Raw genomic sequence first — 49,399 nt, forward strand, 5'->3', positions numbered from 1 at the left:
CGCCCAACTTATGTGCAGACGAAGGCCGATGACAAGAGAGCGCCGGGTCTCCCCCGCACCGGCCCGGCCGGCGGTCACGGTACGGGAGCGCCCGCCCCGGTGACAGCTCGGCGTCGGGCCGCCGCTTCCACGAGAGCGGTCATGACCCGGATGTCCTCACCCGTTTCGGGGTGCCACTGGACCCCCAGCACCAGGCTCTCGTGGCCGGTGAGCTCGATGGCCTCCACGGTGCCGTCTGAGGCGTGCGCGCTTGCCGTGAGGCCGGATCCCAGGCGGTCCACGGCCTGGTGGTGGTAGGTGGGCACCACGGCCGGCTCCCCGACGGCCGCCGCGTACACCGTGCCGGGAACGGGAGTGACGGTGTGTTCGCCGAAGACTCCGGTGCCTCCGGTATGACCGTCCAGGTGCTGGTGCAGGGTGCCGCCGAGAGCGACATTGAGCAGTTGCATGCCCCGGCAGATGCCCAGCAGCGGGACCTGTCGGTCGATCGCCGCCCCGATCAGGGCGAGTTCCCAGGCGTCGCGTGCGCGGGCGGGCGGGCCGGTGCGGGGATCGGGCGTCTCGCCGTAGCGTGCCGGTTCGACGTCGGCGCCACCGGCGATCACCACACCGTCCAGTGCCGCCACGGCCTCCCGGGCCGCGTCGGCGCTGTCGTCGGGGGGCAGCATCACCGCGAGGCCGCCGGACGCCCGCACCAGGCGTGGGTAGGAGGCAGGCAGCAGAACGGCCGGCATTTCCCACACGCCCCACCGGGCCGGTTCCTGATAGGTGCTGATGCCGATGACGGGCCGGGTCATGGAGACCCTCCTCTGGTTCGTTCGCTGCTCGGTCGTGGGTGCGGCCCCTGCCGCGTACGGATGTGGCAGGACGGATACGGAGACAAATCCGCTGCTCCGCAGGCATGTTCAGTCCCGTGACAGCTCGGCCTCGGCCGCCGCGAGGGCGGCGAACTCCTCCTCCGGGGCGCTCGCGACGAGGCGGTGGCGGCTGTAGAACGCGAAGTAGGCCAGCGCCACCACGTACACGCCGAGAGCGATGAACGCCGCGTCGCGGTCCACCAGGAAGGTCGCCACCAGCGCCGAGCATGCCAGTACGAACGCCACGGACGAGGTCAGCGCGCCGCCGGGTGTGCGGTAGGGCCGTTCGAGGTGCGGTTCGCGTCGGCGCAGCACGATGTGCGAGAGCGCCATGAGCGCGTAGCTGATGGTGGCGCCGAAGACGGCGACGTTCAGCATCCGGCCGCCGTTGCCGATCCAGGCGGCGAGCGTGAAACCGATCGCGCCGGGAATCAGCAGACCGAGGTAAGGAGACTTGCGACGGTTGGTCAGCGAGAGGAAGCGCGGCAGGTAGCCGGCCCGGGAGAGCGCGAAGAGCTGCCGGGACCCGGCGAAGATCAGCGAGAAGAACGAGGCCACCAGGCCCGCCAGGCCCGCGTAGTTGACGAAGCGGCTCAGGGCGGTGGGACCGCCCTCGCCCTCCAGCGCGACCACGAGGGGGTTGCCCGCTTCCTGGATGGCCTTCGCGCCGTGGGCCCCGGTGGCGGAGAGGAAGGTGAGCACCGCGAGCCCCACCAGCACGGTCAGCGAGATGGCGAGCGCCTTCGGCATCGACCTGACCGGGTCCTTGGCCTCCTCGGCGGCGAGCGGCACGCCTTCGACGCCCAGGAAGAACCACATGCCGAAGGGGAAGGCGGCCCAGATGCCGAGCAGCCCGAAGGGCAGCCAGGACGAGGAGCCGAACGCGCCGGTGTCCACCGGGATGTCGTCGAGACGCGCCGCGTCGAAATCGGTGAACGCGCCGATGGCGAAGACCAGCAGAGCGGCCACGGCGACGGCGGTCACGATCAGGCTGAACCGCAGCGCCTCACCGACGCCCCAGAGGTGGATGCCGATGAAGACGGCGAAGCAGGCGAGGTGGACGGGCCACCCGGAGGTGAGCCCGAACAGGCCGAGGGATTCGACGTAGTCACCGATGAACAGCGAGATGGCCGCGGGGGCGAGGATGTACTCGATGAGGATGGCCGTACCGGTCAGGAAGCCGCCCCAGGTGCCCAGGGCGCGGCGCGCGAAGCCGTAGCCGCCGCCGGCGGTGGGCAGGATGGCGGAGAGTTCCGCCAGCGCGAAGACCAGGCACGCGTACATCAGCCCCATCAGCACGGTGGCCGCGGCGAGTCCTCCGAAACCTCCCTTGGACAGGCCGATGTTCCAGCCGGAGTAGTCGCCGGAGACGACATAGGCGACACCGAGTCCGGTCAGCAGGAGCCAGCCGGCGCTGCCCCGGCGCAGGGTGCGACGGTGCAGGTACTCGTCCGTGCCGGTCGCCGTGCCGCCGGGCGGGCTGGTGGGGGCATCGGTTCCCTGGGCCATGGGGCACTCCAGTCGTGGGTCGACGGCGCTGCGTCGAGGCGTGGGAGGCGAAGAGGGCTTGCATCAAAGGCTCATCGACTCAAAGGTTCATCGCCACACCTTTGTGGAATGCCAGGGGAAACACAAGAGGCGCGCGTCAAACAGTGGTTACGGATGTACGCCGTGCGTGTGACAACCACACGGGGCGCTCCGCAGGGGCCGATTCGCCGCCACCGGGCGACCCTCTTCCCAAGCAATGGTTCTCTGTCATACCTTATGGACCTCGGTGCACCCAAGGAGGAATCCCGTGGCAGACCGCACACCCCCGCTCGCCGTCGAGGAGCTGCGCTCACTCGTCGCGAGCGGCTCCATCGACACCGTCGTCCTGGCCTTTCCCGATATGCAGGGCCGGCTCCAGGGCAAGCGGTTCGCCGCCGGATTCTTCCTCGACGAGGTTCTGCGGCACGGTACCGAGGGCTGCAACTATCTGCTGGCCGTGGACACCGAGATGAACACCGTCGACGGCTACGCGATGTCCTCCTGGGAGCGCGGCTACGGCGACTTCGCGATGCTCCCGGACCTCTCCACCCTGCGTCTGCTGCCCTGGCACGAGGGCAGCGCGCTGCTCGTCGCGGATCTCGCCTGGAACGACGGCAGTCCGGTCGTCGCCGCACCGCGCCAGGTCCTGCGCCGGCAGCTGGACCGGCTGGCCGGCCTCGGCTACCGGGCACAGGTGGGCACGGAGCTGGAGTTCATCGTCTTCAAGGACAGCTACGAACAGGCCTGGGACCGCGGCTACCGGGGACTGACCCCGGCCAATCAGTACAACATCGACTACTCCATCCTCGGCACCGGCCGCGTCGAACCGCTGCTGCGCCGCATCCGCAACGAGATGCAGGCGGCGGGGCTGACCGTCGAGTCCGCCAAGGGCGAGTGCAATCTCGGCCAGCACGAGATCGCCTTCCGCTACGACGAGGCGCTGATCACCTGCGACCAGCACGCGATCTACAAGACGGGCGCCAAGGAGATCGCCGCACAGGAGGGCGTCTCGCTCACCTTCATGGCCAAGTACGACGAACGCGAGGGCAACTCCTGTCACATCCACCTCTCGCTCACCGACGGCGACGGTGACAACGCGATGGCGGGTGACGGCCCGGACGGCATGTCGGACCTGATGCGGCACTTCCTCGCCGGACAGCTCGCCGCCCTGCGCGACTTCTCGCTGCTGTACGCACCGAACATCAACTCCTACAAGCGGTTCCAGCCCGGTTCCTTCGCACCGACCGCCGTCGCCTGGGGGCACGACAACCGCACCTGCTCGCTGCGTGTGGTCGGTCACAGCCGCTCCCGCCGCTTCGAGAACCGGCTGCCCGGTGGCGACGTCAACCCGTACCTCGCCACCGCCGGACTGGTCGCCGCCGGGCTGTACGGCGTGGAGCACGAACTGGCGCTGCCGGAGGTCTGCACGGGCAACGCCTACACCTCCGAGTACGAACAGGTTCCGACCACCCTGCGCGAGGCCGCCGATCTGTGGGAGGCCAGCCCCATCGCCAAGGAGGCGTTCGGCGAGGAGGTCGTCGCGCACTATCTGAACATGGCGCGTGTCGAACTCGCCGCCTACGACGCCGCCGTGACCGACTGGGAGCTGCGCCGCTCCTTCGAGCGCCTGTGACCTCCGCCCCGTCCCTCACCCCCGATCGAGGCCCGTACGTGTCCCCACAGTCCGCACCGCACAGCCTGGACATCCTGAACCCGGCCACCGCCGAGGTCATCGCCACCGTCCCGGCCGCCACCGCCGCCGACGTCGACGCGGCCGTCGCCCGCGCCGCCACCGCCCAGCGTGTCTGGGCCTCGGCGGCACCCGCCGACCGTGCCCGGCTGCTGCGCCGGTTCGCCGCCGTCGTCGACGAACACATCGAGGAGCTCGCCCTCTGCGAGGTCCGCGAGGCCGGTCACACCATCGGCAACGCCCGCTGGGAGGCGGGCAATGTGCGCGACCTCCTCGACTACTGCGCGGGCGGTGTCGAACGCCTGCTGGGCCGTCAGATCCCGGTCGCCGGCGGCATCGACTTCACCGTCCTGGAGCCGCTCGGCGTCATCGGTGTCATCGCCCCCTGGAACTTCCCGATGCCGATCGCCGCCTGGGGTACGGCCCCGGCACTCGCCGCCGGCAACGCCGTCCTGCTCAAGCCCGCCGAGACCACACCGCTGACCGCGCTGCGCCTGGCGGAGCTGGCCCTGGAGGCCGGGCTGCCCGCCGGGCTGTTCCAGGTGCTGCCGGGCGAGGGTCCGGTGGCCGGCGCCGCCCTGGTGGACCACCCCGGTGTCGCCAAGATCGTCTTCACCGGATCCACCCGGACCGGCAAGCACATCATGACCCGCTGCGCCGATCGCGTGAAGCGCCTCACCCTGGAACTCGGCGGCAAGAGCCCGAACGTGGTCTTCGCCGACGCCGACCTGGAGGCCGCGGCAGCCGCCGCCCCGATGTCCTTCCTGGACAACGCCGGCCAGGACTGCTGCGCCCGGACCCGCATCCTGGTCGAACGCACGGTCCACGACCGCTTCCTCGACCTGCTGGCACCGGCGGTCGCCGCCGTGGTGGTCGGTGACCCGTCGGACGAGAAGACCCGGATGGGGCCGCTGATCTCGGCCGTGCAGAAGGAGCGCGTGAGCGGGTTCGTGGACACGCTGCCCGACGGCGTACGGACGATCCTCGGCTCGGCGCCCGACGGCCCGGGGTTCTGGTACCCGCCGACCGTCCTCGCCGGGGTGTCGCCGGACGCCCCGGTCGCCGTCGACGAGGTCTTCGGACCGGTCGCGGTGGTGCTGCCCTTCGACGACGAGGCGGACGCCGTACGGCTGGCCAACGCGACGGAGTACGGCCTGGCCGGGTCGATCTGGACCCGGGACGTGGCCCGTGCCCTGCGGGTCGGCCAGGGTCTGCGGGCCGGAAACCTCTCGGTCAACTCGCATTCCAGCGTCCGCTACGCCACCCCTTTCGGCGGCTACAAACAGTCCGGACTGGGCCGCGAACTCGGCCCCGACGCACTCGCCGCCTTCACCGAAACCAAGAACGTCTTCATCAGCACGGAGGCCTGAGCACCATGACCGACACCACCGCAGTCTGCCGCCGCCTGGTCGGCCGCACAGCCGTAGTCACCGGAGCCGGCAGCGGCATCGGGCTGGCCACCGTCCGGCGCCTGGCCGCCGAGGGCGCGCACGTCGTCTGCGCCGATGTCGACGAGGCGAGCGGAAAGGCCGCCGCCCAGGAGGTCGACGGACTCTTCGTACGTACCGACGTCACGGACGCCGAGCAGGTGGAGGCCCTGTTCAAGGCCGCGTTCGACACGTACGGCTCGGTCGACATCGCCTTCAACAACGCGGGGATCTCGCCGCCGGAGGACGACTCCATCCTGGAGACCGGCCTCGACGCCTGGCGCCGGGTGCAGGAGGTCAACCTCACCTCCGTCTATCTGTGCTGCAAGGCAGCCATCCCCTACATGCGCCGTCAGGGCAGGGGCTCCATCATCAACACGGCCTCGTTCGTGGCCCGGATGGGCGCCGCCACCTCGCAGATCTCCTACACCGCATCCAAGGGCGGCGTGCTGGCCATGTCGCGCGAACTGGGTGTGCAGTTCGCGCGGGAAGGCATCCGGGTCAACGCGCTCTGCCCCGGCCCGGTCAACACCCCGCTGCTCCAGGAGCTGTTCGCCAAGGACCCGGAGCGGGCCGCGCGCAGGCTGGTGCACATCCCGGCGGGCCGGTTCGCCGAGCCCACCGAGATGGCCGCCGCCGTGGCCTTCCTGGCCAGCGACGACTCCTCCTTCGTCAACGCCACCGACTTCCTGGTCGACGGCGGGCTCACCGGCGCCTACGTCACACCGCTCTAGACCGTGTGCGGACGCGGGACGGGACCGCAGTGCGTCCCGTCCCGCGTCCGCGGCGACCGCCCACACCACAGGAGTGTCCTCGCGTGCCCGTACTCCGTCCCGCACTCCGGTCCGCCGCCCGGCCGGCCGTCATCGCACTCGCGCTCGCGGCGGCACTGGCCGGCACCGTCACCGCACCCGCCCGGGCCCACGACCGCGCCGCTCCCGGCCGCTCCTGTCCGCGGCTGACCGTGTCCGCCGGCTGGTACGGGGCCAACCGGTCCCGTGTCCAGGGGCTCATCGACCGGTACGGAAGCTGCGCACCGCACCACCGCGACGGCCGTGCCGCGCCGGTGGCGGTCTTCGACTGGGACAACACCGTCATCAAGAACGACATCGGTGACGCCACGATGTTCTGGCTGCTGCGCAAGTCCCGGATCCGTGGGCCCGAGCACGGGGACTGGCACACCACCAGCCGCTATCTCACCGACGCGGCGGCCAGGTCGCTGCGCGCCGCCTGCCCGGACGGCACCGGCCGCGACCGCACCCTGCCGACCGCGACCGACACGGCCTGCGCCGACGAGATCCTCTCGGTCTACAGCGAGGCCACCACCACCTCGGGGCAGGACGCCTTCGCCGGCCACGACCGGCGCACGCTGGAGCCGTCGTACGCCTGGCTGGCGCAGCTGACCCACGGTTGGACGCCGGTACAGGTGCGTTCCTTCGCCGCCGCGGCCCGCGCCGAGAACCTGGCCGCCCCCGTGGGCGCCACCCAGAAGGTCGGCAGCACCCAGGACGCCACCGGCTACGTCCGCTACTACGACCAGCAGCGCGACCTGATCCGCACGCTGCGCCGCGCCGGGTTCGACGTGTGGATCGTCTCCGCCTCGCCGCAGCCCGTGGTCGACGTCTGGGCCAGGGGTGTGGACGTCCCGCCCGGGAACGTGATCGGGATCCGGTCCACCACCGAGCGGGGCCGCTACACCTCGCACCTGAGCTCCTGCGGTACCGGACGTCCCGGCGACGACTCGCAGATCACCTACATCGACGGCAAGCGCTGCTGGATCAACAAGGAGATCTTCGGCGTGCGCGGCGCCGCCGCCTCCCGGGTGCAGGCCCCGGCGAAGCGGCCGGTGTTCGCCGCCGGGGACTCCGACACGGATGTGTCGATGCTCCGTGACGCGACCGGGCTGCGGCTGGCCCTGAACCGCAACAAGCCCGAGCTGATGTGCCGTTCCTACGACGACGCGGACGGCAAGTGGCTGGTCAACCCCATGTTCATCGGGCCGAAGGGCCGGATGGACGGTGTGTATCCGTGCGCCAGTACCGGATACACCGCCTCGGACGGGACCTCGCGGCCGGTACGCCGCGGCGACGGCAGTGTGATCCCCGATCAGAAAGACACCGCGTTCGCGGGCTGACGTGAGGACAGCCATGGGCCGTCCTGCGGGGCTCAGCCCAGCGGTCCCCGGAGCGTCCGGTCGAGCAGGACCGCCCGCAGCCGCTCGGCGAACGCGTCGGGGTCCTCGGTGCAACCGGTGTGGCCACCGGGGAACTCCACGAGTCCGGCGCCCACTTCGTTCGCCAGCCGGGCCCCCGGAAGCGCCGTGAGCAGGGTTCGCGAGTCCTGCCCGACGCCGATGACCAGCCGCCCCGCGCCACGACGCAGTGCCGCCGGGTCCGGCGCGTAACCGCTGAACGAGCACAGCACATGCTCCAGGAACACCGGAAGGTTGTCCCGCATCCGCCGGAACGCCTCGGCCTCCCGCGCGGACGGTTCGGGCGCGGCCCTTCGCTCTCCCCCGGCCGGCGGCTCCGCCTCCGGATCCGTCAGGCCCTCGGCCATGGTGGTCATCGCCGCGCCCACCCCGCCCTCGCGGAAGGATTCGCGTACCGCGGCGAAGAGCTTGCGTCCCCGTTCCGGATCGGGCATCAGCTCCACCAACGGCGGTTCATGCGCGACGACTCGATGCAGCCGCTCCGGGTGGCGGGCGAGCAGGTCCAGGGCGACGATCGCGCTCGAACTGGAGCCGAAGACGCACACCGGCCCGCCGTCCGGCGCCAGCAGTTCGATCAGCCGGTGGGCGTCCTCGCCGTGCACCGCCACCCGCTGGTCGCCCGGCGCACCGTCGAGAACGCTGCGCGAGTAGCCGCGCGGGTCGAAGGCCGCGACCCGCCAGCTGTCGGCCAGCCGCTCCGCCATCCGGTCGTAGAGCCCCGCGTCGGCGCTCCCGCCGGGCATCATCAGCAGCAGCGGGCCCTCGCCGCGCACTTCGTAGTACAGCGTCGCACCGGGCACCTTCAGTTGTCCGGTGCGCTCCGGCACCGCACGGTCAGCCATGCTCCGTCTCCCTCTCGTCCGTCGCGGACGGCCAGTGCTCCAGCAGGAAGTGCAAAGCCTCGACGGACCGCTCCCAGGACCTCTGCACATCGCGCGGCGCGCCGAAGCCGCCGCTCGCCTCCAGGGCGCAGTAGCCGTGGAAGGTGCTGCGCAACAGCCGTACCGCGTCCGTGAGATCGGGTTCGGACAGGCCATAGGCCCGCAGCATCGCGCCCGTGGTCTCGATGGTGCGGTGGTACGCGGACGACTCGGCGACGACTTCGGGCTCGACCCGCATCTGCGTCGCCTCGTACCGTCCGGGCCTCTCCAGGGCGAAGGCCCGGTAGGCGTCGGCGAACGCAACCAGGGCGTCCTTCCCCGCCCGGCCGGCCACGGCGGCGGCGATCCGGTCGATGAACTCACCGGCGGCCAGCAGCGCGACCCGGGTCCGCAGATCGTGCAGATTCCTGACGTGCGAATACAGGCTGGCGTCCTTGACTCCGAAGCCGCGGGCCAGTGCGGAGATCGTGACCTTGTCGAAGCCGATGGAGTCGGCGAGATCGGCCGCCGCCTCCACCACGCGTTCGGTCGTGAGACCCGCGCGAACCATCCGCCACCTCCGTCGAAGCGCCTAGGCTCCCTAGGCAGTTGCCTAATATACACAGGAAACCCGTACGGACGATGCAGAGCGGGCCGTTCCGGCGCCTCGTATCCATACTGAAGATCCCGGCATTGCCGAAGATCCCGGCGTCCCCGGACCCGCCGGGCATCCCCGAGACAGATTGCAGAGCACACACATGAGCGGCACCGCGCAGATCGGCGTCACAGGGCTCGCGGTCATGGGCCGCAACCTCGCCCGCAACTTCGCCCGCAACGGATTCACGGTCGCGGTGCACAACCGGACGACCGCCAGAACCGACGCCCTGGTGAAGGAGTTCGGCGACGAGGGCTCCTTCGTCGCCGCGCGCACGCCGCAGGAGTTCGTCGCGGCGCTGGAGCGCCCGCGCAGGCTCGTCATCATGGTGAAGGCGGGCGATCCCACCGATGCCGTGATCCAGGAGTTCGCCCCTCTCCTGGAAGAGGGCGATGTCGTCATCGACGGTGGCAACGCGCACTTCGAGGACACCCGCCGGCGGGAGAAGGACCTGCGCGAGCGCGGGATCCACTTCGTCGGCGTCGGCATCTCGGGCGGCGAGGAGGGCGCGCTGAACGGGCCCAGCATCATGCCGGGCGGTTCGGTCGAGTCGTACGAGTCGCTGGGGCCGCTGCTGGAGAAGATCGCCGCCAAGGCCAAGGACGGCACCCCGTGCACCACCCACATCGGTCCCGACGGGGCCGGGCACTTCGTGAAGATGGTCCACAACGGCATCGAGTACGCGGACATGCAGCTGATCGCGGAGGCGTACGACCTGCTGCGCGCCGTGGCCGGCTACTCCCCCGCGAAGATCGCCGAGACCTTCCGCGGCTGGAACACCGGCCGCCTCGACTCGTATCTGATCGAGATCACGGCCGAGGTCCTCGCCCACACCGACGCGGCCACCGGAAAGCCCTTCGTGGACATCGTGCAGGACCGGGCCGAGCAGAAGGGCACGGGCCGGTGGACGGTGCAGATCGCCCTGGACCTGGGGGTGCCCGTCTCGGGGATCGCGGAGGCCGTCTTCGCCCGTTCGCTGTCCGGGCACGCGGATCTGCGCGAGGCCGCACGGGAGCTGCCGGGGCCGTCGGCCTCCCCGCTCGGGGAGGAGGCGGCCGCGGCCTTCGCCGACCGGGTGGAGCAGGCCCTGTACGCCTCCAAGATCGTCTCGTACACGCAGGGCTTCCATCAGATCCGGGCCGGCAGCGAGGTGTACGGCTGGGACATCGACCTCGGCGCGGTGGCGGCGATCTGGCGGGCCGGGTGCATCATCCGGGCCGCGTTCCTGGACCGGATCCGGGCCGCCTACGACACCCGCCCCGACCTGCTGAGCCTGCTGTCGGACCAGAAGTTCGCCGAGGAGATCGGCGCGGCCCAGGACGACTGGCGCGCGGTGGTCGCCGAGGCGGTGCGGCAGGGTGTGCCGACGCCGGGATTCGCCGCCGCACTCGCGTACTACGACGGCCTGCGCGCCGACCGGCTGCCCGCGGCACTCACCCAGGGCCAGCGCGACTTCTTCGGCGCGCACACCTACCGCCGCACCGACCGCGAGGGCTCCTTCCACACCCTCTGGGGCGGCGACCGGTCGGAAGTCACCGCGGGCTGACACGGGGCGGTACGGACCGGGGGCCGTCGTCGGGCTCGCCCGGCCGGGTGCCCCGGGGTGCGGGGGCGCCCCGGCTGTGCGTAAGTAGCAGCGAGCCCCCTTTCCGCCCACCGCACGAGCCCGTTGCCGTTCCCCTCCGTCCGCCCCAGGGAGCCCCCGTATGCCCGACACCGCCCCGGAGTCTGTCGCGGTCCAGCCGGTCGTCGCACCACTCACCGGCGCCGCACTGATCCTGGTCGCCACGATCGAGCCCGGTGGCGAGCCCGCCGTGCGCGAGGTGCTGCCGGACCTCGCGGCCTTCGCCCGCTCCATCGACTTCCGGTACCCCGGGGCCGGGCTGGCCTGTGTGACCGGTTTCGGGTCCGGGGCCTGGGACCGGCTGTTCGCCGGACCGCGCCCGGCACAATTGCATCCGTTCCAGGAACTGCACGGCGCCCGGCACCATGCGCCCGCCACCCCGGGGGATCTGCTGTTCCACATCCGGGCCGAGCGGATGGACGTGTGCTTCGCCTGGGCGACCCGGCTGCTCGACCGGCTCGGCGGTGCGGTGACGGTCGTCGACGAGACGCAGGGGTTCCGCTACTTCGACCACCGGGATCTGCTCGGCTTCGTCGACGGCACGGAGAACCCGGTGGGGGCGGACGCGCGCGCGGCGGCCCTGGTCGGCGCCGAGGATCCGCCGTTCGCGGGCGGCAGTTACGTCGTCGTGCAGAAGTACCTCCACGACCTCGCGTCCTGGACCGCGCTGAGCACCGAGGAGCAGGAGCGGGTCATCGGCCGTACGAAGCTGGACGACATCGAATTCGCCGACGACGTCAAACCCGCCGACTCGCACATCGCACTCAACACGATCACCGACCCGGACGGCACGGAGCGCGACATCCTGCGCGCCAACATGCCGTTCGGCAGCTTCGGGGAGGGCGAGTTCGGCACGTACTTCATCGGATACGCCGCCGATCCGGGGGTGACCGAACAGATGCTCCGCAACATGTTCCTCGGCAGTGCGCCCGCCACGCACGACCGCATCCTCGACTTCTCGACCGCGGTCACCGGCACCCTCTTCTACGCCCCCAGCGCCGACTTCCTCGACGCCCCGCCGCCCTCGCCCTCGTCGGCCGGGACCGACGCCCTGCCGGAGCCCGCGTCCGCGCCGGCACCGGCGGCGGCCCCGGCCCCGGCCGGTCCGGCCGACGGTTCGCTGCACATCGGCAGCCTGCAAGAAAGCGCCCAGTGATGAACAATCTCCACCGCGAACTCGCCCCTGTCACGGAAGCCGCCTGGGACCAGATCGAAGAAGAGGCCCGGCGCACCTTCAGCCGCCATGTGGCGGGCCGCCGTGTCGTCGATGTCACCGGCCCGGACGGTCCCGGGCTGGCGTCCATCGGCGACGGCCATCTGCGCGACATCGACCCGCCCGCGCCGGACGTCATCGCCAGGGCCCGCACATCGGTGCCGGTCATCGAGTGGCGGGTGCCGTTCACGGTGACCCGGTCGGCCGTGGACGACGTCGAGCGCGGCTCGGACGACAGCGACTGGCAGCCCGTCAAGGACGCCGCCCGCACCTGTGCGTTCGCGGAGGACATGGCGATCATCGACGGGTACGCCTCGGCCGGGATCTCCGGGCTCCGGGACGGTTCCTCGCACTCGCCACTGACCCTGCCCGCGGACGCCCGCGACTACCCGGCCACCGTCAGCCAGGCGCTGACCCGGCTGCGGCTGGCCGGGGTCGACGGCCCGTACCGGCTGCTGCTCGGTGCCGATGCCTTCACCGAGGCCACCGAGACCTCGGACCACGGGTACCCGGTGGCCACCCATCTGGCCCGGCTGCTCGACGACCAGATCCTGTGGGCGCCCGCCGTCAGGGGCGGTGTGCTGATGTCCACCCGTGGCGGCGACTTCGAACTGCGCCTCGGCCAGGACCTCTCCATCGGCTATCAGGACCACGACGCGACCAGCATCCGGCTCTACTTCCATCAGGCGTTCACGTTCCGGATGCTGACGCCCGAGGCCGTGGTCCCGATCATCGCCTGAGGTGTGGCCCCCGGTGCCCGGTCGCCCTGACGCTCCAGCTCAGGGTGTCGGTGGCCAGGGCGCGGACGGCGGGGTCGCGGATGGCGCCCGTGCGGTCGACGGCCTCGGCGGTCACCTTGTGGCCGCGACCGTCCGCGCGGACGCCGAGCGACGCGGGGGTGACCGAGGTACGTCCCCGGGCGGAGACCTTCTCGACACCGTCCACGTACCAGCGCAGATCGATCCGGGCGAGTCCGGTGGCGGCGCCCGGCCGGTGGGCCATGGCCCCGGCGGTCCGGAGGTCCGCCAGGTCCACGGTGATGCGCCGGCCCGGTCCGACGGCGGTGCCGGTGTCGACGGTGCTGCTCAGCGCGTTGCCCGCACGGTAGAACCCGGCGATCATCGCCTCGCGCCCCGGCAGGTTGAACTCGGTGTTGCTCAGCTCCCGCATGATCGATGACGCGGTGGGTCGGTAGAGCCCGAGCGGGTAGTAGGCACTGCCCTCGTAGGTGCCGACCGTGCCGCCCGCCGGGTCGGTCAGGCCCAGCCAGCGGTACCACTTGGCCCGCTTCTCGGTGAGCTGGGCGGGTGTGTAGGTGGTGGAGTTGATCCCGCCCGGCTCGCCACCGGTCCAGGTCCCGTACTCGGCGTAGGTGTACTCGTCGTCCAGCAGACCCACCGAGTGCCCTATCTCGTGGGCGGCGATCAGGCTGGACGAGGGGTGGTCGGAGGAGAGGGTGGAGACCCCGTTGAAGGGGTACCCCTCGGCCTGGAGTCCGGAGTAGCCGGCGCCGCCGTACTTGGTGGAGTTGGCGACGACGACCACCAGGTCGGCCGCCGGGGCCTTGGCGGCGTACGCGGCCACCTTGTCGATGTCCGCGCAGATCAGCCGCTCGATGTCGGAGCACCAGAAGTAGCTGCCGAGCGCGGTGTCCCTGACGGTGCCCGCACCGGGGTCGCCGCTGATGCCGGACTCGTTGGAGACCGCGTCGACGGTCCACACATTGAACAGGCCCTGGTAGCTCTTGTAGGGCTCCAGAGCGGTGATGTCGGCCCACTTGGCGGTGGCGTCCGCGTGGAAGTCGTCCTGCTGGTCCGCCGTGTAGCCGTCGCCGATGATCACCACGTCCAGGCGGTCGTCGGAGGGACCGGTCACCGCCTGCTCGCCCACCGTGCCGTCGACGGCGGCCTCGGCCGCGCTCAGCCTGGCGGCGGCGCCGCCCTTGCGCGCCGGGGTCTCGGCCGGGACCTCGGCGGTCCTCCCCGGGCCGCCGGGGTCGGGGAAGTACTCGACCGCGATGTTGCGGCCGCCGCCGGAACCGGTGGGGGCGGCCGAGGCCGGTGCGGTGGCGGCGGTCGCCGCCAGGAGACCGGCGAGGACGAGCCCCGCCGCGGCTCCTGCCGTGCGGCGCGCGCGCGAGCGTATGCGCATGGACGAACTCCTTCAGTTCCGGGGGACTTCTGCGGGAATCCCTGGGCACGACCCTTGCGTAACCCGTGGGTTAAGCCGACTTAATGCGATGCTTAACCTAGGGGTGTCCGCACCCCTGAACAAGGCCCGGACGCCGGGTGGCCGAGGTTCGTATCCGGGCATTTACGATGCATGGACCGCATTTCGAAGCGGGGCGAGGCAGAAGGGGCGGCGCGATGAACGCGAAGCACACAGCGGGGCGGACCACGGGCCCGGACGAGGATCCCGGCGCCATCGGCCGCCGCGTACAACGCCTGCGCACCGAACGCAATCTGACACAACGCCAGTTGGCGGAGCCCGCTTACACCCCTGCCTACGTCTCCACGCTGGAGGCGGGCCGGGTACGCCCGTCGGAGGCGGCTCTGCGCCATCTCGCGGAGCGGCTCGGCGTCACGTACGAGGAACTGGCGACGGGGCGCCCCGCCCATCTCGCGACCGCGCTGCGGCTGGAACTCGTCGAGGCCCAGCGGACCTTGGCCACGGGTGCCGCCGAGGACGCGGCCGCCTCCTACGCGCGGCTGCTCGCCGAGGCCGGCCGGCACGGGCTCGACGAGGAACGCGCCACGGCCCTGCTCGGGCTCGGGCACTGCGCCCTGGAGACGGGTGATCTGCCCACGGCCCGCGAGCACTTCGAGGCCGCGGAGCGGCTGCTCGCCGACGCCCCGCTCCCCCGGCGCGCCCCGGCCGTCCGGGGCAGAGCCGTCGCCCACCTCCTGGCCGGCGAACTCCGGTACGCCTGCTACCTGCTGGAGAGCGCCATCGACGAACTCAACACCTCCGGCCTCCAGGACCCCGGCGCGCTCCTGCTGCTGTACACGGCCGCGATCGCCCCCTACATGGACATGGGTGCCCACGCCCGCGCCGCCCAGGCCGGTGAGCTGGCGCTGGCCCTCGCCCCCCGGGTGTCCGATCCGGAACTGGTCGCCGGTCTCCACCGCAGCGTCGCCCGTACCCTCATAGCGGCGGGCCGCACCTCGGAGGCGGACGCCTCACTCGCCAAGGCCGCGGAGATCTACCAACAGCTCCAGATCCGCACGGAGCTCGCGCACTGCCACTGGATGCGCGGCTACGTACACGCCCAGGACGGCGACCTGGCCGGCGCCGAGACCGAACTGCGCGCCGCCCGCGACATGCTGGCCTCGAAGCGGGCCGCCCTGTACACGGCCCAGGTCGAGGTGGAGCTGGCGGATGTCCTGCGCCGCCGGGGCAAGGACGCCCAGGCCCAGGAGCTGTTGCACAGACTCCTCGGCGAACTGCACCCGGACCGCGGCTCGGTCCACGCGGGCGGCGCGCACCGGCTGCTCGGTCTGATCCACGAGGACCGGGGCGATCCGGAATCCGCCGAGGAGCACTACGTCACCGCACTGTCGCTGCTGGAGCGCGCCGGCGCCGCCGGAGACCTCGCGGACATCTGCCGGCTGCTGGGCGACCTGCTGCGCCGTGTGGGCCGTACCGAGGCCGCGATGGACGCCTACCGGACCGGCCTCGGCCACCGGGCCTCCCCCGGCACCACCACACTGGGCCCGTCACCGGTCCGGCCACCCACCGCCTGATCCCGGTCCGGCGGGATCGGCTCGGCTTCCCGCCCGTCCCCGCACAAGGGCGCGCGCACGGGCTCAGGGTGCGGACGCGGTCCGGATGCAGCGCCGCGTACAGGGTGGCGAGGACGCCCGCCCGACGAGTGCGCGAGCACATCTATGTGTTCGAGGCCGAGATGATCACGGAGCGCCTCGATGTCGGCGGCCTGTCGACCGCAGCGGTACGTGGCCGGGTCGGCCGGGACCTCGGAGTCACCGGTGCCCCGCAGGCCGAGCATGATCAGCCGGCGATGCGCCGACAGCCCGTCGAGATCGCCGAGGCAGCCGGAGGCCCGCATGGGGTCGCCGGGCAGGCGGAGGAGTGGTTCGCTGTCGCCCACCGCCCGACAGGCGAGTCGAGTGCCGCCGTGGCGGTGAGCAGGGTCATGGCGCGATCCCCGTCGCCGGTCGGCCAGGGCAGCGAGCCGCCTGTTCCGGCCTGCCTCGGTTCAGCGGCCGCGCACTCCGTCCGGCGAGCGCGACGCGTCCCGGGAGCGGTCGGGGATCCGCTCCCCGGAGCGGGGTACGGCCCGCCTACGCGACGGCTGAGGTTCCGGGTCGGGGCGCGGTGGCGGCGGCTGTGGGATCGGATCCGGCGAGGGGCCCGGCGGGACGGGGCCGGGTGGCGGTGGCGGTGGTGGTTCCGGCAGCGGGGAGGGTGGGCCGGGCATCGGTCCCGGGGTGGGGGCCGGCGGGACCGGGTCGGGGTACGGATTCGTCATCGGGGGCCTCCGAACGGTTCGGGTGGATCTGCTTCCACCGTCCCCCGGAGCGACCGCCCGCGCCTGGTGAGTCCGTGCGTCCCGGTTCCGGATGACCTGCCGGGACCGGCGAGCCGTGCCGGGGTCGGCGTGCGGCGGCGGCCGCGGCCGCGAGACCCGGCCGGGGGCTGGAGAGCACCGGGATGCGGGTGACCGTACGGGTGACCGCGTCGGCCATGGACGCCTGTGCCAGCACGATCACATCGCTGTCCGTCACCGCATCGGCCGCGGCGGCGACGAGGTCCAGGTAGCCGTCCCGGTCACCGCCTTCGAAACACGCCCAGGCTCCGTCCACCACGACGGTCCGTACGTCGACGGGCCGGTCCCCCGCCTCTTCGGCGAGCAGGGCGAGGGTCGGCGCCAGGGTGCCGGTGAACGTCGCGAGCACGACCACCCGGCCCCGTGCCGCGGCAAGGGCCGCCATCGGGCGGTCGACGCGCAGCACAGGAACACCGAGCCGCGCCGACTCCGACTCGGCGACGGCGCCGATCGTCGAACAGGTGCAGAGCACGGCACGGGCACCGTCCGCGACGGCGCCCGCGAGCAGGTCCCGGACCTCGCCCGACACCGCTTCGGGGCCCGCTTCCCCGGCCCTGGTGAGCAGGTCCTCGCGCACGAGATGGCGCAGGGCGAGTCCGGGATGGTGCGCGTCCCGGAGTGCGTCGAAAACGGGTACGTGGGCCGGGGAGGTGTGCAGCAGGGCGAGGGTCACCGGCCAAACGGTACAGTCCCCGGCCGACCCGGGTCCGTACGGCTCGGGATGCCTCCTGAGCTGTGCCTTCGCCCGTTTCACCGGCTCGGCCGGGACCTCGGGGGCCCGGTCGGGATGGCGCTCCGCCCGCTTCGCGGCGTACGGGCGGAGCGGGACGACGGGGCCTCGCGCCCCGCCACGGCGAGTGCTCCCTCGGTGGCCGGACCGGCTCAGCGCGCCGCGGGCACGGCGTGCGGGCTCCGCTCGGTGGCGGTGCCGGGTACGGGCGCGGCGGCGTCGGCACCGAGCGCGACGATACGGTTGCCGGCGTCGACGTGCACGATGCGCGGGGTCAGGTCGCGCGCCCCGGCGTCGTCGACCTGGGCGTAACTGATCAGGATGACCAGATCACCGGGGTGGACGAGGTGGGCGGCGGCGCCGTTGATTCCGATGACACCGGAGCCGCGCTCCCCCTCGATGACATACGTCTCCAGACGGGCGCCGTTGTCGATGTCGACGATGTGCACCAGCTCGCCGGGGAGCAGATCCGCTGCTTCCATCAACTCCGCGTCGACGGTGACGGAACCGACGTAGTGCAGATCTGCCTGGGTCACAGTGGCCCGGTGAATCTTGGATTTGAGCATGGTACGCAGCATCGAGGTACTCCCACAAGTAGGCTCCCTGCCTGCGTTTTTGCAGGTCAAGGGCTGTTCTGGCACTCTACAACGAGTCGCATGTCCGGACAGCGTTCCCCAGGCATTTCAGGACCCACGCCGATCGTTCGCCAACTTGACTGACGCATCGTCATGCGGCGCCCCGGTAGCCCTGTCGGCGAAGCAGGCCGGGCCGGCCTCGGCCTGCGTGTCGAGGGTGCCGTGTCCGCGTGCCGCCGTGGCCGATCGGCCCGAGGGCATGGCCGGTCGGCCGACGCGGTGCCTTGGCCGGTCCTCCTAGTGTCGAACCCGATCGCACACCGGAGCCGAAGAGGGGACATTCGATGGATCGGCGAGCCACGACGGATCAGCGAGGTACGACCGCGGTGCACGGGGACGTGGCAGCAGCGGTCGGTACGAGTGTGGAGTTCGAGACCGACGTCATGGCACTGCTCGTCGCGGCACTGCGCGGCGCGGTCAAGCTCGGGGCGACGGCGGTGGGGAGCGAGAACCTGTTGGCCGCGCTCGTGATGGGGGACAGCGACGCGGGTGCGGCGATCGCGCCGGGGATGCGGAAGGCCGGTGGGCTCGGCGGCCTGGTCTCGGGGCGCGGCGGGCGCGGCTGGGCGAGTACGGACGACACGGCCGGTCCCGTACCCGACGTGGCCGCGGCCGTACCCGATGAGGACGCGGCCGACGCCTATGAGCTCACCGCCGCCTGGCGCGAGGCACATTGGCGGTTCGGGCTCGCATCGCGCCGGCCGGCCGCCGGGAGCGACCGGCCGCTGCCCGGCATGACGGGAGCACTGCGCGCGTGCCTGCTGTCCGCGCTGAAGGCGGCTCGGGCCGAAGGGGCCGTCTCCGTACGCTGCCGGCACGTGGCGCGCGCCCTGTTGGAACTACCGGACAGCCGCGCCCGCGAGGCACTGGTGGTGGAGAGGCTGGACCTGGCCGCGGCGGCAACCGCGCTCGACGCCCTGGACGCGAGCGCCCCGGCCGGGTCGGAGCGGCCGGAGTCGCACGGCGTCGTGCTCCTTCGCCGGGCCGGCACGCTGGGCCGGAGCGGCAACCGCCTGACGCGCGCGCTGACGTCGTGGCTTTCCGGGTCGGGGCAGTACGGCTCCCCGGTGCTGTTCGCGGTGTTCGTCGAAGCGACCCGGCAGGCGGTGCGGTGCGGGCGCTCCGAGGCGCGCCCCGTCGACCTCCTGCTGGGCATCCTCGCCCTGGACCGCGCCCTGGCCGTCGCCGGGGAAGCCCTGCCCGAGGACCTGGCTGCCGCCAACTCCGCCGCCGCGCTGCTGAACCGGCACGGCGCACGGCTGAACCCACTGAACCGGGCGGCGAACACCACCACGGAGGATGACGCCGCGGGGAAGGTGCTGTTCTCCGACACCGCCGAGCGGGCCAAGGCCGTCGCCCAGCTCACGGCCGTCGAGCACGGGTCGGCCACCGTCGGAACGGTCCATCTGCTGGCCGCCCTCCTCGACGATTCCGCAGCGGATGTCCAGTCCCGGGACACCACGGCCCAAGGCATCCCGGCCCCGGACACCACGGCCCAAGTCGCCACGGTCGTGGAGTTGTTGACCGCCCGGCACGTGGACATCGCCGCGCTGCGGGCCGACCTGCCGCTCGGGCCGGGCGCGTGACGACGGGGGCCGCCGGGACCCGGCAGCCCCGCCCGGCGCTACCGTCCATCCCGGCGAGTCCACTGTGTCGGAGGCGGAGACGACCATGAGTGAGGTACCCGAAGGCACCGGCCGGGCCCGTGTGTCCGCCTGGCGGGAGCCGGGTGACGTGGTCCGGTGGGCGCGTGCGGAGATGGTCGCGAGCCGGGCGGCCGTACGGGACGCCGCGCGCGCAGCCGTCGCCGTCGATGTCGTGCTGGGCGTCCTCGTGCTGGCCTTCGGGCTGGTCCCCCTGCTGGTGGTGCATCCGGCCCGGCCCGTCCTGGCGGTGCTGGAGGCGTTGTGGACGGCGCTGCTCGTGGTGGGGCGGCGCGGTCGGCCCGTGGCGGCGGTGGTGTGCACTGCTCCGCTGCTGGTGGGTGCCAATGTGTGGACGCTGGCGGCGATCCCGCTGATCGTGCTGTCCGCCACCCGCCGGATCGCGCCGCCACGACGTGCGTGGCGGGTGGTGGGGGTGGCCTGCGCGGTCGCCGGGGTGCTGACCGTCGCGCGCGGCTTCTTCCATTGGGAGTCCCTGCCGACGGACCTGGCCGGCAACGCGGTCTCCGCGGTACTGCTTCTCCTCCTCCCGGCCCTGTCGGGGACGCTGCTCGGCAGGCGGCGGCCCCTGGTCGGCCTGTTGCGGGAACGCAATGCCTATCTGGAACAGACCCGTGCGCTGACCGCCGCGGCGGCCCGGATGGAGGAGCGGACCCGGATAGCCGGCGAGATGCACGACCTCCTCGGCCACCGGCTGAGCCTGATCTCCGTACACGCCGGGGCGCTGGAACTGGCCGCCGGACGGCAGGCCCCCGCCCTCGCTGGACAGGCGGAACTGCTGCGCACGACGGCCGGGACGGCGATGGAGGAGTTGCGCGAGATCCTCGGTGTGCTCCGGCACACGGACCTCACGGACGAGGGCGAGGACGCCGCTGCGGGCACGGGTGCGCGGGGGACGCACGAGGACATCTCCGCGCTGGTCACGCAGTCCCGACAGACGGGCGGCGGGCCGGTGGAGCTGGAGTGGTCGCTCCCGGCGACGGCCGAGGTCGACGCCCGTACCCGGCAGGCGGTCCACCGGGTGGTCCGCGAGGGACTGACGAACGTGCTGAAACACGCCTCCGGCGCGCCCGCACGGGTGGAGGTCCGGGCCGAGGGCGCGGAGCTCGTGGTCGGCGTGGTGAACGGGACTCCGCGCGAGGGCGGTCACTCACGGGGAGGCACGCACAGCGGTCTGGCCGGTCTCCACGAGCGGGTCTCCATGCTGGGCGGCACCTTCGCGGCGGGGCCACTTCCGGGCGGGGGTTTCGCCGTGACGGCCCGTCTTCCCTCCCACGACGTCGACGGCGGTCCCCTGCCCACACGTGCTCGCCCCTCCGCCGATGCCCCCGCGTACGGACCGCAGACGTCCGGGACTCCGGCGTACGGACCACCGGCGTCCGGGACTCCGATGTACGGACCGTCGCCGTTCGGGGCACCGGCCATCGGCCAGGGCAGGAGGGGAGCGCACGCCCCGGTACGGGCCGAGGTACTGACCTGGCCGCGGATCCTGGGAGCCGGCTGCGCCGCGGTGGCCGTGGTCCTGCCCACGGTGGGCTTCCTGGTCGTACTGCTGGTGACGGCGGCCCTAAGATGAACGGGTGATCCGAGTTCTGGTCGCCGACGACGAGGCGCTGATGCGTACGGGCATCCGGCTGATCCTGGAGAACGCCGAGGACATCGAGGTCGTGGCCGAAGCCGCCGACGGCGGGGAGGCGGCAGCGGCCTGCCGGTCCCAGGAGGTCGACGTCGCGCTCCTCGACCTCCAGATGCCGGGCCGGGACGGAATCGCGGCCGCGCAGGACATCACCCGTCTCTCGCCCCGCACGCATGTGGTGATGCTGACGGCCTTCGGCGAGGAGGCGAGCGTCACGCGCGCTCTGCGGGCCGGTGCGGCCGGCTACATCCTCAAGGACACCGGACCCAACGACCTGATCCACGCCGTCCGCCTGGCCGCGAAGGGCGAACCGGTCCTGGCCCCCCGCGTCACCCGCCAACTCCTCGAACGCCACGTCCAGTACGGCCGTGACACCGAGAACGCGCTGCGCAGGATCGAGGAACTCACCCCGGCCGAACGCGACGTGCTGCGCCTGCTCGGCCGGGGCCTGTCCAACCCCGAGATCGCCGACGAGCTGTACATCAGCACCGGCACGGTCAAGGCGCACATCAGCCGCATCCTGACGCGCACGGGCAGCGCCAACCGCGTACAGGCGGCCGTGCTGGCGCATGACGCCGGGCTGCTGCGGGACCGCTGAGCGGTTCACCGGCCGGGGCGCGTCCGCCGGTCGACTGGCTCCCCCGGGTGCCCGTGTGGTCGTCCGATTTCCCGGACCACATCGACCCACTCGTCACCTGAAGGACTCGACAACGAGCGGGCCACGGCCACGACTCCCTCCTACGAGCCGTTCGTTTCCGGTCGGTCCCGGCGCATGTCCTGGACGATCCGGTTGATGACGGCTGTGGCCCGCTCAGGGTGTTCCTCCGGCCACCTGCCGAGGTGGTTCCGGACGGTCCCGTCCGACACACTCGCGCGTTTCGGAGCTGCCCAGCACGCTGCGCGTGGAGCCCTGGAACTCCGGGTGGTCCGGCCGCGACCTCGGCGCGAGCCTGCGCGGACCGGGTGCCGGCCACCGCACCGAGGGCGGGATCGAGCCGCCCGGTACGGGCGATCGCCTCCGCGGTGACCGTGCGGGCGTCGTCTCGCCGCTTCTGACGGCCGCGGCGACGGCGTCGAGACCCCTCATCCCACGTATCCGGCGGGTGTGCCCCACGTCGCGTGGCGGGTGGTGGTGCGGTCGACCAGCACGCAGCGGGTGCCGGTGAAGTTGGTCGGCATGCACTTGTTGCAGTGGATACACAGGGACGGAGTGGTTTCGTCGTCGCGCAGGCGGTTGATCAGGTCCGGCTCGCGCAGCAGGGCCCGGGCCATGGCCACGTACTCGAAGCCCTCACGCATCGCGAGGTCCATGGCGGATCTGCCGGTGATGCCGCCGAGCAGGATCATCGGGAGCTTCACGGCGGCGCGGATCTGCCGGGCGTCCTCGAGGAGGTAGGCGTCCCGGTAGGGGTAGCTGTGCAGGAACCGCTTGCCGACCATCTTCACGCCGAGCTTGATCGGCTGCGGCATGACGTCGGCGAACTCCTTGAGCGGGGCGTCGCCCTTGAAGAGGTACATCGGGTTGAGCAGGGAACTGCCCGCGGTCATCTCCAGGGCGTCGACAGTGCCGTCCTGTTCAAGCCACTGCACCACCGGGATGGCCTCATCGAGCCAGAACCCGCCGGGCACTCCGTCGTCCATGTTCATCTTGGCGAGGACGGCGATCCGGCCGCCGACCGCGTCATGGACGGCCCGCATGATGTTGCGGGCGAACCTGGCCCGGTTCTCCAGGCTGCCGCCGTACTCGTCGGTGCGGTGGTTGATGCGGGGGCTGAGGAAGGAACTGGCCAGGTAGTTGTGGCCCAGGTGGACCTCCACGGCGTCGAAGCCTGCGGATACGGCGCGGCGGGCGGCCTCGGCGTGGGCCTCGGTGATGCGCCCGATGTCGGCGACGGACGTCTCCTGGGCCCAGCTCATCGCGGTGGCGTGGAAGTGCTTGGACGGGGCGAGGGCCGGGGCTCCGTTCGCCTTGGGGCTGGCGACGGGGCCGCCGTGGCCTATCTGCGCGGCGATCGCGGCGCCCTCGGCGTGCACGGCTTCGGTGAGGGTCCGCAGCCCTGGCATCGCCTCGTCGGTCCAGTAGATCTGGTGCCGGTCGGTCCGCCCCTCCTTGGCGACGGCGCAGTAGGCGACGGTCGTCATGCCCACGCCGCCCCGGGCATAGGCGACGTGGAAGTCGACGAGGTCCTTGGTCACCAGGGACCTGTGGCTGAGCCCCTCGTAGGTCGCGGCCTTGATGACGCGGTTGCGGAGCTTGACCGGGCCCAGTTGGGCGGGGGCGAATACGTCCGGGGTCTCGGTGGCGGTCACGGGTGGTTCCTCCTCGGTTCGACGTGGTGACAGGCGACCAGGTGTCCCGGCCGGATGTCTCTGAGCGGGGGCTCCTCGTCGGAGCACTGTGCGGTGGCCAGCGGGCAGCGGGTACGGAAGCGGCAGCCCGACGGCGGGTTCAGCGGGGACGGGAGATCGGCGGCCGGACCCGCGGGCGCGAGGGGCTGCCCGCCGCCGGATAGACCGGTGCCGGGGCTGCGCCGGGGCTCGGGAAGCGAAGCGAGCAGCAGCCGTGTGTAGGGGTGGACGGCCTCGTGGTGCATCCCGTCGGAGGGCAGGACCTCGCAGACCTTGCCGAGGTACATCACCATGACGCGGTCGCTGATGTTCTTCACCACGGAGACGTCGTGGGCGATGAAGACCATGCTGAGTCCGCGCCGACGCTTCGTCGCCTCCAGGAGGTTGAGGATCTGCGCCTGCACGGACACGTCGAGGCTGGAGACGGGCTCGTCGCAGATCAGCACCGCCGGGTCGAGGAGCAGGGCGCGGGCAATGCAGACCCGCTGGCACTGGCCGCCGGAGAGTTCGTGCGGTCTGCGGTCCCGTACGGTCGCCGGGTCGAGGCCGGTGTCGCGCAGCGCCTCGTCGATCCGGGCGTCCTTGCCGTGGGTGTCGTCGCCGCTCCCCCAGATCGACGGCCCCTCCCACAGCAGGTCCTTGACCCTGCGGCGGGGATTCAGGGCGGCGATCGGGTCCTGCATGATGATCTGCATCCTCGCGCGGGCGCGGCGCAGTTCCTCCGGGGCGAGGCCGGTGAGGGTCACACCGGCGAGGCGTACGGTTCCCGAGTCCGGGGGCGGCAGCTGGATCAAGGAGCGGCCGACGGTGGACTTGCCGCAGCCGGACTCGCCGAGAATGCCCAGCGTCTCGCCCTCCGCGACGTCCAGTGAGACTCCGGAGACGGCGTGCACCTTCCGGCCGTGGCCGGCCGGGAACTCCACGACGAGGTTCCGCGCGCTCAGCGCGGGCGGACGCGCGTCCCGGTCGGTGGTGCGGGTCGTCGTCATACGGCGGTCTCCTCGGCTGCGCCCAGAGGGTGGTGACAGGCGACGAGGCCGCCGCCGGAGTCGCGCTCACCGGCGTATCCGGCGAGTTGGGGCGATTCGGTGGTACAGCGGTCGGTCGCCGTGCCGCAGCGGGGAGAGAACCGGCAACCGGGGGGCGGGTTCAGCAGGTTGGGCGGCCGGCCCTCGATCGTCGGGAGCAGCGTGTGCGGCGGCAGGTCGAGCCGGGGGACGGAGGCGATCAGGGCGCTGCTGTACGGGTGTCGGGGGCGGTCGAAGACGGAGGCGGACGGAGCGTACTCGACGAGGCTGCCGGAGTACATGACCGCGACCCGGTCCGTACGGCCGGCGACGGTGGCGAGATCGTGGCTGATCAGGACGGTGGCCATGCGCAGGTCCCGCGCCAGCGACTGGAGCAGGTCGAGGATCTGCTTCTGTACGGTGACGTCGAGCGCGGTGGTGGGTTCGTCGGCGATGAGCAGCCGTGGCTCGCAGGCGAGGGCCATGGCGATGACGACGCGCTGCCGCATTCCGCCGGAGAGTTCGTGCGGGTATTGGCGTGCGCGCCGGGACGGTTCGGGGATGCCGACCTGCCGGAGCAGGTCGACGGTCCGTTCCCGGGCCTCGGCACGGTTCAGGCCCTGGTGCAGGCGCACGCTCTCGGCCAGATGCGCGCCGACCTTCTTGACCGGGTTCAAGGAGGTCATCGGGTCCTGGAAGACCATGGCGACCTCGGTGCCCCACAGGGAGCGCCGCGACGCGGGGCTCAGGGCGTGGACGTCCCGGCCGCCGAGCAGGACGGTTCCGGAGACGGTGGTGCCCGGCCCGTCGGTGATCAGGCCCATGAGCGTGCGGCCCAGCACGGACTTGCCCGATCCGGACTCGCCGACGATGCCGAGGGTCTCGCCCTCGGACAGCGACAGGCTGACGCCGTCGACCGCCCGCACCGGGCCACGGGGGGTGTGGAAGACGGTGCGTATGTCGGTGGCGGTCAGCAGCGCGGGCGCGCCCGTGGTGGGTTCGATTGCCTGGGGAAGTGGTCCGGTGGTCACAGTTTCACGCTCCGGGAGTCCCATCGCCCGCGAGCCTTCTCGCCGACGATGCTGAAGGCGAAGACGGTGAGGAAGAGGAATGCGCCGGGCACGAGCACGATGTGCGGGTGCTCCTCGAAGACCCGGCCCTCGCCCTCGGCGATCATGTTTCCCCAGGTGGGTGCGGGTGGCTGGATACCGAGTCCGAGGAAGCTGAGAGATGCCTCGGCGACGATGAGGACCGAGATCATCACGACGGCCAGGGACAGCAGGGGCAGCAGCACGTTGGGCAGCAGTTCGCGCAGCAGGATCCGGGAGCGGGTAGCACCCATGGCTCGGGCCGCGACGACGAACTCCCGGTTGGCACAGGCCATGGTCGTGGCGCGGGCGAGGCGCACCATGCCGGGGATGGTGAGCAGGGCCAGTGAGAGGGCGACGTTGCGCAGACTTGGTTCGAGCACGGTGGCGAGTGCGATGAGCAGGATCAGCGGGGGCACGGCGAGCAGAGAGTTGGTGGCGAGGCCCACCGCGCGGTCGACGCTCTTGCGGAAGTAGCCGGCCACCATGCCGATCGCGCCGCCGACGACGGTGCCGACGCCGACCGCGGACAGCGAGATGATCAGCGAGGACCGGGCACCGTACAGGGACCGGGCGAGCAGGTCGAGGCCGAAGGCGTTGGTGCCGAGCGGGTTGTCCCCGGTGAAGGTCGGGGTGGCGAAGACCGGTTCGAGGACGGTGCTCGCCACGTCGCGGTCCTCGCCGACCGGCAGCCACGGGGCGAGCAGGATCGCGAGGCCGAGCAGGATGAGCCAGCCCGCGCCGAACCAGAACACCAGGTCGAAGCGGGGGCCGGCCCAGCGCTTGCCGAGCCTGGAGGCTCCGGCGAACGTCATGCCGAGGCCGAGGAGGACGAGGGCCGCCTTGGCGGGCGTCACGAGTTGGGGTGTCGTCGCGCCGAACCCCAGCAGGACGAGGCCGACGACGGTGAGGGTCAGGGCGGTGAGCAGGGGCGGCGGGGAGGCGGCCCGCGTGCGCGGGGCGATGTCAGACATGGACACGTCGCGTCCTCGGGTCGAGGTAGCCGTAGGAGAGGTCGATGGCGGCGTTGATCACCACGTAGATCAGGGCAATGGTGAGTACGGCGCCCTGAACCATCGGGTAGTCGCCCTGGCCGGCGGCGTTGACGACGACGGTTCCCATGCCGGGCAGCGAGAAGAGGTACTCGACGACGACGGTGCTGCCGATGAGCCGCCCGAGGCTGAGGCCGAGCAGGGTGACCAGGGAGAAGGAGGAGGGGCGCAGGGCGTCGGTGAACAGGATGCGCAACGGGTTCATGCCCTTGGCGCGGGCGGCGAGGATGTAGTCCTCCCGCAGGGTCACGATCAGGTCGCCGCGCAGTACCCGGGTGAACATGGCGAGTTCGGCAAGGGCCACGGTCAGCGCCGGCAGGAAGGCGTGGTGCAGATTGCCCAGCAGGTCACCGTCGCCGAGCCGGATCCACTCGGAACGCGGGAACCAGCCCGTCGAGTCGACCAGGAGAAGGATCAGCAGCAGCCCTGCCAGGAAGCCGGGCACGGACAGCACCCCGAAGGTGCCGGCGCCGATGATCCGGTCCGCGGCCGAATTCTCGCGGTACGCCGACCACATGGCCAGCGGCACAGCGATCAGCAGGGCGAGGAGCAGTCCGAGGGCGGCGATCTCGAAGCTGACGGGCAGCGCGGACAGCACCCGGTCGGTGACATCGCTCTGCGGCGGTACGACGGACTGGCCGAGGTCCCCGGTGAGGACACCGCCCAGCCAGTGGAGGTAGCGGGTGACCAGCGGCTGATCGAGGCCGAGTTCCGTGCGGAGCTCGGCGTATTCGGCGGGCGACCGGCCGGCGCCCAGGATGTCGACGGCGGGGTCACCGGGCAGCAGGACCACCAGGGAGAAGACTCCCGTGCTCGCGATGAGGAGCACGCCCACCAGTTCCAGGACCTTGACGGCCGGCCGGCGCAGCGCAGCGGGACTCATGAGTTCCTCCAGGTCTGCCCGGTGGCGGCACACGGGGCTACGGGATGCGCGTCGCGGTGCGGTGAAGCTACGGGTGGGCGGGCGGGCGGGCCCAGGGCGGTGTCCCGGTGAGCGGGAACGCCCCGGCCGGCGGATGCGCTCCGGTCGGCGGCGATGTCCCCGGGTCCGTCCGGGCCTTTGGGGATCACTTGCTGATCCACGCCTCACCGAAGAGGGTCATGTACTCGTCGGTGGGCACGACACCGTGGACGTTCTTGCCCCAGGCGGTGAACCCGGCGCCGGCACCGAGGTTGACCAGGGGGACGTCCTCGTTGAACAGGGCCTGGATCCGGTCGAGGGTCTTCTGGGTGTCGGCGTCGCTGTCCGCGGCTTGGAGCCGGACGAGCAGGGCGTCCATCCTCGGATTGGCGTAGCCGCCGGGGTTGCCGTAGCTCGTCGAGTTCAGGATGCTCTGCAGCCGGTGGTAGGGGTCGCTCTCGGAGATGCTGGCGGCACCACGGCTGATGTCGAAGTCGTGCTCCACATACGTCTTGGCCACCCGGTCGGCGATGGAGGAGACCATGTCGAGCTTCACGGTGAATCCGACACGTTCCAGCATGGCCTTGGTGACGACGCTCTTGGCCCTGGAGACGGGGTCGGTGCCGTCCATGTAGGTGATGGTGCCGTTGTAGCCGTCCTTCTTGGCCTCGGCGAGCAGCTTCTTCGCCCGGTCGAGGTCGACGCCGAGGGGCTTCACCTCGGAGTGCAGGCGCGATTCCGGCGGGAAGATCTCCTTGCCGGGCAGGCCCTTGCCCTCGTAGGCGCGCTCGGTTTCGAGCTCGGGGTCCAGCGCAAGGGCCAATGCCTTGCGGACGCGCAGGTCGGCGCCCGGCCGGCCCTGGCGGGTGTTGATGGTGACCATGGTGCCGAGACCGGTGAGGGTCAGTTCCCCGGGGTGGCCCGCCTTGACGGCGTCGTCGACGACGTCGGGGCTGCGCATGTAGGTGACATCGGCGGTGCCGTCGTCGAGCGCCTCCAGTTTGGCGCGGTCGGACTGCGGCCAGGTGAAGCGGAGGGCGTCGAGGTGCGGCTTGCCCTTGAAGTAGTTCTTGTTGGCCTTGAGGATCATCTCCTCCTGTGGGGCGTACTCGGCCAGGACGAAGGGACCGGCCCCGATGGGCTTGAACGTCTTCTCCGCGTACGCGGCGGGAGCCACGATCATGCCGGGTGCCTGGGCGAGCATCGCGGGGAATGTCGCCCAGGGGTTGCGGAGGGTGAAGACGACCGTGGTGTCGTCGGTGGCCTCGGCCTTCGCCAGGTTCGGGGCGAGCAGCGCGGTGTCGGCGCCCTTGTTCTTCCGGTACCAGGCGATGGAGGCGGTCACGGCGTCGGCGTCGAGGGGGGTGCCGTCGGAGAACTTCACTCCGTCACGGAGCTGCAGCGTCCAGGTCTTCAGGTCGTCGCTGCTGTGCAGCGACTTGGCCAGCTGGGGTTCGTACTTCTTCGCGGCGGTGTCGTACCGCATCAGTACGTCGTACACGGCGGCGAGCGCGGATCCGCCGGAGGCTCCGGTGGCGTAGGTGACGGCGGGGCTGAGGCTGCGGGCCTCGCCGTAGTCGGCGATGTGCAGCGTGCCGCCTTCGACGGGCGATCCGCCGTCGGGCTGTGCGCCGACGAGGCCGAAGGTGTAGCGGCCTCGTTCGGCCTTCTGCGTCTTGCCGCTGCCGGCTTCCCCGGCGTCGGACGATACGCACGCGGAGGTGAGCGTCACCGCGACGGCCAGGGTGGCGGCAAAGCGGGCTCTGTGCCGTGGTGCTCGCGTCATTTCGTCCTCCATGAGCCCGAGGCCGGTCGGACCGGCGCCGGAAGGTGGGAAAAACGGGTGCCGGAAGGCAAGTGGCACCGGGGCAGAGGGCCCGGGGCCGGAGCAGGTGGAGGGACGCTATGGCCGTCGAAATCCGGCCGACGTGACGTATCCCACTCACCGGGAGCCCGCTGACGTCCCGTCCCCACGGTCGCCGCCGCGGTGTTCCCTCTTCCTGTCGCCTGTGCCACGGTGTCCCAGTGACCGGAAACATCCGGTGGGTGAGGGGCCCGGACTGCCGACACTTGCGTCGACCGCCATCCCAGTGGAGTTCACGACGCCCAGGAGTCCCCGATGCCCAACGAAACGGATCACCGCGCAGCAGCCCTCGTCCAGGCAGCCGCGCTCACCGGCCCGGGCGGCCGGTTCGAGCTTGCCGACGACGACGTGCTGGGCACCCCGCTGCCGGTTTTCACCCACCGGCAGCGGGCCCTGCACGAGGTGCTGCACGCGTCCGTCGCCCACGCCGACCGCGACTTCGTGGTCACGGCGGACCGCCGGATCACCTTCGCCGAGCACGCGGCGCAGGTCGCGTCACTGGCCCAGGTGCTGCGTGAGCAGTACGGCGTCGCCAAGGGTGACCGAGTGGCCATCGCCGCCGCGAACTGCCCCGAGTGGATCACGACGTTCTGGGCCACGGTGTCGATCGGCGCGGTGGCGGTCGGATTCAACGCCTGGTGGTCGCCGCGCGAGATGGCACACGGCCTCGACAACGCCGAACCCGCGCTGGTGGTGGCCGATGCCAGGCAGTCGGCGAAACTGGCCGGCTGTCCGGTTCCGGTGCTGTCCGTGGAGGACGACATCAGCCGCTTCGTCACGGCCCACCCCGGTGCGCCGCTGCCGTCCGCGGACGTCGCCGAGGACGACCCGGCCGTCATCCTCTACACCTCCGGCACCTCGGGCCGTCCCAAGGGGGCCGTACACACGCACCGCAATCTGCTCGCCGTCGTCGAGTACCACCGTCTGAACGACGCGCTGCTCCAGATTTTCGGCGACCCGCTGCGCCCGCAGGACCGCGTCTATCTGCTGACGCTGCCGCTGTTCCACATCGCCAGCCTGCACAACCTGGCCGTGCCGCGGCTCGCCACCGGCAGCCGGATCGCGCTGCACCAGGGCGCGTTCGACGTGGACGCCGTGCTCGGCATGGTCGAGCGGGAGCAGGTCACCAACTGGGGCGCGGTGCCGACCATGGCCCACCGGATGCTCGAACACGGCGGGGCCCACCGGTACGACACGTCCTCGCTGACGTCCTTCGCCCTGGCCTCCGCACCGTCGTCGACCGCCTTCAAGGAACGGCTGCGCGAAGGCCTGCCGTTCGCGAAGAACTCGCTGGTGGACAGCTACGGGCTGACCGAGACGTGTACGGCTGTCGCGGCCGCGAACCCGCAGGACCTGGCGGAAGCTCCCGGCACTCTCGGCCGGCCCGTCACCGGCGTGCGCCTGGAGATTCGCGACCCCGCCGGCGAGGTGCTCGGCGAGGGTGAGGAGGGCGAGGTCTGGGTCCGCAGTCAGTTCAACATGCTGGGCTACTGGCGTGACTCCGCGGCCACCGCCGGCGCCATCGGCGCGGACCGCTGGCTGCGCACCGGGGACCTGGGGCAGTTGCGCGAGGGACGGCTGTATCTCAGCAGCCGCCGCTCGGACCTGATCATTCGCGGTGGCGAGAACATCTACCCGGCCGAGATCGAGACGGTGCTCGTCGATCACCCGGACGTCCGTGAATGCCTCGTGCTGGGGGTGCCGCATCCCGACCTCGGCCAGGAGGTGGCCGCGGTCGTGGTGCTCACGGCGGGCTCGACGGTCACCGAGGAGGCGCTGCGGGAGTACGCGGCCGCCGAACTGGCGTACTTCAAGGTGCCGAAGCAGTGGCGGCTGACCGCCGACGCGCTGCCGCGCAATGCGACCGGCAAGGTGATCCGGACCAAGGTGCGTGTCTGACGCCCGCTCCCCCGGCGCACAGGCGAAGGTGCCCCGGCCGCGTGACGCGGCCGGGGCACCTTCCTGCGACGGCTCAGAAGTGGGCGGGCCCGCGCAGGGTCGCCTCGGCGCCTCCGTCGACGTACACCACCTGCCCGGTGATGTGGCTGTTCTCGTCGGAGGCCAGGAAGAGTACGGCCCGTGCGACGTCCTCGGGCTCCAGATAGCCGTTGAGCGGCATGGGGACCGCCGCGTCCATGATCTTCTTCATCTCCGGGTCGTCGAAGAGTCCCGCGCTCATCGGGGTGAGGACGATGCCCGGCGCGACGACGTTCACGGGGATCCCGGCATCGGCCCAGCCCTCGGAGACGGCGGTGCGCCGCGCCCACTGCGCGAGCGCCGCCTTGGACGAGGGGTACAGCTGACGGGCGCGGCCGTCGGCCACGGCCCGTTCGGCGTGTTCCAGGGCCGCGGCCTCGTTGCCCGCCAGGCAGGCGTCGACGATCTCCGGGTCGTGGGTCTGGGTGCCTGAGATCGAGCCGATGGCCACGACGCGGGGCCGTTCGGCCGCGGCAAGAGCCGGTCGCAGCGCCGTCAGGAACTCGGTGGTGCCGAAGTAGTTGACCGTCACCATCGCGGTTCCCGGTTCCGCGACGCCCGCGCAGGTGACGACCGCGTCCACCACCCCGCCTGCAACGTCGACGGCCGCCGCCGCGGCGGCGGAGCGGCCTTCGGGTGTGGACAGGTCGGCCTCGACCTCGCCGCCGCGGAGGTCCACGCCGATCACGCGGTCTCCCTGGGCGCGGAACAGGACGGTGAGGGCGGCACCGATCCCCGAACTGGATCCGGTGACGACGACGTTGCGCGGCATGAGTGCTCCTCGGGTGGGTCGGTGCTGCTGACGCATGAGGGCCGGTCCCGTCCGTGCGGCACCGCTGCGAGCAGTCGCCGGTCACGGGAAGCGGCCCGCACCGGCACCGTAGAAGCTTCGGCCCGGGACGCGTGCCGGTCGTCCCGCTGACCGGACGGCGGACGCGCGCCTGACCGGGCGCACTGCGGGGGCGCGGCGGCCGGACGTGCGGCGCGCGAGGCCCGACCGGGCGAGCGGCGCCTGACCGGGCCTGCCGCCCGGCACGGCCTCGGGCGCGCCGTTCGCCGGGGACCGGGCCGAGGAGGAGTCGGCAGGCCGGTTTCCCGCCCACCGGGACACGGCCGACGCGAGCGGGGGCGGGGCACTTGGATGGCCCCTTCCGTTCCGTCCCATCCCGTTCTGCCCGAGAGAGGTGCCCCATGCGGCTCGGCATCAACAGTCCCGTCGTCACGGCCGTCCCAGGCGTCCATTCCCCCTGGGAACGCACCGTCGGTATCGAGGAGCTGGGCGCGGTCGCCGAGGCCGCGGACCGGTTCGGCTTCCACCATCTGACCTGCTCGGAACATGTGGCGGTGCCCGTGGAGATCGCCGGGCAGCGCGGCGGCACCTACTGGGATCCGCTGTCCACCTTCGGCTATCTGGCTGCCCGCACCCGTCGAATCCGGTTCGCCACCCAGGTCCTGGTGCTCGGCTACCACCACCCGCTGGAGATCGCGAAGCGCTACGGAACCCTGGACCGCATCTCGGGCGGACGGGTCGTCCTGGGCCTCGGTGTGGGCAGCCTGGAGGAGGAGTTCCGGCTGCTCGGCGCCGCCTTCGAGGGCAGGGGCGCGATCGCCGACGACGCCCTCGCGGCCCTGCGGGCATCCCTGTCCCGGCGCGAACCCGCCTACCGCGGCGAGCACTTCGACTACGAGGGTCTCGTGGTGGAGCCGCACGCCGTGCAGGACCGGGTGCCGTTGTGGATCGGTGGCCGGACACCGCGTTCGCTGCGCCGGGCACTGGCACATGGCGACGGCTGGGTACCGTTCGGACTGCCGCTCGACCGGCTCCGCGAGATGGTCGGCGACGCCTCGCTCCCCGACGGCTTCGAAGTGGTGCTGAGCGCCGGACGTCCGCTCGACCCGTCGGGCGATCCGGACGGCGCCGCCGAGGCGCTACGGAAGGTGTCCGGGGCCGGTGCCACCTTGGTCAGCGTGTCCCTGACCGCCGGTTCGGCCGGCCATTACGTCGAGCAGGTGGAGGCCCTCGCCGCGATCGCGGGCATCACGACGGGCGTGGAGGCACGGGCATGAGCGAGGATCGTCTCGCCGCGGTCGAGGCACGGCTCGCGCTGCTGGAGGACGAGCGCGACATCGCGCGCACGATGGCTTCGTACGGGCCGCTGGTGGACGGGGGCGACGCGGGGGCGGTGGCCGCGCTCTGGGCACCGGACGGGGTGTACGACATCGACGAGATCTTCCTCGCGGGCCGGGAGCAGATCCGTGAGATGGTCCGTTCCCCCGCGCACCAGGGCTGGATCCGGCAGGGCTGTGCCCATGTCGTGGGCCCGCCGCACATCACGGTGGAGGGCGACGAGGCCGTGGCGGTGTGCCATTCGCTGATGGTGGTGCACGAGGCGGGCCGTTACGTGGTGCGCCGGGCGACGGCCAACCACTGGCGGCTGCGCCGCACGCCATCGGGGTGGGAGGTGGTCACCCGGACCAATCGCATCCTGGACGGCCGCGCGGAGTCCCCCGCGCTGCTGGTGGCCGGGGTACGGGGCGAGCCGGCCGGAGCCTGAACAGGCCTCGGGACACGGGGTGGTGACGGCTGATCACCACCCCGTGCGGCGGCAGGTCAGGAGGCGCCGTACACCGGCTGCGGGGTCTCGGCCGCCGCCAGCAGACCGGTCACCGCCGCTCCGGCCTCGGCCGGGGTCCAGCGGGCGCCCTTGTCGGCGGTGGGGCCGGGCCGCCAGCCCTCCATCACGGTGATCCGTCCGCCCTCGGTCTCGAAAACCCGGCCGCTGACCCCGGCGGATGCGGCGGAGCCCAGCCAGACGACCAGCGGCGAGACGTTCTCCGGGGCCATCGCGTCGAAGGCGCCCTCGCCGGGCGCCGCCATCGTCTCGGCGAACGTCGCCTCGGTCATCCGGGTCCGGGCTGCCGGGGCGATCGCGTTGATCTGGACCCCGTAGCGGCCCATCTCGGCGGCGGCCACCAGGGTCAGGCCGACGATGCCGGCCTTGGCGGCCGCGTAGTTGCCCTGGCCGACACTGCCCAGCAGCCCGGCGCCGGAGCTGGTGTTGACGACCCTGGCCGCGGGCGTCCGGCCGGCCTTCGCCTCGGCGCGCCAGTGCGCCGCCGCGTGCTTGAGCGGCAGGAAGTGCCCCTTGAGATGGACGCGCATCACGGTGTCCCAGTCGTCCTCGTCCAGGTTGACCAGCATCCTGTCGCGGAGGAATCCGGCGTTGTTGACGAGCGTGTCGAGCCGGCCGAAGGAGTCGAGTGCGGTGGCGACGAGAGAGGCCGCGCCCTCGGACGTGGCGATGTCACCGTTGTTGGCGACCGCTTCGCCCCCGGCCGCGCGGATCTCCTTCACGACCTGCTCGGCCGGTCCGGTGCCCGAGCCGGAGCCGTCGAGCCCCACACCCAGGTCGTTGACGACGACTTTCGCGCCCTCGGCAGCGAGGGCCAGGGCATGGGCGCGGCCGAGTCCACGGCCGGCGCCGGTGACGACGGCGACGCGTCCGGCACACAGGGCGGTCGGTGAGGTCATGACGAGTGTCCTTTCGACGGGCGACAACGACAGGCAAGGAACGGCGTACGGCGTGGGACATCCGGCCTGCGATGCGCGGAGAACAGGGCGCCGGTTCCGCTGAGTGGCACGACACCTCCCGCGGCGTCCGTATCGCTGCTACCTTTTGGGCCTAACAAACGTTTGGTGGAAAGGTAGCTGATCTGCTCATGGGTGTCTCCACCTCCGCCCCACGCGAGGGCGTCGCCGTCGTCACCGTGGACTACCCCCCGGTCAACGCTCTGCCCGTGCAGGGCTGGTACGACCTGGCCGCGGCGGTACGCGCCGCCGGGGCCGACCCGGGCATCCGCTGCGTGGTGCTCACCGCCGAGGGGCGCGGCTTCAACGCGGGCGTGGACATCAAGGAGATGCAGCGCGCCGACGGACCAGAGGCGCTGATCGGCGCCAACCGGGGCTGCTTCGAGGCGTTCGCCGCGGTCTACGAGTGCGAGGTCCCGGTGGTGGCCGCTGTGCACGGCTTCTGCCTCGGCGGCGGCATCGGCCTGGTGGGCAACGCGGACGTGATCGTGGCCTCCGACGACGCGTCCTTCGGCCTGCCGGAGCTCGACCGCGGCGCGCTCGGCGCGGCCACGCACCTGGCCCGGCTCGTCCCGCAGCACCTGATGCGGACCCTGTACTACACCTCACGCACCGTGTCGGCCGAGGAACTGCACCGGCACGGCTCGGTGTTCGACGTCGTGCCGCGTGAGCGGCTGACGGGGGCCGCCCTGGAACTGGCCGGGGAGATCGCCGCCAAGGACGGCTGTCTCATCCGGCTGGCCAAGGCCGCCATCAACGGCATCGACCCCGTCGACGTACGCCGCAGCTACCGCTTCGAGCAGGGCTTCACCTTCGAGGCCAACCTCAGTGGCGTCGCCGACCGTGTGCGCGGCACCTTCGGCACGGACAAGGAGCACTAGACGTGACACAGGACAAGACGATGACGGCCGAGGACGTCGTCGGCCGGCTGGAGAGCGGCATGACGATCGGCATCGGCGGCTGGGGTTCGCGCCGCAAGCCGATGGCTCTGGTGCGGGCGCTACTGCGCTCGGACATCACCGACCTGACCGTGGTGTCGTACGGCGGCCCCGACGTGGGCCTGCTCGCGGCGGCGGGGAAGATCCGCAAGCTGGTCACGGCCTTCGGGACGCTCGACTCGATACCGCTGGAGCCGCACTTCACGGCGGCCCGGCAGCGCGGCGCCTTCGAGATGGTCGAGATGGACGAGGCAATGATGATGTGGGGCCTGACGGCGGGCGCGCAGCGGTTGCCGTTCATGCCGGTACGTGCCGGTCTGGGCTCGGACCTGATGGAGGTCAACCCCGCTCTGCGTACGGTCACTTCTCCGTACGAGGACGGGGAGAAGCTGGTCGCGGCCCCGGCGCTGCGCCTGGACGCGGCCCTGGTCCACCTCAACCGTTCCGATGCGCAGGGCAACGGCCAGTACCTGGGCCCCGACCCGTACTTCGACGACCTGTTCTGCGAGGCCGCCGACCAAGGGTTCGTCTCCTGCGAGCGCATCGTGGAGACGGCGGACCTGCTGAAGGAGCACGGGCCGCAGACACTGCTGATCAAGCGGATGTTCGTGGACGGAGTCGTCGAGACACCGAACGGCGCGCACTTCACTTCCTGTGTGCCCGACCACGACCGGGACGAGGCCTTCCAGCGCGCCTACGTCCGGGCGGCCCGCGCCCCCGAGGACTGGCCCGCCTTCGTCGAACGGTTCCTGTCCGGGGACGAGGCCGCCTACCAGGCCGCCGTCGCCGCGTTCCACCAGGAGGAAGCATGAGCGGCACCGAGACCACCGGCATCAGGACGGCGAGCCGCGCCGAGTACTGCGTGGTGGCCTGCGCCGAGGCCTGGCGGGACGCGGGTGAGATCCTCGCCAGCCCCATGGGCACCGTCCCCGCCATCGGCGCACGTCTGGCGAGGCTGACCTTCTCCCCCGAACTGCTGCTGACCGACGGGGAGGCGCTGATGATGGCCGACACTCCGGCGGTGGGAGTGAAGCCGGGGAGCATCGAGGGCTGGCTGCCGTTCCGCCAGCACCTGGCACTCACCGCCACGGGCCGCCGGCACGTGATGATGGGCGCCAGCCAGATCGACCGGTACGGCAACCAGAACATCTCCTGCATCGGCGACTGGGCCAGGCCCACGCGTCAGCTGCTCGGGGTGCGCGGCGCCCCGGTCAACACCCTCAACAACCCGACCAGTTACTGGGTGCCCAAGCACTCGTCGCGCGTGTTCGTGGAGCATGTCGACATGGTCAGCGGGGTCGGGTACGACCGGGCGGCCGAGGCCGGCCCCTCCGCGACCCGCTACCACCGCATCCCCGAAGTCGTCAGCAATCTGGGTGTCTTCGACTTCGAGACCCCCGACCGCACGATGCGGCTGCGCTCCCTGCACCCCGGCGTGAGCCTCGAACAGGTCATCGAGGCCACCGGTTTCGCCCTCACCGTGCCGGACGAGGTGCCGTTCACCCGGGAACCCACGGAGGCCGAACTCCGCCTCATCCGCGAGGTCATCGACCCCAAGGGGCTCCGCGAGCGCGAGGTCCCGGCATGACCGGCCCCGCGCCGTTCTCCACCGCACTCACCGAACTGACCGGGGTGCGGTACCCGATCGTGCAGACCGGAATGGGCTGGGTGGCCGGCCCCCGGCTGGTGTCGGCCTCCGCGAACGCGGGGGCGCTCGGCATCCTGGCCTCCGCGACGATGACGGTCGAGCAGCTCCGCGCGGCGGTCCGCGAGGTCAAGTCCCGTACGGACGCGCCGTTCGGCGTCAATCTGCGGGCGGACGCGGGCGACGCGGGCGAGCGGGTGCGGATCATCATCGACGAGCAGGTGCGGGTGGCGTCCTTCGCACTGGCTCCGTCCAAGGACCTGATCGCCCGGCTCAAGGACGCCGGCGTCGTCGTCATCCCCTCCATCGGCGCCCGCCGGCACGCGGAGAAGGTCGCCGCGTGGGGAGCCGACGCGGTGATGGTGCAGGGCGGCGAGGGCGGCGGCCACACGGGCGACGTGGCCACCACCGTGCTGCTCCCCCAGGTGGTGGACGCCGTCGGCATTCCGGTGATCGCGGCGGGCGGTTTCCACGACGGGCGCGGCCTGGTCGCCGCACTCGCCTACGGGGCGGCCGGGATCGGCATGGGCACGCGCTTCCTGCTCACCTCGGACAGCACCGTCCCCGACGCGGTGAAGGCGAAGTACCTGGCCGCCACCGTCAAGGACGTCACGGTCACCACCCGGGTGGACGGTCTGCCGCACCGCATGCTGCGTACCGCCATGGTCGATTCGCTGGAGCGTTCCGGCCGCGCCACCTCCTTGCTGCGGGCGCTGCGGCACGCCTCGGCCTTCCGGAAGGAGTCCGGTGCGAGCTGGCCCCGGCTGGTCCGCGACGGGCTGGCGATGAAACACGGCAAGGAACTGACCTGGAGCCAGGTACTGCTGGCCGCCAACACACCGATGCTCCTGAAGGCCTCGCTGGTCGAGGGGCGTACGGACATCGGGGTGATGGCCTCGGGCCAGGTGGCGGGCCTGATCGAGGACCTGCCGTCCTGCTCGGAGCTGGTCGAGCGGATCATGGACGAGGCACGAGCGGCGCTGAAGTCCCTGCCCGGGGCGGACTGACCCCGGGGACGGCACCCGGAGCCCGCCCAGAACCCTCGCGTCACCGTCGAGCCGCCCGGCCCCTCGGCCGGCCGGCTCGACGTGGTGATCGTCGGCGACGGTCACACCGCCGGCCGGCAGGACGCCTTCCACACCGCGGCGGCCACGAAGCGGGCGGCCGTCACCGGCATCGGTCCCTGCTCCAGCCGCCAGGCCTGACGGGCGTGCGGACCGTCGACGCGGTGTCCGCCACACAGGGCATCACGGGTGACCCCACCGCCGACGTCACCAGGGACACCGCGCTCGGCAGCCGCTTCCGGTGCTGGGAGAACGGGCGACGGATCCGCGCGGCATCGGCCAGGTCGTCTCCCGCGCCGCCAAGGCCCCGAGGCCGACCTGGTCGTCGTCATCTCCGACTCCACCGAGTACCGCGGCACCGGCCACTTCACCGGGCCGGGGACCTGGTCCCGGTGAAGTGGCCGGTGCGGGCCTTCTCCTGACGAGCCGACGGCTGCCCGGACTCCCCCGAGTGTTCCCCGTGCGACATCGGGCGACGGGATCAGGGTGTCGCGGAGGCCCCCGCGGACATGGGGACCCTGCCGGCCGCCACACGCTCGGGCAGGAGCCGCATGACACGGCCCAGCATCGCGAGCCGCTCGTCGACCGCGGCGTCGGCGGGAACCTGGATCTTCGCCCCCGCGTAGGAGATCGCGCCTTGTGCCGCGCGGAGGCAACGGCGTACCTCGTCGGCGTCCATGAGGGACGTGGGCTCGTCCTCGGTGAGGGGCAGATGCGCGTCCGCCCACGGTCCCCCGTACTCGTTCGCGGTCGGGCCGGCGCCGGAGAACATGACGCCCTCCAGCAGCCCCTCGGAGGCAAGCCGGGTGATCTGGGCGAGCGGCCGGCCGGGGTCCTGCGCCTCGATCGCGGAACGGCCCCAGTTGATGGCGATACCGATCCCCCCTGCGTGCGCGAGGGGGATCTCGTCCTCCAGCGGCAGGAACCGCTTCTCGCCCGGGAAGGCCGGCGCGTAGGCGTCGCAGTGTTCAAGGACGAGCCGGGTGGACCAGGCGCCCGCGGCGGGTGCGCTCGCCGCGATCTCGTCGAGGGAACGGGCGAACATCTCCGCGACAGCGGTCGTCGAGGGCGCGGTGTGGATGTGGATGACGGAGACCGACTGCTCTCCGGTGAGCTGGTTCAGCTCCTCGGCGGCGATCCGGGCCTCGCGAAGGAACTCGATCGCCGCACGGCGGCCGTCGTGGTCCGCGGAGGCGAGCCCGAACGTGCCCGAGGCGCCCACGCGCGCCATCGTGCCGGGAATCAGCGTGATCACTGAACGGGTGAAACGGCCGCGCATCCGTGCGGCCAGCCCACGGGCGTCCTCACCGAGGCCGTCGCGGTACGGGATCTCCAGCCCGTCGGCGATTCCCCGGCCGGCGAGCCCCTCGTAGAAGTGTTCCTGTTCGCCACGCGGGGACGGCAGGGCCGCATACGCGCCGACGAGAGCGGCGGGGCGTCCTGCGTTCATGGTGGCGGTCTCCAGTACTGAGAAATCTCGGGCGACGTCGTACGGGTGCACCCGGTTCGCCGGTCATGAGGCCGTCGCGCCGAGCGCCTTGCCGATGGGGTGTGCTTCCGCCATCTCCCCCTCCGGCCACCGCCCCGGAATGATCCTACTAAAGATAAGACGTCAGATGTTCAGGAACGGTGCTCGGCTCCGAACGACGGACCGGGGCCGGGGCGGGCGGCTGACACGGGGAGCGGGTTTCGGCACCGGTCCCGGTGACCCGCCCGATCGCGGGGCCACCGGGTCGGCCTCCGGGCCCGCGCTCAGAGGCGTTCGATGATGGTGACGTTGGCCTGGCCGCCGCCCTCGCACATGGTCTGGAGGCCGTAACGGCCCCCGGTGCGCTCCAGCTCGTGGAGGAGCGTCGTCATCAGCTTGGCGCCGGTGGCACCGAGCGGGTGGCCGAGCGCGATGGCGCCGCCGTTGACGTTGACCTTGCCCGGGTCGGCGCCCGTCTCCTTCAGCCAGGCCAGGACCACCGGGGCGAAGGCCTCGTTGATCTCGACCAGGTCCATGTCGTCGATGGACATGCCGGCCTTCTTCAGCGCGTACGCGGTGGCCGGGATCGGCGCCGACAGCATCCGGATCGGGTCCTCGCCGCGCACCGAGAGGTGGTGGATGCGGGCCCGAGGCGTGAGACCGTGCTCGGCGACGGCCCGCTCGGAGGCGACGAGGATCGCGGAGGCGCCGTCCGAGACCTGCGAGGAGACCCCGGCGGTCAGCCGGCCGCCCTCGACGACCGGCTTGAGGCCGGCCATCCTCTCCAGCGAGGTGTCCCGGCGCGGACCCTCGTCCACCGTCACCTCGCCGTACGCGACGGTCTCGCGGGCGAACCTGCCCTCGTCGATGGCGCGCAGCGCCCGCTGGTGCGAGCGGAGTGCGAAGTGCTCCATGTCCTCACGGGAGATGCCCCACTTCTCGGCGATGAGTTCGGCGCCGTGGAACTGGTTGACGGGCGCGTCGCCGTAACGGGCGCGCCAGCCGACGGAGCCCGCGTACGGGCCGTCGGTGAGGCCGAGGGGTTCGGCGGCCTGGCGGCCGGCGAAGGCGATCGGGATCATCGACATGTTCTGGGTGCCGCCGGCGACGACCAGGTCCTGAGTGCCGGACAGGACGCCCTGGGCGGCGAAGTGGATGGCCTGCTGGGAGGAGCCGCACTGCCGGTCGACGGTGGTGCCGGGCACCTCCTCGGGAAGACCCGCGGCGAGCCAGGCGGTGCGGGCGATGTCCCCGGCCTGCGGACCGACGGTGTCCAGGCAGCCGAAGACGACATCCTCCACCGCGGCCGGGTCGACCCCGGTGCGCTCGACCAGCGCCTTGATGACATGGGCCCCGAGGTCGGCGGGGTGGACGGCCGACAGCCCGCCCTTGCGCCGGCCGACCGGGGTGCGTACCGCTTCGACGATGTAGGCCTCGGCCATGACTGCTCCTTGGTTGGGGTGGTGTTTCCGGGTGTCAGGTCCGCGTGGTGATGCCGGCGAGGACCATGGACAGGTATTGGCGGGCGATCTCCTCCGGACTGTGGGTACCGCCGGGGCGGTACCAGGAGGCGGCCACCCAGACGGTGTCGCGGACGAACCGGTAGACGAGCCGGACGTCCAGGTCGCTGCGGAAGTCCTCCTGGGCGACGCCGCGTTCGAGCGTGCGCAGCCAGGCGTTCTCGAACTTCAGCTGGGAGTCGGCGAGATAGGCGAAGCGCGCCTGGGCGGAGAGGTGCCTGGACTCCCGCTGGTAGATGGCGACGGCCGGGCCGTGCCGGTCGATCTGCCGGAAGGACTGGGTGACGAGTGCCGCGATGGTCTCCCGGGGCCCGAGCCCGGCGGCCAGCACGGTGTCGTAGCACCTCCACAGCTCGTCCAGGAAGGCCGAGAGGATCTCGTCCAGCATCGACTCCTTGGAGTCGAAGTGGTAGTAGAGGCTGCCCGCGAGCATTCCGGCGGTGTCCGCGATGCGGCGGACGGTGGTGGCGTCGTAGCCCTGGTCGGCGAACACCCCTGCGGCGGTCGCGAGGAGTTCGGCGCGTCGCTCGGCGTTGGGGTTCGGGGTGATCGCCGTCACGCCCTCTGGCTGCTGACGGAGACGGTCTCCCCGGTCATGTACGAGGAGTATCCGCTGGCCAGGAAGACGATGACGTTGGCGATCTCCCACGGCTCGGCGTACCGGCCGAAGGCCTCACGCTCGGTGAGCTCGGCGAGGAGTTCCGGGGTGGTGACCTTCACCAGGTGCGGGTGCATGGCCAGGCTCGGGGCGACGGCGTTGACACGCACGCCGAAGTCCGAGGCCTCCAGGGCGGCACACCGGGTGAGAGCCATCACACCGGCCTTGGCGGCGGCGTAGTGGGCCTGGCCGCGCTGGGCGCGCCAGCCGATGACGGAGGCGTTGTTGACGACGATGCCGCCGGTGTCCTGCTCCTTGAAGTGCCGCAGAGCCGTACGGGTACAGCGGAAGGTGCCGTTCAGGGTGACGTCGAGGACCTTGGACCACTGGTCGTCGGTCATGTCGACGAGATCGGCGGTGCCGCCGAGTCCGGCGTTGTTGACGACGATGTCGAGGCCGCCGTGGCGTTCGGCGGCAAGCGCGAACAGGGCGTCGACCTGCTGCTGGTCGGTGACGTCGCAGGGCAGTGCGGCGACCTTGTCCGCGCCGAACTCCTCCGCGAGGGTGGCGGCGCTCCCCTTCAGGCGGCGTTCGTGGGCGTCGCCGATGACGATCCGGGCGCCCTCCTCCAAGAACTTGCGGGCTGTCGCTCCACCGATGCCGGCGCCCGCGGCGGCGGTGATCACGGCAGTGCGTCCGGCCAGGAGGGAGTGGCCCGGTACATAGGGCGGCTGCGGGGTCACGGGCGTTTCTCCTTGGGCAGGCCGAGGACGCGCTCGGCGATGATGTTGCGCTGGATCTCGTTGGAGCCGGCGTAGATGGTGTCGGAGCGGGAGAAGAGGAACAGCCGCTGCCAGTCGTCGAGTTCGTAGGGCGCTTCGGGGGCGGTCATGCCGCCGGCGCCCAGGACGCTCATGGCCAGCTCGCCGAGTTCCCGGTGCCAGGTGGCCCAGAAGATCTTCCCGATGGACGCCTCGGGACCGGGGGCGCCGGCCGCCACGCCGTCGAGCATGCGCAGGGCGTTGCACCGGATGGTCTCCAGGCCCGTCCAGGCACGGGCGAGCCGGTCGCGGATCAGCGGGTCGTCGGCGGCGCCGTTGCGCCGCGCCAGGTCGATCAGGGTTTCCAGTTCGCGCCGGAAGCCGACCTGCTGGCCGAGGGTGGAGACGCCGCGTTCGAAGCCGAGGGTGGCCATGGCAATCCGCCAGCCGTCGCCGGGTTCGCCGACGATGTGTGTGTCGCGGGTGCGGGCGCCGTCGAAGAAGACCTCGTTGAATTCGGAGGTGCCGGTCAGCTGCTGGATGGGCCGGACCTCCACACCGGGCTGATCGAGCGGGACCAGGAGGTAGGAGAGGCCGGCATGGCGGGTGGAGCCGGCCTCGGTGCGGGCGACGACGAAGCACCACTGGGCGTCGTGGGCGAGTGATGTCCAGATCTTCTGCCCGGTGACCACCCAGTCCTCGCCGTCCCGCTCGGCCCTGGTCCGTACGTTCGCCAGGTCGGACCCGGCGTCCGGCTCGCTGTAGCCCTGGCACCACAGCTCCTGGACGGCGACGATCGGCGGCAGGAAGCGGGCCTGCTGCTCGGGTGTGCCGAAGGCCACCAGGGTCGGGCCGAGCAGCTGCTCGCCGATGTGGTTGACCCGGGCGGGGGCGTCGGCCAGGGCGTACTCCTCGTGGAAGGCGACCTGCTGCTCGATGGTCGCGCCCCGGCCTCCGTGCTCCACGGGCCAGCCCACGCAGGTCCAGCCCTCGGCCGCCATGTGCCTTTCCCAGCCCAGCCGTTCGGCGAAGGCCTCGTGCTCGCGTCCGGGTCCGCCGCGGCCGCGCAGGCCTGCGAAGGCGCCGGTGAGGTTGGCGGCCAGCCAGCCGCGGATCTCGGTGCGGAACTCCTCGACGGTGCTCATGGGGGTACGTTAATCTACCAAACACTTGTTAGGGAAGGAGAGGCTGATGTCCGCTGCCCACGACGAACCGGTGCGCTACGAGAAGCTGGGCCCTGTCGCGACAGTGACCATGAACCGGCCCGACTACCGCAACGCGCAGAACTCCGCGATGACCTACGCCCTGGACCGGGCGTTCTACCGCGCGGCCGAGGACAACGAGGTGAAGACCGTCGTCCTGGCCGGGGAGGGCAAGCACTTCTCCGCCGGCCATGACATCGGAACCCCCGGGCGGGACGCGCATCTGCCGTTCGAGCGCCGGGCGGGACTGTGGTGGGACCACTCGGACAAGGAGGGTGCGGAGAGCCGCTTCGCCCGCGAGTCCGAGGTGTATCTGGGAATGTGCCGCCGCTGGCGGGAACTGCCCAAGCCGGTCATCGCGTCCGTTCAGGGCGCCTGCGTGGCGGGCGGTCTGATGCTGGCCTGGGTCTGCGACCTGATCGTCGCCTCGGAGGACGCCTTCTTCGCCGACCCCGTGGTCCGCATGGGCATACCCGGCGTCGAGTACTTCGCCCACCCGTGGGTGATGCCGCCCCGGATCGCCAAGGAGTTCCTCTACACCGGTGACCGGATGAGTGCACGGCGCGCGTACGAGGTCGGCATGGTCAACCGGGTCGTCCCCCGGGAAGAACTGGCCGATCGTACACAGGAGTTGGCGCTGCGCATCGCGGAGATGCCGCGCATGGGGCTGGCGCTGACGAAGCGCGCGGTCAACCAGGCCGAGGATCTGCAGGGCATGCACACCGGGATGGACTCGGTGTTCGGCCTGCACCATCTGGCGCACGCGCACAACGCCGAGACCGCACCGGACGCGCTCGGCGGCATGGACATCCGGGCGATGAAGAAGGCGGGCGGCTGATGGACCTCGATTTCGACGCCGCCGACGAGGCGTTCCGTACCGAGGCACGCGACTGGCTGGCCGCTCACGTCCCGGCGGCTCCCCTGCCGTCCCTGGAGACCGCCGAGGGCTTCGCCGCCCACCGGGAGTGGGAGGCCACCCTCTCCGCCGACCGCTGGTCGGTGGTCTCCTGGCCCGAGGAGTTCGGCGGGCGCGGGAGTTCCCTTCTGCACTGGATGGTCTTCGAGGAGGAGTACTACGCCGCCGGCGCTCCCGGCCGGGTCGGCCAGAACGGCATCAGTCTCCTGGCACCGACCCTCTTCGAGAACGGCACCGCCGAGCAACGGGCCAGGATCCTGCCCGCCATGGCACGCGGTGAGGTCATCTGGGCACAGGCCTGGTCCGAGCCGGAGTCGGGCTCCGACCTGGCCTCGCTGAAGTCGAGAGCCGTACGGACCGAGGGCGGCTGGCTGCTCAGCGGCCAGAAGACCTGGTCCTCCCGGGCGGCCTTCGCCGACCGGGCCTTCGGACTGTTCCGCAGCGACCCGGACGCGGACCGGCCGCACCGGGGGCTCACGTATCTGATGTTCCCGCTGGACGCCGAGGGCGTCACCGTACGGCCCATCGGGCGGCTCGACGGGAAGCCCGCCTTCGCGGAACTCTTCCTGGACGAGGTGTTCGTGCCCGACGAGGACGTCATCGGCGAGCCCGGCCAGGGCTGGCGGGTCGCGATGAGTACCACCGGCAACGAGCGCGGGCTCACCCTGCGCAGTCCGGGCCGCTTCACCGCCGCCGCGGACCGCCTCACCGCCCTGTGGCACGAGTACGGCGACCCGGCCGACACGGCGCTGCGCGACCGGGTCGCCGACGCGGTGATCGGGGCCCGCGCCTACCGGCTGTTCTCCTACGCGGGCGCCTCCCAGGTCCTGCACGGCGGAGGCGGGCCCGCCGGGCCCACCTCCAGCCTCAACAAGATCTACTGGTCCGAGCTGGACATCGCGCTGCACGAGACGGCGCTGGACCTGCTCGGCCCGTACGGCGAACTCGCCGACCACGCGGCGGAATCGCCGGACCACGGAAGCTGGTCCGAGGGCTACACCTTCTCGCTGGCCGGTCCCGTGTACGCGGGCACCAACGAGATCCAGCGCGACATCATCGCCGAGCGCCTGCTCGGCCTGCCGAAGGGACGCCGCTGATGCGTTTCCTCCTGGACGCCGAGCAGCGGGACTTCGCCCGCTCCCTCGACGGGCTGCTCAGCTCCTGCGACACCCCGGCCGCGATACGGTCCTGGGCGGCCGGCGACCACGGCCCGGGAAGGGCCGCCTGGGCGCGGCTGGGCGAGGCGGGGGTGTTCGCACTCGCCGTACCGGAGAAGTACGACGGACTCGGCCCGCTTCCGCTCGAACTCGTCCTCGCCTTCGAGGCACTGGGGCGGCACGCCGTCCCGGGTCCGCTGGTCGAGACGGTCGCCGCGGCGGCCCTGCTGGAACGGCTCGGCGACGACCGGATCGCCGCCGAAGAGCTGCCCGGCATCGCCTCGGGCTCGTCGGTCGTCTCCCTCTGCCTGACGGCCCTCGGCCCGTACGCCCTGGACGCCGACGCGGCCGACACGGTGTTCGTGGTGAACGGTGACACCCTGCGCGTCGCCGCCGGGCCGGGGCCCGTGCAGCCTTCGGCCGACCCCGGGCGGCGGCTTTCGCGGCCGCTGGAGGGCACGGTCCTCGCCCGGGGCCCCGCCGTGGCCGCCGCCGTCGGACACGCGGCCGATGTGGCCGCGCTCGCCACGGCGGCCCAGGCACTCGGGCTCGGCAGGACCCTGCTGGCCCGTACGGTCGAATACGTCACGCAGCGCACCCAGTTCGGTGTGGCGATCGGCTCCTTCCAGGCGGTCAAGCACCGGCTGGCCGACACCCTGCTGGCCCTGGAGTTCGCCGAGCCGCTGGTGCACGGCGCCGCGCTCGCGCTCGCCGCCGGCGACGAAGGGTCGGGCCGGGACATCGCCGCCGCCAAGGTCACCGCGGGCGAAGCCGCGTACGGGGCAGCGCGCACGGCCCTCCAGTTGCACGGTGCCGTGGGCTACACCGACGAGCTCGACCTGTCCCTGTGGATCCGCAAGGCCCGTCCCCTGCGCGACGCGTGGGGCACCCCGGCCGACTGCCGGGCCCGCGTCATGGCCGTCTGACCGTACGCACAGGGAGCAGCCCGATGAGACTGACGCAGGAGCAGGAAGAGCTGCGATCGGCACTACGATCATTGCTGACGCAGTATCAGGCCGAGTCGGCCTGGGTGCCGTTGACCGAGCAGATCGGCGCGGCCGGTCTGGCCGTGCCCGAGGGCTACGGCGGAGCGGGGGGCGGCGCCCGCGATGTCCATGTGCTGATGGAGGAGCTGGGCCGCAGCCTGAGCCCGCTGCCGTATCTGGGATCCGCGGTGCTCACGGTGGGGGCGTTGCTGGCCTCCGGCGACAAGGAGGCCTGCGAACGGCTGCTTCCGGGACTCGCCGAGGGCACTTCGGTGGGCACCCTGGCCTGGGCCGAGCAGGGCTCCTGGGACCAGGACGCGATCCGCGCCGATGCGGTGCGGGCCCCCGATGGCGGCGTGCTGATCACCGGGACCAAGGAGCACGTGCTGGACCGGCCGGGCGGCAGCGTCGACGTGCTGCTCGTCGCTGCCCGTACGGCACACGGGGTGTCGCTCTTCGAGGTGGCTCCCGGCGCCACCGGGGTGCGCCGGGAGCCCGTCGTGACCATGGACGGGACCCGGGCCCAGGCCCGATGGGTGCTCGACGGCGCCGAGGGGCGCCTGGTGGGTGTGGACGGCGACGGCGGACGGTACCTGGAGCACGTGCGGGATCTGGCCTGTGCGGCACTCGCCGCGGAACAGGTGGGCGCGGCCGAGCGCTGTCTGGAGCTCACCGTGGAATATGCCAGGAACCGGGTCCAGTTCGGCCGTCCCATCGGCTCGTTCCAGGCGGTCAAGCACCGGCTGGCGGACGCGTACGTCCTGGTGGAGTCGGCGCGCTCGGCGGCGCTCGGTGCCGCTTTCGCCGCCGACGAGGACCCGGGTGCGCTGCCGCGGGCCGCCGCCGTCGCGAAGTCCGTCTGCTCCGAGGCGTTCTCGGCGGTGGCCGGCGAGATGATCCAGCTGCACGGCGGGATCGGGATCACCTGGGAGCACGATGCGCACCGCTACTTCAAGCGGGCGCACGGGGCGGGTGAGCTGTTCGGGCCGCCCTCCCGCCATCGGGCGCGGCTCGCCGCCCAGCTCGGCATGGCCGCCCGATGAGCGGAATCCAGCAGAGGGTGAAAGGGACGCAACACATGGACATCGGCGACCCGTTGGACTTCACGGGGCACGTGGCACTGGTCACCGGGGGCACCAAGGGCATCGGTGCCGCCATCGCCGGGGCCTTCCTCGGCGCCGGGGCGGACGTGGTGGTCTGCGGACGCAATGCCCCGGACACCCTGCCCGCGGCAGGGGGCCGGGAGGCGGTCTTCGTCCCCGCCGACGTACGCGATCCGGCCGCGGCGTCCTCGCTGGTGGACGCCGCGGTGGAGCGCTTCGGCCGGCTCGACGTGCTCGTCAACAACGCGGGCGGTTCCCCCGACGCCGACGCGGCCACCGTCTCGCCGCGCTTCGTGGAGAAGATCGTCGCGCTCAACCTGCTCGCGCCGTTCTACGTGGCGCAGGCGGCCCATCGCGTCATGCGGGCCCAGGACGGTGGCGGCTCGGTCATCAACATCGGCAGCGTATCCGGCCAGGACCCACAGCCGGGTACCGCGGCCTACACGGCCGCGAAGGCCGGGCTGCTGGCCCTGACCAAGGCGCTGGCCCTGGAGTGGGCACCGGCGGTCCGGGTCAACCACATCACCACCGGGCTCGTCCGCACCGAGAGCGCGGCGCCGGTCTACGGACCGGACGGCGGTGCGGCCGTGGCGGGCGTCATTCCGATGGCGCGGATGGCGGTACCCGACGACGTGGCGCGTGCCTGCCTGTTCCTCGCCGGCGGCCTGGCCGGATACCTCAACGGAGCGGACCTCGCGGTGCACGGCGGCGGGGAGTTCCCCGCCCGCTATCTGGCATCGAAAGCAGCCGGCGGACCCGGGTGAGGGCCGCAGCGGACGGCGGGACCTGACGATCGGCGGCTGCCGGCGGATCCGGGGTGTCCCCACCCCGGATCTCAACGACCCGACGATGTACCACAACCGGGGCGACTCGACCTTCGCCGGCGAGTCCGCCACCTACGGCGACTTCTCCGGGCT

General features: G+C 71.9%; 42 protein-coding genes and 2 pseudogenes. 23 read left to right on the forward strand and 21 right to left on the reverse strand.

From position 1 onward, the window contains the following. Positions 1-74 precede the first annotated feature (74 nt). A complete protein-coding gene (locus AB0D53_RS30180; protein ID WP_362452218.1) occupies positions 75-797 on the reverse strand; it encodes a gamma-glutamyl-gamma-aminobutyrate hydrolase family protein in 723 nt (240 codons plus the stop codon). Positions 798-905: 108 nt separating this feature from the next. Continuing rightward, positions 906-2,366: an ethanolamine permease gene (gene eat, locus AB0D53_RS30185; protein ID WP_362452219.1), complete on the reverse strand. Its 1,461-nt coding sequence runs from the start codon at positions 2,364-2,366 to the stop codon at positions 906-908. A 286-nt stretch (positions 2,367-2,652) separates the two neighbouring features. Here eat and AB0D53_RS30190 point away from each other — a divergent pair, with 286 nt between their 5' ends. From AB0D53_RS30190 to AB0D53_RS30205, 4 genes are all read left to right on the forward strand, one after another. Beyond that, positions 2,653-4,017, forward strand: a complete 1,365-nt coding sequence (locus AB0D53_RS30190; RefSeq protein ID WP_362452220.1) for a glutamine synthetase family protein — start codon at positions 2,653-2,655, stop codon at positions 4,015-4,017. Between the two features lie 38 nt (positions 4,018-4,055). Next, positions 4,056-5,444, forward strand: coding sequence for an aldehyde dehydrogenase family protein (locus AB0D53_RS30195; RefSeq protein ID WP_362452221.1), 1,389 nt, complete (start codon positions 4,056-4,058; stop codon positions 5,442-5,444). A 5-nt stretch (positions 5,445-5,449) separates the two neighbouring features. Continuing rightward, positions 5,450-6,235 carry a 3-oxoacyl-ACP reductase gene (locus AB0D53_RS30200; RefSeq protein ID WP_362452222.1) on the forward strand — a complete coding sequence of 262 codons (786 nt, stop codon included), beginning with the start codon at positions 5,450-5,452 and terminating at the stop codon, positions 6,233-6,235. 83 nt (positions 6,236-6,318) lie between these two features. Beyond that, entirely contained in the window at positions 6,319-7,635 is a 1,317-nt protein-coding gene (locus tag AB0D53_RS30205) for a haloacid dehalogenase-like hydrolase (RefSeq protein ID WP_362452224.1), read from the forward strand. 32 nt (positions 7,636-7,667) lie between these two features. On the opposite strand, the gene AB0D53_RS30210 is transcribed toward AB0D53_RS30205, so the two are convergent. Continuing rightward, positions 7,668-8,555: an alpha/beta hydrolase gene (locus AB0D53_RS30210; protein WP_362452226.1), complete on the reverse strand. Its 888-nt coding sequence runs from the start codon at positions 8,553-8,555 to the stop codon at positions 7,668-7,670. After that, positions 8,548-9,144, reverse strand: a complete 597-nt coding sequence (locus AB0D53_RS30215) for a WHG domain-containing protein (RefSeq protein ID WP_362452227.1) — start codon at positions 9,142-9,144, stop codon at positions 8,548-8,550. The genes AB0D53_RS30210 and AB0D53_RS30215 overlap by 8 nt, the downstream gene beginning before the upstream one ends. Before the next feature lie 187 nt (positions 9,145-9,331). On the opposite strand from AB0D53_RS30215, the gene gndA reads away from it, so the two are divergent. The 3 genes from gndA (at position 9,332) to AB0D53_RS30230 (ending at position 12,805) form a co-directional block, all read left to right on the forward strand. Then, positions 9,332-10,774 carry an NADP-dependent phosphogluconate dehydrogenase gene (gndA, locus tag AB0D53_RS30220; RefSeq protein ID WP_362452228.1) on the forward strand — a complete coding sequence of 481 codons (1,443 nt, stop codon included), beginning with the start codon at positions 9,332-9,334 and terminating at the stop codon, positions 10,772-10,774. 160 nt (positions 10,775-10,934) lie between these two features. Next, on the forward strand, positions 10,935-12,008 hold the full coding sequence (locus tag AB0D53_RS30225) for a Dyp-type peroxidase (RefSeq protein ID WP_362452229.1): 1,074 nt from the start codon (positions 10,935-10,937) through the stop codon (positions 12,006-12,008). Next, positions 12,008-12,805, forward strand: coding sequence for a family 1 encapsulin nanocompartment shell protein (locus AB0D53_RS30230; protein WP_362452231.1), 798 nt, complete (start codon positions 12,008-12,010; stop codon positions 12,803-12,805). The genes AB0D53_RS30225 and AB0D53_RS30230 overlap by 1 nt, the downstream gene beginning before the upstream one ends. Here the strand turns inward: AB0D53_RS30230 and AB0D53_RS30235 are convergent. Further along, complete coding sequence (locus AB0D53_RS30235) at positions 12,795-14,216, reverse strand: M64 family metallopeptidase (RefSeq protein ID WP_362452232.1); 1,422 nt, start codon at positions 14,214-14,216, stop codon at positions 12,795-12,797. The two genes, AB0D53_RS30230 and AB0D53_RS30235, sit on opposite strands and share 11 nt — an antisense overlap. A 215-nt stretch (positions 14,217-14,431) precedes the next feature. Between AB0D53_RS30235 and AB0D53_RS30240 the strand changes: the two genes are divergently transcribed. Beyond that, the gene (locus AB0D53_RS30240; protein ID WP_362452233.1) at positions 14,432-15,808 is read left to right on the forward strand and encodes a tetratricopeptide repeat protein; all 1,377 of its coding nucleotides are present in this window, start codon (positions 14,432-14,434) and stop codon (positions 15,806-15,808) included. Positions 15,809-15,869: 61 nt separating this feature from the next. On the opposite strand, the pseudogene AB0D53_RS30245 reads toward AB0D53_RS30240, so the two are convergent. From AB0D53_RS30245 to panD, 3 genes and pseudogenes are all read right to left on the reverse strand, one after another. Then, positions 15,870-16,173: pseudogene (locus AB0D53_RS30245) on the reverse strand (alpha/beta fold hydrolase); the annotation flags it as partial. Positions 16,174-16,684: 511 nt separating this feature from the next. Continuing rightward, a pseudogene (locus tag AB0D53_RS30250) lies at positions 16,685-17,305 on the reverse strand (aspartate/glutamate racemase family protein); the annotation flags it as partial. 209 nt (positions 17,306-17,514) lie between these two features. Next, on the reverse strand, positions 17,515-17,940 hold the full coding sequence (gene panD, locus AB0D53_RS30255) for an aspartate 1-decarboxylase (RefSeq protein ID WP_362452234.1): 426 nt from the start codon (positions 17,938-17,940) through the stop codon (positions 17,515-17,517). A gap of 341 nt (positions 17,941-18,281) precedes the next feature. On the opposite strand from panD, the gene AB0D53_RS30260 reads away from it, so the two are divergent. The 3 genes from AB0D53_RS30260 to AB0D53_RS30270 all read left to right on the forward strand — a co-directional run bounded on the left by AB0D53_RS30260 (position 18,282) and on the right by AB0D53_RS30270 (position 21,895). Next, positions 18,282-19,583 (forward strand): hypothetical protein, encoded by a 1,302-nt coding sequence (locus AB0D53_RS30260; protein ID WP_362452235.1) that lies wholly within the window; start codon positions 18,282-18,284, stop codon positions 19,581-19,583. Positions 19,584-19,668: 85 nt separating this feature from the next. Beyond that, entirely contained in the window at positions 19,669-21,237 is a 1,569-nt protein-coding gene (locus AB0D53_RS30265; RefSeq protein WP_362452236.1) for a histidine kinase, read from the forward strand. Between the two features lie 4 nt (positions 21,238-21,241). After that, positions 21,242-21,895: a response regulator transcription factor gene (locus AB0D53_RS30270; RefSeq protein WP_362452238.1), complete on the forward strand. Its 654-nt coding sequence runs from the start codon at positions 21,242-21,244 to the stop codon at positions 21,893-21,895. Positions 21,896-22,380: 485 nt separating this feature from the next. Here AB0D53_RS30270 and AB0D53_RS30275 read toward each other — a convergent pair whose 3' ends face one another. The 6 genes from AB0D53_RS30275 to AB0D53_RS30300 all read right to left on the reverse strand — a co-directional run bounded on the left by AB0D53_RS30275 (position 22,381) and on the right by AB0D53_RS30300 (position 29,480). Next, the gene (locus AB0D53_RS30275) at positions 22,381-23,607 is read right to left on the reverse strand and encodes an NADH:flavin oxidoreductase (RefSeq protein ID WP_362452239.1); all 1,227 of its coding nucleotides are present in this window, start codon (positions 23,605-23,607) and stop codon (positions 22,381-22,383) included. After that, entirely contained in the window at positions 23,604-24,635 is a 1,032-nt protein-coding gene (locus tag AB0D53_RS30280; protein ID WP_362452240.1) for an ABC transporter ATP-binding protein, read from the reverse strand. Before AB0D53_RS30280 ends, AB0D53_RS30275 begins: the two co-directional genes overlap by 4 nt. After that, positions 24,632-25,684 carry an ABC transporter ATP-binding protein gene (locus AB0D53_RS30285; protein WP_362452241.1) on the reverse strand — a complete coding sequence of 351 codons (1,053 nt, stop codon included), beginning with the start codon at positions 25,682-25,684 and terminating at the stop codon, positions 24,632-24,634. The genes AB0D53_RS30280 and AB0D53_RS30285 overlap by 4 nt, the downstream gene beginning before the upstream one ends. Beyond that, positions 25,681-26,715, reverse strand: coding sequence for an ABC transporter permease (locus AB0D53_RS30290; protein WP_362452242.1), 1,035 nt, complete (start codon positions 26,713-26,715; stop codon positions 25,681-25,683). The genes AB0D53_RS30285 and AB0D53_RS30290 overlap by 4 nt, the downstream gene beginning before the upstream one ends. Next, positions 26,708-27,676 carry an ABC transporter permease gene (locus AB0D53_RS30295; protein WP_362452243.1) on the reverse strand — a complete coding sequence of 323 codons (969 nt, stop codon included), beginning with the start codon at positions 27,674-27,676 and terminating at the stop codon, positions 26,708-26,710. The genes AB0D53_RS30290 and AB0D53_RS30295 overlap by 8 nt, the downstream gene beginning before the upstream one ends. 184 nt (positions 27,677-27,860) lie before the next feature. Continuing rightward, positions 27,861-29,480 carry an ABC transporter substrate-binding protein gene (locus AB0D53_RS30300; protein ID WP_362452245.1) on the reverse strand — a complete coding sequence of 540 codons (1,620 nt, stop codon included), beginning with the start codon at positions 29,478-29,480 and terminating at the stop codon, positions 27,861-27,863. A gap of 333 nt (positions 29,481-29,813) precedes the next feature. On the opposite strand from AB0D53_RS30300, the gene AB0D53_RS30305 reads away from it, so the two are divergent. Continuing rightward, on the forward strand, positions 29,814-31,457 hold the full coding sequence (locus tag AB0D53_RS30305; RefSeq protein WP_362452246.1) for a class I adenylate-forming enzyme family protein: 1,644 nt from the start codon (positions 29,814-29,816) through the stop codon (positions 31,455-31,457). A 73-nt stretch (positions 31,458-31,530) separates the two neighbouring features. On the opposite strand, the gene AB0D53_RS30310 is transcribed toward AB0D53_RS30305, so the two are convergent. Then, complete coding sequence (locus tag AB0D53_RS30310) at positions 31,531-32,307, reverse strand: SDR family oxidoreductase (protein ID WP_362452247.1); 777 nt, start codon at positions 32,305-32,307, stop codon at positions 31,531-31,533. Between the two features lie 419 nt (positions 32,308-32,726). On the opposite strand from AB0D53_RS30310, the gene AB0D53_RS30315 reads away from it, so the two are divergent. Beyond that, entirely contained in the window at positions 32,727-33,602 is an 876-nt protein-coding gene (locus tag AB0D53_RS30315) for a TIGR03619 family F420-dependent LLM class oxidoreductase (RefSeq protein ID WP_362452248.1), read from the forward strand. Next, positions 33,599-34,090, forward strand: a complete 492-nt coding sequence (locus AB0D53_RS30320) for a nuclear transport factor 2 family protein (RefSeq protein WP_362452249.1) — start codon at positions 33,599-33,601, stop codon at positions 34,088-34,090. Before AB0D53_RS30315 ends, AB0D53_RS30320 begins: the two co-directional genes overlap by 4 nt. 56 nt (positions 34,091-34,146) lie before the next feature. On the opposite strand, the gene AB0D53_RS30325 is transcribed toward AB0D53_RS30320, so the two are convergent. After that, positions 34,147-35,067 carry an SDR family oxidoreductase gene (locus AB0D53_RS30325; RefSeq protein ID WP_362452250.1) on the reverse strand — a complete coding sequence of 307 codons (921 nt, stop codon included), beginning with the start codon at positions 35,065-35,067 and terminating at the stop codon, positions 34,147-34,149. A gap of 188 nt (positions 35,068-35,255) precedes the next feature. Between AB0D53_RS30325 and AB0D53_RS30330 the strand changes: the two genes are divergently transcribed. From AB0D53_RS30330 to AB0D53_RS30345, 4 genes are read left to right on the forward strand one after another with little or no spacing between them, the layout of a single operon-like run. Next, positions 35,256-36,005, forward strand: a complete 750-nt coding sequence (locus tag AB0D53_RS30330) for an enoyl-CoA hydratase family protein (RefSeq protein WP_362452251.1) — start codon at positions 35,256-35,258, stop codon at positions 36,003-36,005. A gap of 20 nt (positions 36,006-36,025) precedes the next feature. Then, positions 36,026-36,874: a CoA-transferase gene (locus AB0D53_RS30335; RefSeq protein ID WP_362452269.1), complete on the forward strand. Its 849-nt coding sequence runs from the start codon at positions 36,026-36,028 to the stop codon at positions 36,872-36,874. Beyond that, on the forward strand, positions 36,871-37,650 hold the full coding sequence (locus AB0D53_RS30340) for a CoA-transferase (protein WP_362452252.1): 780 nt from the start codon (positions 36,871-36,873) through the stop codon (positions 37,648-37,650). The genes AB0D53_RS30335 and AB0D53_RS30340 overlap by 4 nt, the downstream gene beginning before the upstream one ends. Then, positions 37,647-38,714 (forward strand): nitronate monooxygenase, encoded by a 1,068-nt coding sequence (locus tag AB0D53_RS30345; protein ID WP_362452253.1) that lies wholly within the window; start codon positions 37,647-37,649, stop codon positions 38,712-38,714. The genes AB0D53_RS30340 and AB0D53_RS30345 overlap by 4 nt, the downstream gene beginning before the upstream one ends. Positions 38,715-39,252: 538 nt before the next feature. Here AB0D53_RS30345 and AB0D53_RS30350 read toward each other — a convergent pair. The 5 genes from AB0D53_RS30350 to AB0D53_RS30370 form a co-directional block, all read right to left on the reverse strand. Continuing rightward, the gene (locus AB0D53_RS30350; RefSeq protein ID WP_362452255.1) at positions 39,253-40,221 is read right to left on the reverse strand and encodes a DUF4862 family protein; all 969 of its coding nucleotides are present in this window, start codon (positions 40,219-40,221) and stop codon (positions 39,253-39,255) included. A gap of 302 nt (positions 40,222-40,523) precedes the next feature. Continuing rightward, positions 40,524-41,681, reverse strand: a complete 1,158-nt coding sequence (locus AB0D53_RS30355; RefSeq protein ID WP_362452257.1) for an acetyl-CoA C-acetyltransferase — start codon at positions 41,679-41,681, stop codon at positions 40,524-40,526. A gap of 34 nt (positions 41,682-41,715) precedes the next feature. Continuing rightward, on the reverse strand, positions 41,716-42,309 hold the full coding sequence (locus AB0D53_RS30360; protein WP_362452271.1) for a TetR/AcrR family transcriptional regulator: 594 nt from the start codon (positions 42,307-42,309) through the stop codon (positions 41,716-41,718). A gap of 5 nt (positions 42,310-42,314) precedes the next feature. Continuing rightward, positions 42,315-43,100: an SDR family oxidoreductase gene (locus AB0D53_RS30365; protein WP_362452258.1), complete on the reverse strand. Its 786-nt coding sequence runs from the start codon at positions 43,098-43,100 to the stop codon at positions 42,315-42,317. After that, positions 43,097-44,263 carry an acyl-CoA dehydrogenase family protein gene (locus AB0D53_RS30370; protein WP_362452259.1) on the reverse strand — a complete coding sequence of 389 codons (1,167 nt, stop codon included), beginning with the start codon at positions 44,261-44,263 and terminating at the stop codon, positions 43,097-43,099. Before AB0D53_RS30370 ends, AB0D53_RS30365 begins: the two co-directional genes overlap by 4 nt. A 46-nt stretch (positions 44,264-44,309) precedes the next feature. On the opposite strand from AB0D53_RS30370, the gene AB0D53_RS30375 reads away from it, so the two are divergent. From AB0D53_RS30375 to AB0D53_RS30395, 5 genes are read left to right on the forward strand one after another with little or no spacing between them, the layout of a single operon-like run. Further along, positions 44,310-45,158 (forward strand): enoyl-CoA hydratase, encoded by an 849-nt coding sequence (locus AB0D53_RS30375; RefSeq protein WP_362452261.1) that lies wholly within the window; start codon positions 44,310-44,312, stop codon positions 45,156-45,158. Further along, positions 45,158-46,333 carry an acyl-CoA dehydrogenase family protein gene (locus tag AB0D53_RS30380; RefSeq protein ID WP_362452262.1) on the forward strand — a complete coding sequence of 392 codons (1,176 nt, stop codon included), beginning with the start codon at positions 45,158-45,160 and terminating at the stop codon, positions 46,331-46,333. Before AB0D53_RS30375 ends, AB0D53_RS30380 begins: the two co-directional genes overlap by 1 nt. Then, the gene (locus AB0D53_RS30385) at positions 46,333-47,319 is read left to right on the forward strand and encodes an acyl-CoA dehydrogenase family protein (RefSeq protein WP_362452263.1); all 987 of its coding nucleotides are present in this window, start codon (positions 46,333-46,335) and stop codon (positions 47,317-47,319) included. Before AB0D53_RS30380 ends, AB0D53_RS30385 begins: the two co-directional genes overlap by 1 nt. A gap of 23 nt (positions 47,320-47,342) precedes the next feature. Then, entirely contained in the window at positions 47,343-48,422 is a 1,080-nt protein-coding gene (locus AB0D53_RS30390; protein ID WP_362452264.1) for an acyl-CoA dehydrogenase family protein, read from the forward strand. A 35-nt stretch (positions 48,423-48,457) separates the two neighbouring features. Continuing rightward, positions 48,458-49,246 (forward strand): SDR family oxidoreductase, encoded by a 789-nt coding sequence (locus AB0D53_RS30395; RefSeq protein WP_362452265.1) that lies wholly within the window; start codon positions 48,458-48,460, stop codon positions 49,244-49,246. Positions 49,247-49,399 lie beyond the last annotated feature (153 nt).

Source organism: Streptomyces sp. NPDC048295, from assembly GCF_040652135.1.
Classification (GTDB): Bacteria; Actinomycetota; Actinomycetes; order Streptomycetales; family Streptomycetaceae; genus Streptomyces.

Coding starts and splice junctions, on each gene's coding strand:
- AB0D53_RS30180 (WP_362452218.1), bottom strand. CDS start 797: ATGACCCGGCCCGTCATCGGCATCAGCACCTATCAGGAACCGGCCCGG.
- eat (WP_362452219.1), bottom strand. CDS start 2,366: ATGGCCCAGGGAACCGATGCCCCCACCAGCCCGCCCGGCGGCACGGCG.
- AB0D53_RS30200 (WP_362452222.1), top strand. CDS start 5,450: ATGACCGACACCACCGCAGTCTGCCGCCGCCTGGTCGGCCGCACAGCC.
- AB0D53_RS30210 (WP_362452226.1), bottom strand. CDS start 8,555: ATGGCTGACCGTGCGGTGCCGGAGCGCACCGGACAACTGAAGGTGCCC.
- AB0D53_RS30215 (WP_362452227.1), bottom strand. CDS start 9,144: ATGGTTCGCGCGGGTCTCACGACCGAACGCGTGGTGGAGGCGGCGGCC.
- gndA (WP_362452228.1), top strand. CDS start 9,332: ATGAGCGGCACCGCGCAGATCGGCGTCACAGGGCTCGCGGTCATGGGC.
- AB0D53_RS30225 (WP_362452229.1), top strand. CDS start 10,935: ATGCCCGACACCGCCCCGGAGTCTGTCGCGGTCCAGCCGGTCGTCGCA.
- AB0D53_RS30230 (WP_362452231.1), top strand. CDS start 12,008: ATGAACAATCTCCACCGCGAACTCGCCCCTGTCACGGAAGCCGCCTGG.
- AB0D53_RS30235 (WP_362452232.1), bottom strand. CDS start 14,216: ATGCGCATACGCTCGCGCGCGCGCCGCACGGCAGGAGCCGCGGCGGGG.
- AB0D53_RS30240 (WP_362452233.1), top strand. CDS start 14,432: ATGAACGCGAAGCACACAGCGGGGCGGACCACGGGCCCGGACGAGGAT.
- panD (WP_362452234.1), bottom strand. CDS start 17,940: ATGCTGCGTACCATGCTCAAATCCAAGATTCACCGGGCCACTGTGACC.
- AB0D53_RS30260 (WP_362452235.1), top strand. CDS start 18,282: ATGGATCGGCGAGCCACGACGGATCAGCGAGGTACGACCGCGGTGCAC.
- AB0D53_RS30265 (WP_362452236.1), top strand. CDS start 19,669: ATGAGTGAGGTACCCGAAGGCACCGGCCGGGCCCGTGTGTCCGCCTGG.
- AB0D53_RS30280 (WP_362452240.1), bottom strand. CDS start 24,635: ATGACGACGACCCGCACCACCGACCGGGACGCGCGTCCGCCCGCGCTG.
- AB0D53_RS30290 (WP_362452242.1), bottom strand. CDS start 26,715: ATGTCTGACATCGCCCCGCGCACGCGGGCCGCCTCCCCGCCGCCCCTG.
- AB0D53_RS30295 (WP_362452243.1), bottom strand. CDS start 27,676: ATGAGTCCCGCTGCGCTGCGCCGGCCGGCCGTCAAGGTCCTGGAACTG.
- AB0D53_RS30300 (WP_362452245.1), bottom strand. CDS start 29,480: ATGACGCGAGCACCACGGCACAGAGCCCGCTTTGCCGCCACCCTGGCC.
- AB0D53_RS30305 (WP_362452246.1), top strand. CDS start 29,814: ATGCCCAACGAAACGGATCACCGCGCAGCAGCCCTCGTCCAGGCAGCC.
- AB0D53_RS30310 (WP_362452247.1), bottom strand. CDS start 32,307: ATGCCGCGCAACGTCGTCGTCACCGGATCCAGTTCGGGGATCGGTGCC.
- AB0D53_RS30315 (WP_362452248.1), top strand. CDS start 32,727: ATGCGGCTCGGCATCAACAGTCCCGTCGTCACGGCCGTCCCAGGCGTC.
- AB0D53_RS30320 (WP_362452249.1), top strand. CDS start 33,599: ATGAGCGAGGATCGTCTCGCCGCGGTCGAGGCACGGCTCGCGCTGCTG.
- AB0D53_RS30325 (WP_362452250.1), bottom strand. CDS start 35,067: ATGACCTCACCGACCGCCCTGTGTGCCGGACGCGTCGCCGTCGTCACC.
- AB0D53_RS30330 (WP_362452251.1), top strand. CDS start 35,256: ATGGGTGTCTCCACCTCCGCCCCACGCGAGGGCGTCGCCGTCGTCACC.
- AB0D53_RS30335 (WP_362452269.1), top strand. CDS start 36,026: ATGACGGCCGAGGACGTCGTCGGCCGGCTGGAGAGCGGCATGACGATC.
- AB0D53_RS30340 (WP_362452252.1), top strand. CDS start 36,871: ATGAGCGGCACCGAGACCACCGGCATCAGGACGGCGAGCCGCGCCGAG.
- AB0D53_RS30345 (WP_362452253.1), top strand. CDS start 37,647: ATGACCGGCCCCGCGCCGTTCTCCACCGCACTCACCGAACTGACCGGG.
- AB0D53_RS30350 (WP_362452255.1), bottom strand. CDS start 40,221: ATGAACGCAGGACGCCCCGCCGCTCTCGTCGGCGCGTATGCGGCCCTG.
- AB0D53_RS30355 (WP_362452257.1), bottom strand. CDS start 41,681: ATGGCCGAGGCCTACATCGTCGAAGCGGTACGCACCCCGGTCGGCCGG.
- AB0D53_RS30370 (WP_362452259.1), bottom strand. CDS start 44,263: ATGAGCACCGTCGAGGAGTTCCGCACCGAGATCCGCGGCTGGCTGGCC.
- AB0D53_RS30375 (WP_362452261.1), top strand. CDS start 44,310: ATGTCCGCTGCCCACGACGAACCGGTGCGCTACGAGAAGCTGGGCCCT.
- AB0D53_RS30380 (WP_362452262.1), top strand. CDS start 45,158: ATGGACCTCGATTTCGACGCCGCCGACGAGGCGTTCCGTACCGAGGCA.
- AB0D53_RS30385 (WP_362452263.1), top strand. CDS start 46,333: ATGCGTTTCCTCCTGGACGCCGAGCAGCGGGACTTCGCCCGCTCCCTC.
- AB0D53_RS30390 (WP_362452264.1), top strand. CDS start 47,343: ATGAGACTGACGCAGGAGCAGGAAGAGCTGCGATCGGCACTACGATCA.
- AB0D53_RS30395 (WP_362452265.1), top strand. CDS start 48,458: ATGGACATCGGCGACCCGTTGGACTTCACGGGGCACGTGGCACTGGTC.